This window comes from Streptomyces sp. GQ60, from assembly GCF_059758875.1.
In genome coordinates this window covers 56,768-108,929 of sequence record NZ_JCAXEG010000019.1, presented here as the reverse complement: position 1 = coordinate 108,929, position 52,162 = coordinate 56,768, and the positions used below count along the sequence as shown (strand labels likewise).

At 72.9% G+C, this 52,162-nt stretch carries 45 protein-coding genes; 34 read left to right on the top strand and 11 right to left on the bottom strand.

Annotated features, from left to right (window positions below; genetic code table 11):
- Nucleotides 1–358: 358 nt before the first annotated feature.
- Nucleotides 359–1,246 (top strand): tetratricopeptide repeat protein, encoded by an 888-nt coding sequence (locus AC6CKD_RS32415; protein ID WP_498332389.1) that lies wholly within the window; start codon nt 359–361, stop codon nt 1,244–1,246.
- A gap of 65 nt (nt 1,247–1,311) precedes the next feature.
- On the opposite strand, the gene AC6CKD_RS32410 is transcribed toward AC6CKD_RS32415, so the two are convergent.
- A complete protein-coding gene (locus tag AC6CKD_RS32410) occupies nt 1,312–2,583 on the bottom strand; it encodes a DUF1015 family protein (protein WP_498332379.1) in 1,272 nt (423 codons plus the stop codon).
- Between the two features lie 113 nt (nt 2,584–2,696).
- Here AC6CKD_RS32410 and AC6CKD_RS32405 point away from each other — a divergent pair, with 113 nt between their 5' ends.
- The 4 genes from AC6CKD_RS32405 (at nt 2,697) to AC6CKD_RS32390 (ending at nt 6,891) form a co-directional block, all read left to right on the top strand.
- On the top strand, nt 2,697–3,752 hold the full coding sequence (locus AC6CKD_RS32405) for an HAD-IIA family hydrolase (RefSeq protein WP_498332378.1): 1,056 nt from the start codon (nt 2,697–2,699) through the stop codon (nt 3,750–3,752).
- A 183-nt stretch (nt 3,753–3,935) separates the two neighbouring features.
- Nucleotides 3,936–4,982, top strand: coding sequence for a FecCD family ABC transporter permease (locus AC6CKD_RS32400; protein ID WP_498332377.1), 1,047 nt, complete (start codon nt 3,936–3,938; stop codon nt 4,980–4,982).
- Complete coding sequence (locus tag AC6CKD_RS32395; RefSeq protein ID WP_498332376.1) at nt 4,979–6,055, top strand: FecCD family ABC transporter permease; 1,077 nt, start codon at nt 4,979–4,981, stop codon at nt 6,053–6,055. The genes AC6CKD_RS32400 and AC6CKD_RS32395 overlap by 4 nt, the downstream gene beginning before the upstream one ends.
- A complete protein-coding gene (locus AC6CKD_RS32390; RefSeq protein ID WP_498332375.1) occupies nt 6,052–6,891 on the top strand; it encodes an ABC transporter ATP-binding protein in 840 nt (279 codons plus the stop codon). The genes AC6CKD_RS32395 and AC6CKD_RS32390 overlap by 4 nt, the downstream gene beginning before the upstream one ends.
- 118 nt (nt 6,892–7,009) lie before the next feature.
- On the opposite strand, the gene AC6CKD_RS32385 is transcribed toward AC6CKD_RS32390, so the two are convergent.
- Entirely contained in the window at nt 7,010–7,357 is a 348-nt protein-coding gene (locus AC6CKD_RS32385; RefSeq protein WP_498332374.1) for a sterol-binding protein, read from the bottom strand.
- A 66-nt stretch (nt 7,358–7,423) separates the two neighbouring features.
- Between AC6CKD_RS32385 and AC6CKD_RS32380 the strand changes: the two genes are divergently transcribed.
- The 5 genes from AC6CKD_RS32380 (at nt 7,424) to AC6CKD_RS32360 (ending at nt 12,661) form a co-directional block, all read left to right on the top strand.
- Entirely contained in the window at nt 7,424–7,684 is a 261-nt protein-coding gene (locus tag AC6CKD_RS32380; protein WP_498332373.1) for a hypothetical protein, read from the top strand.
- A gap of 7 nt (nt 7,685–7,691) precedes the next feature.
- Nucleotides 7,692–8,507: a TlyA family RNA methyltransferase gene (locus AC6CKD_RS32375; protein WP_498332372.1), complete on the top strand. Its 816-nt coding sequence runs from the start codon at nt 7,692–7,694 to the stop codon at nt 8,505–8,507.
- A complete protein-coding gene (locus tag AC6CKD_RS32370; protein WP_498332371.1) occupies nt 8,504–9,463 on the top strand; it encodes an NAD kinase in 960 nt (319 codons plus the stop codon). The genes AC6CKD_RS32375 and AC6CKD_RS32370 overlap by 4 nt, the downstream gene beginning before the upstream one ends.
- A gap of 165 nt (nt 9,464–9,628) precedes the next feature.
- Nucleotides 9,629–11,356 (top strand): DNA repair protein RecN, encoded by a 1,728-nt coding sequence (recN, locus tag AC6CKD_RS32365; RefSeq protein WP_498332388.1) that lies wholly within the window; start codon nt 9,629–9,631, stop codon nt 11,354–11,356.
- Between the two features lie 213 nt (nt 11,357–11,569).
- A complete protein-coding gene (locus AC6CKD_RS32360) occupies nt 11,570–12,661 on the top strand; it encodes a glycosyltransferase family 4 protein (protein ID WP_498332370.1) in 1,092 nt (363 codons plus the stop codon).
- Nucleotides 12,662–13,193: 532 nt separating this feature from the next.
- Here the strand turns inward: AC6CKD_RS32360 and AC6CKD_RS32355 are convergent.
- Nucleotides 13,194–14,816 carry a PucR family transcriptional regulator gene (locus AC6CKD_RS32355; protein WP_498332369.1) on the bottom strand — a complete coding sequence of 541 codons (1,623 nt, stop codon included), beginning with the start codon at nt 14,814–14,816 and terminating at the stop codon, nt 13,194–13,196.
- A 181-nt stretch (nt 14,817–14,997) separates the two neighbouring features.
- Between AC6CKD_RS32355 and AC6CKD_RS32350 the strand changes: the two genes are divergently transcribed.
- On the top strand, nt 14,998–16,530 hold the full coding sequence (locus AC6CKD_RS32350) for an APC family permease (protein WP_498332368.1): 1,533 nt from the start codon (nt 14,998–15,000) through the stop codon (nt 16,528–16,530).
- Between the two features lie 15 nt (nt 16,531–16,545).
- Nucleotides 16,546–18,183, top strand: a complete 1,638-nt coding sequence (locus AC6CKD_RS32345; protein WP_498332367.1) for a flavin monoamine oxidase family protein — start codon at nt 16,546–16,548, stop codon at nt 18,181–18,183.
- A gap of 3 nt (nt 18,184–18,186) precedes the next feature.
- Here AC6CKD_RS32345 and AC6CKD_RS32340 read toward each other — a convergent pair whose 3' ends face one another.
- Together AC6CKD_RS32340 and AC6CKD_RS32335 are read right to left on the bottom strand one after the other, a co-directional pair.
- Nucleotides 18,187–19,569, bottom strand: coding sequence for an FAD-binding protein (locus tag AC6CKD_RS32340; protein WP_498332366.1), 1,383 nt, complete (start codon nt 19,567–19,569; stop codon nt 18,187–18,189).
- A 50-nt stretch (nt 19,570–19,619) separates the two neighbouring features.
- Nucleotides 19,620–21,425, bottom strand: coding sequence for a glycoside hydrolase family 15 protein (locus AC6CKD_RS32335; RefSeq protein WP_498332365.1), 1,806 nt, complete (start codon nt 21,423–21,425; stop codon nt 19,620–19,622).
- 516 nt (nt 21,426–21,941) lie between these two features.
- Here AC6CKD_RS32335 and pyrG point away from each other — a divergent pair.
- The 14 genes from pyrG (at nt 21,942) to AC6CKD_RS32265 (ending at nt 38,038) form a co-directional block, all read left to right on the top strand.
- Entirely contained in the window at nt 21,942–23,579 is a 1,638-nt protein-coding gene (pyrG, locus tag AC6CKD_RS32330) for a CTP synthase (RefSeq protein ID WP_498332364.1), read from the top strand.
- A gap of 85 nt (nt 23,580–23,664) precedes the next feature.
- Nucleotides 23,665–24,297 (top strand): NUDIX domain-containing protein, encoded by a 633-nt coding sequence (locus tag AC6CKD_RS32325; protein WP_498332363.1) that lies wholly within the window; start codon nt 23,665–23,667, stop codon nt 24,295–24,297.
- Nucleotides 24,298–24,790: 493 nt separating this feature from the next.
- A complete protein-coding gene (locus AC6CKD_RS32320; protein WP_498332362.1) occupies nt 24,791–26,782 on the top strand; it encodes an AAA family ATPase in 1,992 nt (663 codons plus the stop codon).
- Nucleotides 26,783–26,934: 152 nt separating this feature from the next.
- Nucleotides 26,935–28,050, top strand: coding sequence for an alanine dehydrogenase (gene ald, locus AC6CKD_RS32315; RefSeq protein WP_498332361.1), 1,116 nt, complete (start codon nt 26,935–26,937; stop codon nt 28,048–28,050).
- A gap of 448 nt (nt 28,051–28,498) precedes the next feature.
- Nucleotides 28,499–29,536, top strand: coding sequence for a ParA family protein (locus tag AC6CKD_RS32310; protein WP_266958946.1), 1,038 nt, complete (start codon nt 28,499–28,501; stop codon nt 29,534–29,536).
- Nucleotides 29,521–30,012, top strand: coding sequence for a hypothetical protein (locus tag AC6CKD_RS32305; protein ID WP_478690125.1), 492 nt, complete (start codon nt 29,521–29,523; stop codon nt 30,010–30,012). The genes AC6CKD_RS32310 and AC6CKD_RS32305 overlap by 16 nt, the downstream gene beginning before the upstream one ends.
- A 234-nt stretch (nt 30,013–30,246) precedes the next feature.
- Entirely contained in the window at nt 30,247–31,353 is a 1,107-nt protein-coding gene (locus tag AC6CKD_RS32300) for a segregation and condensation protein A (protein ID WP_498332360.1), read from the top strand.
- Nucleotides 31,350–31,982, top strand: a complete 633-nt coding sequence (gene scpB / locus AC6CKD_RS32295; RefSeq protein ID WP_478690127.1) for an SMC-Scp complex subunit ScpB — start codon at nt 31,350–31,352, stop codon at nt 31,980–31,982. Before AC6CKD_RS32300 ends, scpB begins: the two co-directional genes overlap by 4 nt.
- The gene (locus AC6CKD_RS32290) at nt 31,982–33,604 is read left to right on the top strand and encodes a pseudouridine synthase (RefSeq protein ID WP_498332359.1); all 1,623 of its coding nucleotides are present in this window, start codon (nt 31,982–31,984) and stop codon (nt 33,602–33,604) included. The genes scpB and AC6CKD_RS32290 overlap by 1 nt, the downstream gene beginning before the upstream one ends.
- 126 nt (nt 33,605–33,730) lie before the next feature.
- Nucleotides 33,731–34,339 (top strand): nicotinamide riboside transporter PnuC, encoded by a 609-nt coding sequence (gene pnuC / locus AC6CKD_RS32285; RefSeq protein WP_498332358.1) that lies wholly within the window; start codon nt 33,731–33,733, stop codon nt 34,337–34,339.
- The gene (locus AC6CKD_RS32280; RefSeq protein WP_498332357.1) at nt 34,336–35,445 is read left to right on the top strand and encodes an AAA family ATPase; all 1,110 of its coding nucleotides are present in this window, start codon (nt 34,336–34,338) and stop codon (nt 35,443–35,445) included. Before pnuC ends, AC6CKD_RS32280 begins: the two co-directional genes overlap by 4 nt.
- Before the next feature lie 109 nt (nt 35,446–35,554).
- Nucleotides 35,555–36,256, top strand: coding sequence for an NUDIX hydrolase (locus AC6CKD_RS32275; RefSeq protein ID WP_498332356.1), 702 nt, complete (start codon nt 35,555–35,557; stop codon nt 36,254–36,256).
- Nucleotides 36,253–37,275: an ADP-ribosylglycohydrolase family protein gene (locus tag AC6CKD_RS32270; RefSeq protein WP_498332355.1), complete on the top strand. Its 1,023-nt coding sequence runs from the start codon at nt 36,253–36,255 to the stop codon at nt 37,273–37,275. Before AC6CKD_RS32275 ends, AC6CKD_RS32270 begins: the two co-directional genes overlap by 4 nt.
- A 13-nt stretch (nt 37,276–37,288) precedes the next feature.
- Complete coding sequence (locus AC6CKD_RS32265; protein ID WP_498332354.1) at nt 37,289–38,038, top strand: nucleotidyltransferase domain-containing protein; 750 nt, start codon at nt 37,289–37,291, stop codon at nt 38,036–38,038.
- Here the strand turns inward: AC6CKD_RS32265 and AC6CKD_RS32260 are convergent.
- From AC6CKD_RS32260 to AC6CKD_RS32250, 3 genes are all read right to left on the bottom strand, one after another.
- Nucleotides 38,035–38,745 carry a nucleotidyltransferase domain-containing protein gene (locus tag AC6CKD_RS32260; RefSeq protein ID WP_498332352.1) on the bottom strand — a complete coding sequence of 237 codons (711 nt, stop codon included), beginning with the start codon at nt 38,743–38,745 and terminating at the stop codon, nt 38,035–38,037. The two genes, AC6CKD_RS32265 and AC6CKD_RS32260, sit on opposite strands and share 4 nt — an antisense overlap.
- A gap of 28 nt (nt 38,746–38,773) precedes the next feature.
- Entirely contained in the window at nt 38,774–39,244 is a 471-nt protein-coding gene (locus AC6CKD_RS32255) for a Rieske (2Fe-2S) protein (RefSeq protein WP_498332350.1), read from the bottom strand.
- Between the two features lie 83 nt (nt 39,245–39,327).
- Complete coding sequence (locus AC6CKD_RS32250) at nt 39,328–39,669, bottom strand: DUF952 domain-containing protein (protein WP_498332348.1); 342 nt, start codon at nt 39,667–39,669, stop codon at nt 39,328–39,330.
- A 136-nt stretch (nt 39,670–39,805) separates the two neighbouring features.
- Between AC6CKD_RS32250 and AC6CKD_RS32245 the strand changes: the two genes are divergently transcribed.
- The 5 genes from AC6CKD_RS32245 to der all read left to right on the top strand — a co-directional run bounded on the left by AC6CKD_RS32245 (nt 39,806) and on the right by der (nt 44,642).
- Nucleotides 39,806–40,255, top strand: coding sequence for a YidB family protein (locus AC6CKD_RS32245; protein WP_498332347.1), 450 nt, complete (start codon nt 39,806–39,808; stop codon nt 40,253–40,255).
- 144 nt (nt 40,256–40,399) lie between these two features.
- Nucleotides 40,400–41,488, top strand: coding sequence for a prephenate dehydrogenase (locus AC6CKD_RS32240; RefSeq protein WP_498332345.1), 1,089 nt, complete (start codon nt 40,400–40,402; stop codon nt 41,486–41,488).
- Nucleotides 41,489–41,727: 239 nt separating this feature from the next.
- Nucleotides 41,728–42,462 carry a (d)CMP kinase gene (gene cmk, locus AC6CKD_RS32235; RefSeq protein ID WP_498332343.1) on the top strand — a complete coding sequence of 245 codons (735 nt, stop codon included), beginning with the start codon at nt 41,728–41,730 and terminating at the stop codon, nt 42,460–42,462.
- Nucleotides 42,459–43,106: a lysophospholipid acyltransferase family protein gene (locus AC6CKD_RS32230; protein ID WP_498332342.1), complete on the top strand. Its 648-nt coding sequence runs from the start codon at nt 42,459–42,461 to the stop codon at nt 43,104–43,106. Before cmk ends, AC6CKD_RS32230 begins: the two co-directional genes overlap by 4 nt.
- A 75-nt stretch (nt 43,107–43,181) precedes the next feature.
- Complete coding sequence (gene der / locus AC6CKD_RS32225) at nt 43,182–44,642, top strand: ribosome biogenesis GTPase Der (RefSeq protein ID WP_388504200.1); 1,461 nt, start codon at nt 43,182–43,184, stop codon at nt 44,640–44,642.
- A 25-nt stretch (nt 44,643–44,667) separates the two neighbouring features.
- On the opposite strand, the gene AC6CKD_RS32220 is transcribed toward der, so the two are convergent.
- Both AC6CKD_RS32220 and AC6CKD_RS32215 read right to left on the bottom strand, forming a co-directional pair.
- Nucleotides 44,668–45,150: a hypothetical protein gene (locus AC6CKD_RS32220; protein ID WP_498332341.1), complete on the bottom strand. Its 483-nt coding sequence runs from the start codon at nt 45,148–45,150 to the stop codon at nt 44,668–44,670.
- Nucleotides 45,151–45,328: 178 nt separating this feature from the next.
- Entirely contained in the window at nt 45,329–46,126 is a 798-nt protein-coding gene (locus tag AC6CKD_RS32215; protein WP_266909936.1) for a DUF8842 C-terminal domain-containing protein, read from the bottom strand.
- Between the two features lie 286 nt (nt 46,127–46,412).
- On the opposite strand from AC6CKD_RS32215, the gene AC6CKD_RS32210 reads away from it, so the two are divergent.
- On the top strand, nt 46,413–47,111 hold the full coding sequence (locus AC6CKD_RS32210; protein WP_498332338.1) for a transglycosylase family protein: 699 nt from the start codon (nt 46,413–46,415) through the stop codon (nt 47,109–47,111).
- Between the two features lie 316 nt (nt 47,112–47,427).
- Here the strand turns inward: AC6CKD_RS32210 and AC6CKD_RS32205 are convergent, their stop codons facing one another.
- Nucleotides 47,428–49,110 carry an MFS transporter gene (locus AC6CKD_RS32205; RefSeq protein ID WP_498332336.1) on the bottom strand — a complete coding sequence of 561 codons (1,683 nt, stop codon included), beginning with the start codon at nt 49,108–49,110 and terminating at the stop codon, nt 47,428–47,430.
- A gap of 243 nt (nt 49,111–49,353) precedes the next feature.
- Between AC6CKD_RS32205 and AC6CKD_RS32200 the strand changes: the two genes are divergently transcribed.
- Together AC6CKD_RS32200 and AC6CKD_RS32195 are read left to right on the top strand one after the other, a co-directional pair.
- Nucleotides 49,354–50,469, top strand: coding sequence for a glycosyltransferase family 39 protein (locus tag AC6CKD_RS32200; protein WP_498332334.1), 1,116 nt, complete (start codon nt 49,354–49,356; stop codon nt 50,467–50,469).
- 234 nt (nt 50,470–50,703) lie between these two features.
- Complete coding sequence (locus tag AC6CKD_RS32195; protein WP_498332332.1) at nt 50,704–51,858, top strand: phosphatase PAP2 family protein; 1,155 nt, start codon at nt 50,704–50,706, stop codon at nt 51,856–51,858.
- Nucleotides 51,859–52,162 lie beyond the last annotated feature (304 nt).

Sequence of the window (52,162 nt, the reverse complement as noted above, 5' to 3'; positions counted from 1 at the left end):
GTCGTACCCGCGCCGTGATGACGACCGTGGTGGGTTCCGCGGCGGTCGTGACGACCGTGGTGGCGACCGTCCGTCGTTCCCGCGTCGCGATGACCGTCCTTCCGGTGGCGACCGTCCGTCGTACCCGCGCCGTGATGACGACCGTGGTGGGTTCCGCGGCGGTCGTGACGACCGCGGTGGCGACCGTCCGTCCTACCCCCGCCGCGATGACCGGGGTGGCGACCGCGGTGGTTTCCGCGGGCGGGACGACCGGGGTGGCGACCGTGACTTCCGCGCGGACCGGGACCCGGTCAAGCGGCTTCCGATCGACGACGACGTCACCGGCTTCGAGATCGACTCCGACGTTCGCCAGGAGCTGCTGAGCCTGCCCAAGGGGCTGGCCGAGGAAGTCTCCAAGAACCTGGTCATGGTGGCCCGGCTGATCGACGAGGACCCGGAGCAGGCGTACGCGTACTCGCGCATCGCCCTGCGTCTGGCCTCCCGTGTCGCCGCGGTGCGCGAGGCCGCCGGCTTCGCCGCGTACGCCAACCAGAAGTACGCCGAGGCGATCGCGGAGTTCCGCGCCGCCAAGCGGATGACCGGTTCGGTCGAGCTGTGGCCCGTCATCGCCGACTGCGAGCGCGGCCTCGGCCGTCCGGAGCGGGCGCTGGCCATGGCCGGCGAGCCCGAGGTGCAGAAGCTGGACAAGGCCGGACAGGTCGAGATGCGTCTGGTCGCGGCCGGTGCGCGCCGGGACATGGACCAGCTCGACGCGGCCATCGTGACCCTGCAGAGCCCGGAGCTGGCCTCCAGCTCCGTGCAGCCGTGGACCGCGCGTCTGCGGTACGCCTACGCCGATGCCCTGCTGGCTGCCGGTCGTGAGGACGAGGCGCGCGAGTGGTTCGCCAAGACCCTCGAGGCGGACAAGGACGGGGCCACGGACGCGTCCGACCGTCTCGCCGAGCTGGACGGTGTCGAGTTCGTCGACGCCTCCGCGGACGAGGACGTCGAGGACGACGTCGAGGACGAGGACGCGTTCGAGGACGACGACGAGGACGAGGACGACCCGGAGGTCGTGGCCGCCGAGCGCGCCTCCGACCAGGCCGAGTACTACGACGAGGACGACGACGAGTACGAGGGCGGCGCCGACGCCGGCTCCGATGTCGACGTCGACGTCACCGACGAGATCGTCGTTCTCGACGAGGACGACGACGAGGACGACGAGGACGACGACCGTCGTGACGCCGGAGTCCGCGACGACGGCTGAGTGAGCTGAGAAGGGCGGTACCCCCGATGGGGGTACCGCCCTTTTTTGTTGCTCCGGGGAGTACGTCAGTCCACGCTGCGCAGGACCAGGCCGGTGGCCGGCTTCGGGCCGAAGGAGGTGGACTTGCGGGGCATGGTCACGCCCTGGCGGGCCAGTTCCCGTACGACCGACTCGCGCACGGGGTGCAGCAGGACGGCCGTGCCGCCGAGGCGCTCCGCCATCTCGACGGTGGCCTCCGTGTCGTGGATGTACGAGATCTGGTCGGGGGCGTCGGGAACGGCCCAGAGCGTGTCCAGGAGCGTCGCGTGGAGCACCGTGGCGTCCAGCCGGCGCCAGGCCTCGGGGCGGTCACCGCGGACGGTGCGCTCGATCAGCGCCGGCTCCGGGTCGGTGACCAGGTGGAAGGTGCCGTCGCCGGTGAGCAGGAAGGCGTTGCCGAGCTCCGCGGCCTCGGCGAGGGCCGCCATGGCCGAATCCAGCGGGCCGTCGATGCTGCGGACCCGGAAGCGGCCGTCGAGGGCGGCCAGGGCGTCGGCGGGGGCCAGGCACCGGAGCAGCCGGTGGATCGCGCGGACCTGGAGCGGGTAGCGGGCGGTGTCGACGAGGAGGACCAGGCCGAAGTCCCAGGGGGTGGGGGAGCCGTGCTCCTCCTGGAGGCGCAGGTACGTCGCCCAGCGGTGGTGGCCGTCGGCGATGAGGGCCTGGCGGTCGCCCAGGTCGGCGGTGATCGCGGCCAGGTCGGCGGCGTCCGTGACGGCCCACAGCCGGTGCTGGAAGCCGTCCTCCGTGGTGGTGGAGAACAGGGGGGTGGAGTGGGCGGTGCGTTCGACGACCGCTGCCGCACCCGCAGCCGGATCCTCGCCGAGGTAGGTGAGGAGGAGCGGTTCGAGATTGGCCGAGGTGGCGCGCATCAGGCCGGCGCGGTCGGTGACCACGTGGGGCATGACGTCCTCGTGGGGGAGGACGATTCCGGCGTCGGCCGCGGAGAGGGCGAGGGCCCCGATGACCCCGCGCTGGAGCAGGTCGCCCCTGCGCTGCTCGTAGACGTAGAGCGCGGGCACCGGGTCGGCGCTGAGGATGCCCTCCGCGAGCCAGTCGCGCAGGGTGTGCGCCGCCTGCTGGTTGCGGGCGGCGGGGGTGTCGGCCTGCGGGAGGATCAGGCGGACGATGTTGTGGGGGTCGGCGGACTCCAGGTGGTTGAGTCCGTCGGGGCGCACGACCACGTCGTACGGCGGCGAGGTCACGGCGGCCAGACTGCCGACGCGCTCGGGGACATAGCGCAGGCCGTGGAACGGGATCAGGCGCAGTCCGTGGTCCGCGGTGCCAGATGTGGTCATTGGAGAATCGTAAGACCCGTCTCGCCATGCGGGATGATCGGGGGAGTACGGAAACCGGACAAGATCGATCTCGCCCAGCTACCGCTGGGAGGAGCCCCAGGAGGAGCAGGCCCATGACGCGGCAGAGCAGGACCCTTCCCGCCGGCAGTGAGCGGAGTCTGCACCGGGCGTACGACACGGCTCTGCTGGACCTCGACGGCGTGGTGTACGCGGGCGGGGAGGCCATCGCGCACGCCGTGGACTCGCTCGCGGCGGCGCGGGCCGACGGGATGCACCTGGCGTACGTCACGAACAACGCGCTGCGCACCCCCGACGCGGTCGCCGGGCACCTGAGCGAGCTGGGGATCCCGACGGAGGCCGACGAGGTGATCACCTCCGCGCAGGCGGTGGCCCGGCTCATCGCCGAGCAGGTGGAGCCCGGGTCGAAGGTGCTGGTGATCGGCGGCGAGGGGCTGCGGGTCGCGCTGCGCGAACGCGGGCTGGTGCCGGTGGACTCGGCCGAGGAGGAGGGGCTCGCCGGGGTGGTCCAGGGGTACGGGGGGCCGGATCTGCCGTGGGGGCGGTTCGCGGAGGCCTCGTACGCGATCAACCGCGGGGTGCCGTGGTACGCCTCCAACACCGACCTGACGATTCCCGGGGCGCGGGGGATCGCGCCGGGCAACGGGGCCGCCGTGGAGGTCGTACGGATCGCCACGGGCGCCGAACCCCAGGTGGCGGGGAAGCCGCTGCCCCCGATGCACCGCGAGACCGTGCTGCGGACCGGCGCGAAGCGGCCGCTGGTGGTCGGAGACCGGCTGGACACCGACATCGAGGGCGCCTTCAACGGAGACGTGGACTCGCTGCTGGTGCTGACCGGGGTGACGGACGGGGCGCAACTGCTGCGGGCCGAGCCGAAGTACCGGCCGACGTACGTGGACCGGGACCTGCGCGGGCTGCTGACCGGGCAGCCGGAAGTGGTGGCGGCCGACGGGGGCGGCTTCCGCTGCGGGAGCTGGACCGCAGTGGCGCTGGACGGCGTACTGGAGCTGCGCGGCGCGGACGGCGGGCCGGTGGGTGCCGACGGTGCGATGGACGGGTTGCGGGCGCTGTGCGCGGCGGCCTGGACCCAGGCGGGGGACGGCTCGTGCGGGCTGGACGCGGGGAAGGCGCTGGCCAAGCTGGGGCTGTGAGGGTCTAAGGGGCTCTGAGGGGCTGTGATCCGTACGGCCCGCACGAGCCGGCGGGAGCCGGGCTGATGGTGGGCGCCGTCGGGTCCTGGCAGGTCAGAGCCGGTCGGGGCCGGGTCCGAGGGCCCGGCGGGAGGGCCGTTCGGGGGAGCCGAGCAGGGCGGAAGGTAGGTTAGCCTAACTTTCGTGTTGGTCGAGAGTCCCCCCGAACAGAGCGCGGCGCCGGCCGTCGCCCCCCGCTCGCGCCACGGCGCGCGAGCCGCCGGTCTGCTGGCCGCCTTCGGCGTGCTCGCGCTGATCGCGGTGGCGAGCATCGCCATCGGCGCCAAGCAGATGCCCCTCCACGAGGTCTGGCACGGCCTGTTCCACTACTCCGGGACGGCCTCCGACGTCGTCGTGCGGGACCTGCGGGTCCCGCGCACCCTCCTCGGCGTGCTCGTCGGCCTCGGCCTCGGGCTGTCCGGCGCCGTGATGCAGGCACTGACCCGCAACCCGCTGGCCGAGCCGGGCATCCTCGGCGTCAACGCGGGGGCCGCGGCCGCCGTCGTATCGGCCATCAGCTTCTTCGGGGCCTCGTCGCTGAGCGAGTTCGTGTGGTGGGCCTTCCTCGGCGCAGCCGTCGTCTCCGTGGTCGTGTACGTGCTCGGCGGCAGCCGCAGCGCGACGCCGGTGCGCCTGGCGCTCGCCGGTACGGCGGCCAGCGCGGCCCTCGTCGGGTACATCAACGCCGTGCAGCTGATGGACAGCAAGGCGCTGGACAAGCTCCGCTTCTGGACGGTGGGTTCGCTGGCCTCCGCCAACATGGACACCGTCCGGCAGGTGGCGCCCTTCCTGGTCGTCGGCGCCGTCCTCGCGCTCAGCCTGGGCCGGCCGCTCAACGCCATGGCCATGGGCGACGACACCGCGCGGGCGCTCGGCGCGCACCTGACGCGGACCCGGATCGGCGCGATGGCCGCCATCACCCTGCTGTGCGGGGCCGCGACCGCCGCCTGCGGGCCGATCGTCTTCGTCGGCCTGATGATTCCGCACCTCGTACGGTTCTTCACCGGCCCGGACGTGCGCTGGGTGCTGGCGTACTCCGCGGTGCTCTCGCCCGTCCTGCTGCTCGGCGCCGACGTCATCGGCCGGGTCGTCACCCGGCCCGCCGAACTCCAGGTCGGCATCGTCACCGCGCTCATCGGCGGACCGGTCTTCATCTACCTCGTCCGGCGCAAGAGGATGGCCAAGCTGTGACAGTGACCGACGCACCCGTCAAGGCGCGCCGCGGCCGGAGCGGGCCCCGCCCGCTGTACCTGCCCGGCGGGTTGTCGCTGCGGGTGGAGCGGCGCGCGCTGGGCGTGGGGGCGCTGCTCCTGGTGCTCACGCTGGCGATGGCCGTCCTGCTCATCGGCACCGGCGACTTCGACATCGCCCCGTGGGACGTCGTGCAGACCCTGCTGGGCAACGGCACGCCCGCGCACGAGTTCATCGTCAACGACCTGCGGCTGCCGCGGGTCCTGGTCGCCGTCCTGGTGGGCGCCGCCCTCGGGATGGCCGGGGCCGTCTTCCAGTCCGTCTCGCGCAATCCGCTCGGCTCGCCGGACGTGCTGGGCTTCGGCTACGGATCGGCGGTCGGCGCGCTGCTGGTCATCGTGCTGTTCCACGGGGGCGCCGGCGAGGTGGCCGTCGGGGCCCTGGTGGGCGGGCTCGTGGCCGGAATCGCCGTGTACCTGCTCGCGTACAAGCAGGGCATCCACGGCTACCGGCTGGTCCTCGTCGGCATCGGAGCCTCCGCGATGCTGATCGCCGTCATCCAGTACCTGCTGACGAAGGCGCAGCTCGTCGACGCCACCCGCGCCATGGTCTGGCTGACCGGCTCGCTGGCCGGCCGGGACTGGGCGCAGGTCTGGCCGCTGCTCGCGACGTGCGGGGTGCTGTTCCCGCTGGTCCTCGGCCGGAGCCGGGCGCTGCGGATGATCGAGATGGGCGACGACGCGGCGCACGCCGTCGGGGTGCGGGTGGAGCGGACCCGGCTGCTGCTGATGGTGGCGGCGATCCTGCTCACCACCGCGGCCAGCGCCGCGGCCGGGCCGATCAGCTTCGTCGCGCTGGCCGCGCCGCAGCTCGCGCGCCGGCTGACCCGCTCGCCCGGGGCGAGCCTGCTGACCGGCGCGCTGATGGGCGCGCTCCTGCTGCTGGTGTCCGACTGGGCCTCACAGCGGGCCTTCGGCGCCGACCAGTTGCCGGTGGGAGTGGTCACGGGGCTGGTCGGCGGCTGCTACCTGCTCTGGCTGCTCGTCACCGAGCGCAAGGCGGGCCGCATATGAGCAATCAAAGCGGTATGAGCAATCAGAGGAGCAGGCAAGTGCAGCGGCTGACCGCGGAGAACGTGACCCTGGGCTACGACCAGCGGGTCATCGCCGAGAACCTGTCGGTGGAGGTCCCGGACAACTCCTTCACCGTGATCGTCGGGCCGAACGCCTGCGGCAAGTCCACTCTGCTGCGGGCCCTTTCGCGGATGCTGAAGCCGACGGCGGGGCGGGTGCTGCTGGACGGGCAGGCCATCGGGTCGATGCCGGCGAAGAAGGTGGCCAAGGCGCTGGGCCTGCTGCCGCAGTCCTCGATCGCCCCGGACGGGATCACGGTGTCGGACCTGGTCTCGCGGGGCCGCTACCCGCATCAGGGTCTGCTGCGGCAGTGGTCGGGCGAGGACGAGCGGATCGTGAACGAGTCGATGGCCGCCACGGGGGTCGCGGAGCTCGCGGACCGGGCGGTGGACGAACTGTCAGGCGGGCAGCGCCAGCGGGTGTGGATCGCGATGGCGCTGGCGCAGCAGACGCCGCTGCTGTTGCTGGACGAGCCGACGACCTACCTGGACATCCAGCACCAGATAGAGGTGCTGAACCTCTGCGCGGAGCTCCACGAGGAGCAGGGGCGGACGCTGGTCGCCGTACTGCACGATCTGAACCACGCGGCGCGCTACGCCACCCACCTGATCGCGATGCGGGACGGGAAGGTCGTGGCGGAGGGGCCGCCGGCCGAGGTGGTCACCGCGGAGCTGGTGGAGCGGGTGTTCGGGCTGCGGTGCCAAGTCATTGCGGACCCGGAGACGGGGACGCCGCTGGTGGTCCCCGCGGCGCGGGTGGCTGCTCGCGCGAGGTAGGCGGGTGCGGCGCCGCTTCCCGGGGCTCCGCCCCGGACGCCGCGCCTCAAACGCCGGCGAGGCTGATTTTGGCTGAGGCTGGATTCGGCTGCACCGGATTCGGCTGGGCCGAATTTGGCTAGAGCAGGCTCTTGAGGCGGAGGAGGTCGCGGAAGCCTGCTTCCAGGCGGATGCGGCCCGAGGCCCAGGCCTTGGGGAACTTCAGGTCGCCGGCGACCAGGGAGACCAGGTCGTCGCCGGTCATCGCGAGCCGGATCTCGGCCTTGGCGGGCGGTGGGCCGGGGGCCACCGCGTCCACGCGGATCCGGCCTCCGTCGAGGCGGCCCGTGAACGTCCGGTCCAGGTCGGTGATGTGGCAGCTCAGCGAGCGGTCGAGCGCGGTCGCACCGCGCACGTCGCCTTCGGCCCGCGCCAGGTTGTCGGAGAGTTGGTCGAGTGCTGCTCGGCACTCCTCGATCGTAGCCATCGTGATCCCGACCGTACCGCAGAGCCGTGCGAGGTCGCGGGCGCCCTACGCGGTAGCGTCGGGGGCATGAGCGAAGAAGCGCCGGCCGCGGTCCAGAAACCGGACGAAGTCCCGGACGCGCCCGCCGGGCCGGTCGCGCTGGGCGTCGTACGCACCCCCACCGGGCACGCCGGGGCGGACGCCGCGCTGGAGCGGCTGGCGGACGTGGACCACCTACCGGCGGACGGACACGTAGAGGTGTACGAGGATGTGCACAGGGGGCTGCGCTCCGCGCTGACCGCGCTGGACGCGACCGAAGGCCCCCGTCCGCACGAAAACAGGAGCTGAACCGATCGTGGCAGGAGTGGCACGCCGCCGCCTGGACGCCGAACTGGTACGCCGCAGCATGGCCCGCTCGCGCGAGCACGCCGCGCAGCTGATCGCCGCCGGCCGGGTGACCGTGGGCGGCAACACGGCGACGAAGGCGGCCACCCAGGTCGAGACCAGCGCGGCCCTCGTCGTGCTCAAGGACGACAGCGATCCCGACTACGTCTCCCGGGGCGGCCACAAGCTGGCGGGGGCACTCGCGGCCTTCCAGCCCCAGGGGCTGCGCGTGGAGGGCCGCCGGGCGCTGGACGCGGGCGCCTCGACCGGTGGGTTCACCGACGTGCTGCTGCGCGCCGGGGTGGACCACGTGATGGCCGTCGACGTCGGCTACGGGCAGCTCGCCTGGTCCCTGCAGAGCGACGACCGGGTCACCGTGAAGGACCGCACCAACGTGCGCGAGCTGACGGTGGAGCTGATCGACGGGGTTCCCGTGGACCTGGTCGTCGGTGACCTTTCCTTCATCTCCATCGGGCTGGTGCTGCCCGCCCTCGTACGCTGCTGCGCGCCCGACGCGGATCTGGTGCTGATGGTCAAGCCGCAGTTCGAGGTCGGCAAGGACCGCCTCGGCAGCGGGGGCGTGGTGCGCAGTACGGAGCTGCGCGCCGAGGCCGTGCGGGACGTGGCGGCTCAGGCGTGGAAGCTGGGCCTGGGCGTGGTCGGGGTGACGGCGAGCCCGCTGCCGGGCCCCTCGGGCAATGTCGAGTACTTTTTGTGGCTGCGGGCGGGGGCTCCGGCACTCGACCCGGCGGATGTTGACCGTGCAGTGGCGGAGGGGCCGCAGTGAGTGATCTTTCGGGGGACCCGGCACAGTCGGGGGAGTCAGGGGAGTCCGGGGAGTCGGGGCAGCGGACCGTCTTCCTGCTCGCGCACACCGGGCGGCCGGCGGCCATCCGCAGCGCCGAGCTGGTGGTGCAGGGGCTCCTGCGCAGCGGGCTGGGCGTACGGGTGCTGCGGCACGAGGCGGTGGACCTGCCGCTGCCGCCCGAGGTCGAGCTGGTGGCCGAGTCGGAGTGCACCCCGGAGGTGCTCGACGGGTGCGAGCTGCTGATCGTGCTGGGCGGCGACGGGACGCTGCTGCGCGGGGCGGAGTTCGCGCGCGGCTCGGGGGTGCCGATGCTCGGCGTGAACCTGGGCCGGGTGGGCTTCCTCGCGGAGGCTGAGCGGGACGACCTGGACAAGGTCGTGGACCGGGTCGTGACGCGGGAGTACGAGGTCGAGGAGCGGATGACCCTCGACGTGATCGTGCGGACCAACGGGGACGTGGTGCACCGGGACTGGGCGCTGAACGAGGCGGCCGTCCAGAAGGTGTCCCCGGAGCGGATGCTGGAGGTGGTCCTGGAGATCGACGGGCGCCCGGTGTCCGGCTTCGGCTGTGACGGGATCGTCTGCGCGACGCCGACGGGCTCGACGGCGTACGCCTTCTCGGCGGGCGGGCCGGTGGTCTGGCCCGAGGTGGAGGCGCTGCTGATGGTCCCGATCAGCGCGCACGCGCTGTTCGCGAAGCCGCTGGTGACCTCGCCGGACTCGGTGCTGGCCGTGGAGGTGCAGACCGGGACCCCGCACGGCGTGCTGTGGTGCGACGGGCGGCGGATGCTGGAGCTGCCCGCCGGGGCCCGTGTGGAGGTCCGGCGGGGGGCGGTGCCGGTGCGGCTCGCCCGGCTGCACCACGCGTCGTTCACGGACCGGCTCGTCGCGAAGTTCGCGTTGCCGGTCTCGGGATGGCGCGGGGCCCCGCACTAGGCCCGCGTGGGTGCCGTCAGGCGGGCGGGGGCGGGCCCGCTGCCGATGCGTACGGGTTCTGTGCACCGCGCGTACGTAAATAGCATGATTGTTCGAGCCGGTTCGGGCGGGTGACGTCACATGGCACCCATGAAACCTCGGTATCGTCGTCCCGTGCTTGAGGAGATGCGGATACGGTCGCTCGGAGTCATCGACGACGCTGTGGTCGAGCTGTCACCCGGTTTCACCGCGGTGACGGGCGAGACCGGCGCGGGCAAGACCATGGTCGTCACCAGCCTCGGGCTGTTGCTCGGCGGGCGCGCCGACCCTGCCCTGGTGCGGGTCGGGGCGAAGGCGGCGGTTGTCGAAGGGCGCATCGTCCTGCGCCCGGACGCCCCCGCCGCCCTGCGCGCCGAAGAGGCCGGGGCCGAGCTCGACGACGGCGCCCTGCTCATCAGCCGGACCGTTTCCGCCGAGGGCCGCTCGCGCGCCCACGTCGGCGGCCGCTCCGTGCCCGTCGGGCTGCTCGCCGAACTCGCGGACGACCTCGTCGCCGTCCACGGCCAGACCGACCAGCAGGGCCTGCTCCGGCCCGCCCGGCAGCGCCAGGCCCTCGACCGGTACGCGGGCGACGCGGTCGCCGTCCCGCTGGAGAAGTACGCCGCCGCCCACCGCAGGCTGCGCGCCGTCGCCGGAGAGCTGGAGGAGATCACCACCCGGGCCCGGGAACGCGCCCAGGAGGCCGATCTGCTGCGCTTCGGGCTCGACGAGATCGCCGCCGTGGAGCCGATCCCGGGTGAGGACACCGAGCTGGCGGCGGAGGCGGAGCGCCTCGGGCACGCCGAATCCCTCTCCTCCGCCGCGCAGGTCGCGCACGCGGCCCTCGCCGGCAACGTCGAGGACCCGGAGGGCGTCGACGCGGGCGCCCTCGTCGCCGGGGCGCACCGCGCACTGGAATCCGTACGCTCCCACGACCCGGCGCTCGGCGCGCTCGCCGAGCGGATCGGGGAGCTGGGCATCCTGCTCGGGGACGTGGCCGGGGAACTCGCCGGGTACGCGGACGACTTGGACGCCGATCCGCTGCGGCTGGCGGCCGTGGAAGAGCGGCGGGCGGCGCTGACCCAGCTGATCCGGAAGTACGGATCCACCGAGAACGGCGTGGACTCCGTCCTGGAGTGGGCCGAACGGGGTTCCGTACGGCTGCTGGAGCTGGACGGCGACGACGAGCGGATCGGGGAGCTGACCGCCGAGCGCGACGGGCTGCGGCTGGAACTCTCCGCACTGGCCCAGGCGCTGACCGACGCACGGAACGAGGCGGCGACCCGCTTCGCGTCGGCGGTCACCGACGAACTGGCCTCCCTGGCGATGCCGCACGCGCGGGTCACCATCGACGTCCGGCAGACCGAGGACCCCGAAGGGGTCGAGGTCGGCGGCCGGCTCGTCGCGTACGGGCCCTCGGGCGTCGACGAGGTCGAACTGCTGCTGGCCCCGCACCCCGGCGCCCAGCCGCGGCCGATCGCCAAGGGCGCCTCGGGCGGCGAGCTGTCCCGGGTGATGCTGGCCGTCGAGGTCGTCTTCGCGGGCTCCGACCCGGTGCCGACGTACCTCTTCGACGAGGTCGACGCGGGCGTCGGCGGCAAGGCGGCCGTGGAGGTCGGGCGGCGGCTGGCGAAGCTGGCCAAGTCGGCGCAGGTGGTGGTCGTCACGCACCTGCCGCAAGTGGCGGCCTTCGCGGACCGGCAGCTGCTGGTCGAGAAGACCAGCGACGGGTCCGTGACCCGCAGCGGTGTCACCGTCCTGGAAGGCGAGGCCCGGATCCGCGAGCTGTCGCGGATGCTGGCCGGCCACGAGGACTCGGCGTCGGCGCGGGCGCACGCGGAGGAACTGCTCGAAGCGGCCCGGAGTTCGGCGTAGGCCCCCAGAGTTCGGCGTCGGGCCGGTGCCGAGCTCGGTTCGGGCACCGGGTAGTCACCAGGGTGACGCCCGGCTAGCCCGTGTGGGTGAGGATCGGGGGGTCGGGGCGGTATCTCACACGGGATCCGCACCCGTATGGTCCCGGAACGCGCGTGCGGACTGGCATTCTGAGCGACGTCCCTGCCCTCCTCCCTCCCCCTGGAGCTTCGGCCCGTGAGCAGCTCCCCGGTCCCCGTCCCCGTCCTTCGCACCGTGCAAGTGCTCGGTGGTGCGAGCGGTGGTGCGCACGTGCGGTCGCTGGCCACCGGGCTCGCCGCGCGCGGCGTACGGGTCACCGTGTGCGGGCCCGTCGAGACGGAGGGGGAGTACGACTTCACCGGCGCGGGCGCGCGGTTCACCCCCGACGCGGTGAGCGCGCTGCGGTCCGCCTGCGTCGAGGCCGACGTGGTGCACGCGCACGGCGTACGGGCGGGCATGCGCGCGGCGGTGGCCCTGCGCGGGCGGCGGGTCCCGCTGGTCGTGAGCTGGCACGGCGCCGGGCCGGGCGGCGGCCGCCTCAGCCTGCTGCTGGAACGGCACGTGGCCAGGGCGGCCGCGATCGTACTCGGCGCCTCCTCGGCACAGGTGGACCTGGCCCGGCTGCGGGGGGCGCGGGACGCGCGGCTGGCGGCGGTGGCGGTGCCGGCGGGGTCGTCAGGGTCGTCGCGGTCTTCCGGCGCTTCGGATGCCGTGGACCCGGGGAAGGTTCGGGCGGAACTCGGCGCGGTCGAAAGGCCGTTGCTGATCGCGGTCGGGAGCCTGGTGCCGCGGCGCGGGTACTCCGTACTGCTGGACGCGGCGCGGGAGTGGCGGACGCTGGATCCGGTGCCGCTGCTGGTGATCGCGGGAGAGGGCCCGATGCGGGCGGAGCTCGCGCGGCGCATCCAGACGGAACGGCTGTCGGTACGGCTGCTCGGGCGGCGGCGGGATGCCGCGCGGCTGCTGGCGGCGGCCGATGTCGCGGTGCTGCCCAGCCGGTGGGAGGCGCGGTCGCCGCTCGCGCAGGAGGCTCTGCGGTTGGGCGTGCCGCTGGTGGCGACGGCGGTGGGCGGGGTGCCGGAGCTGGTGGGGTCGGCGGGTGTGCTGGTGCCGTACGGGGACGCGGGGGCGCTGTCCGCCGCCGTGGCCGGGCTGCTGGCCGATCCCGCGCGGCGGGGGGCGCTGGCTCTGGCGGGGCGGGCCCAGGCTTTGACGTGGCCGTCGGAGGACGACACGGTGGCGCAGGTCCTGTCGGTGTACGACGAGCTGACCTCGCGCCGGCGGTAGCCCCTGGCCGGGGGGAGCCCGTGTCGCGGGGGTGGGCCGGTGCCGGGGGCGGGGTGGGGTGTCGGCCTGGACTGCATGATTTAGGCGCCCTCTGTTCCGCTTCGATACCTCGGGCTTCTTGTGCGCCACAAATCACGCTTTACGTCCCGGCCGACACCCCACCCCGCCCCCGTCCCCGTCCCGGGCCCTCCCGACCCCGGCCGGGGGTGTTCTTTTCAGCCGTCCGGCGTTTGAGGACCGGGGGCTGGGGCGGAGCCCCAGGGGGTCCGGGCGGAGCCCGGGGAACGGTGGAAGGGCGGGTAGGGGACTTCGCCCCGCAGGGCCGACCCACCCGTACCCGCCCACCGGGCCAAACGCCGGGACGGCGGTGGCAGCCCCGCCCGGGCACCGCCGGACGGAGTCCGGCGCAGCGGGCGCGAAGCCCGGGAAGCGCGCCAGCGCTGAGCGGCGCGAGCGGCGCGTCGAAAAGGAGTCCGGCGCCGCGGCGCGAAGCCGGGGAGGCCGGCCGGGGCCGCGCCGTGCGAGGGGTGCGTCAAGAAGGGATCGTGTGGCGGCGGGCGCGGAGGGCCAGGCTGAGGGAGAGGACCGTTTCGGGGTCGTCCAGGTCCGCGCCCAGCAGCTCCGAGATGCGGGCCAGGCGGTTGTACAGGGTCTGGCGGTTCAGGTGGAGTTCGCGCGCGGTCTCCGCCTTGCGGCCCGCGTGGGCCAGGTACGTCTCCAGGGTGGGCAGGAGCGGCGGGCGGGACTGGGTGTCGTGGATGCGCAGGGCGCCGATCGCCCGGTCCACGAAGGCCGCCAGGTCGGGGTGTTCGCGGAGGCGCCACAGGAGCAGGTCGATGTCGAGGCGGCGGGCGTCGTACCAGGGGCGGGCGGGGAGCCCGTGCGCCGCCGTGGCCGTTTCGGCCGCGTGGCGCAGGCCCGCCGAGGCCGCCGCCCAGCTTCCGCAGACGCCGACGACCACGGCGGGAGCGGACCCCGCACGGTCCAGGCCGGCCCGTTCCACGCCGGCCCGCAGTGCCGCCGCGACCCGGTCCGCCACCGTCGTGCGCTCGGCGTCGGTCCGCAGGGAGACGAGGAGGGGGACCCGGCCTTCGACCGGGCGGACCCCGAGGAGCACCGGGACGCCGACGGAGGCGAGTTCCTCCAGGACGGCCCGGGCCAGGACGGCCCAGTTCCCCGACGGGGCCAGGTCCGAGGACAGCCGCATCACGATGGGGAGGAGCGGGCCGGGGCCCGGCTTGAAGCCCAGGACGCGGGCCTGGGCGGGGGCGTCCTCCGCCGAGATCCGTCCCTCCGCCAGGTCCGTGAGGAAATCGCCGCGGCCGCGCGCCGCCAGCTCGTCCTCCTGCCGGGCCTGCATCAGCACGACGGCCAGTACGCCGGCCGTCCGTTCCGCCGCCATCCGGTGCACGGGGAGCAGCGGGGCGGACACGCCCAGCAGGACCAGCCGGGCGCGCACCGAGCCCGTGCCGCGGCCGCCGCCCGGGACGTCGACCACCACGGCGTTCGCGGAGGGCTCGGCCGGGCGCTGGCCCCGTAGGCCCTCCCAGACCTGGAGCGGGTCCGCGGCGGCCTCCCCGGCGACCGGGCCCGCCGCGTACAGCAACTGGCCGTCGGGGGTTTCCAGGAAGACCGGGTTCGCCGTGAAGTCCGCCAGGATGTGCAGCACTTGGGGGATCCCGCCGCCGTCGAGGAGGGCTTCGGTACAGCGCCGGTGGACTTCCTCCGCCCGCTGGAGCAGCGCGTAGTGCCCGTTGACGATCTCGGTGTGGACCTCCTCCGTGACGGTCACGAAGGGGACTTCCCGGTGGAGCTGGACGAGGGGGAGCCCGACCGCCCGCGCCGTGTCCACGAGGGTCGCCGGGAGCCGGGTGAAGCGGGGGCCCAGTTCGACGACGAGTGCGGCGATGCCCCGGTCCGCGAGGCGGCGTACGAAGGCGCGCTGCTCGGCCGGGCGGGTGCCGAGGCCGAGGCCGGTGGTCAGCAGCAGCTCGCCGCCCTTGAGCAGGGAGGCGATGTTGGGGACCTCGCCGGCGTGCACCCAGCGCACCGTCCGGCCGAGCCGGTCGGCGCAGGCCACCACCTCCGGGAGCCCGCCGCGCAGCCCCGGCAGCTCAAGTGCCCGCTGAACCGTGATCCCGCCCTGATTGTCCATATGGCGGACGCTACCGGGGCTCTTGTTCCGTGCACATCACCGAGCGGTTACGGGGTTCCGTCTACCCCCGTCCGGCCCGACAACTCGTCGCCCCGATAGGGCGATTATCGGACTGCATGCCGATTGTGGCGTACGTCACGCGGGGAGAGAGTGAGCGCCCTCACGACAGGAACGAGGAGCCATGAGCACGGATAGCAGCACCGGCGGCGGCGCACCCCAGGTCCAGAGGCTGAAAGCCAATTCGGTGGGCCTGGTCGGTGTCGTCTTCATGGCCGTCGCCACTGCCGCTCCGATCACCGCGATGACGGGCAACCTTCCCATTGCCGTCGGCTTCGGAAACGGCATCGGCGCCCCCGCCGGATACCTTTTCGCGACCGCCGTCCTGACCGTCTTCGCCGTCGGCTACGTCGCCATGGCCAAGCGGATCACCGCGGCCGGCGCCTTCTACGGGTACATCTCGCACGGCCTCGGCCGGATCGCCGGCATGGCCTCCGGCATGCTCGCGGTCCTCGCCTACATCGTCTTCGAGGCCTCGATCGTCGGTGTCTTCTCCTACTTCACCAAGACCACCGTCCACGACCAGCTCGGCATAGACCTGCCCTGGATCGTCTACGCGGTCGCCATGCTCGCGATCACCGCGGCCCTCGCGCACTTCGACATCAACCTCACGGCCAAGGCGCTGGGCGTGATGCTCATCGCCGAGATCGCCGTGCTCTTCGCCGTCGCCACCGCCGTACTGATCGCGGGCGGCGGCCCGGACGGGATCCCGGTCGAACCCCTCAACCCGAAGAACGCCTTCACCGGCCTCTCCGCCGGGCTCGGGCTCTTCTTCGCCTTCTGGTCCTGGGTCGGCTTCGAGTCCACGGCCATGTACGGGGAGGAGTCCAAGAACCCGAAGAAGGTCATCCCCAAGGCGACCCTGATCTCCGTCGTCGGCGTCGGCCTCTTCTACATCTACGTCTCCTGGATGACGATCGCCGGCAACGGCCTCGCCAAGTCGGTGGAGCTCTCCGCCTCCGCGAGCCCGCTCGACCTGTTCTTCGTCCCCACCCAGACCTTCATCGGCGCCTGGGCCGTAGACGCCTTCCAGTGGCTGCTGCTCACCGGCTCCTTCGCCTGCGGCATGGCCTTCCACCAGTGCGCCGCCCGCTACCTCTACGCCATCGGCCGCGAGGGATTCCTGCACCCGGGCCTGGGCCGCACGCACGCCAAGCACGGTTCCCCGTACGTCGCCTCCATGGTGCAGACGGCCATCGCCACCGGCCTGGTCGCGCTGTTCTGGCTGACCGGGCAGGACCCGTACATCCACCTGTACACGCTGCTCGCGATCCTCGGCACCATGGCGATCCTCATCGTCCAGACCCTGTGCTCCTTCGCGGTGATCGGCTACTTCCGCAAGAACCACCCCGAGGACCGGCACTGGTTCCGCACCTTCACGGCCCCGCTGATCGGCGGCATCGCCATGGCCGCCGTGGTCGTCCTGCTGCTGGTCAACATGAAGACGGCGGCCGGGCTGGCCGCCGACTCGTTCTTCTTCACGCTGATCCCGTGGATCGTCGGAGTCGTCTTCTTCGGCGGGCTGGGACTCGGCCTGTGGCTGAAGTACAAGGCCCCCGAGCGCTACGAGATCATCGGCCGCGTCGTCCTGGAGGACGCCGCCGAGCGCACCGACGAGCCCGCCGACCAGTCCGCCCCCTCCGCCGCGAACGTCTGAGAAGGAGCCACCGCCATGGCCCGTACGTCACTGATGCACGCACTCCGCCAGCTCGCCGCCGAACACGCCGCAGCCCGGCAGCTGGGGCTGCCCGTCGCCGAGGTCCGCGGCTCCACCCGCCGCCAGCTCCTGGGACGCGCCGCCGCGCTCGGCCTCGGCACCGCCGTCGCCTCGGCGGCGGCAGCCCCGGCGCTCGCCCGCGCCGCGGAATCCGCCCCCGACAAGCAGCCCGTCACCCCCGCCCGCGTCGCCGTCGTCGGCGCGGGCATAGCGGGACTGACCGCGGCCCTCACCCTCAAGGACGCGGGCGTCGCCTGCACCGTCTACGAGGCCAACCCGAGCCGCGTCGGCGGCCGGATGTGGACCCAGCGCTCCCTGTGGGCCTACGGGCAGACCTCCGAGATCGGCGGCGAGCTGATCGACACCAGCCACAAGAAGATCCTCGAACTGTGCCGCCGCTTCAACCTCCCCACCGAGGACTTCCTCGGCGGCGGTCCCAACGGGGCGGAGGAGATCCTCTGGTTCAACGGCACGTACTACCCGCGCGAACACGCCGACGAGGACTTCAACGCCGTCTACCAGGCACTGCGCCGCGACCTCCAGGAGGCCGGCGAGGTCTCCTGGAACTCCTCGACCCCCGCGGGCACCGCCCTCGACAACATGACGATCCACCAGTGGATCGAGACCCGGATCCCCGGCGGGCACGGCTCACAGCTCGGCCGCTTCATCGACGTGGCGTACAACGTCGAGTACGGGGCCGAGACCGACCAGCAGTCCGCCCTCGCGCTGGTCCTGCTGATGGGCTACCAGCCCAACCCGGGCAACTTCAACGTCTGGGGCCTGTCCAACGAGCGCTACCACATCACCGGCGGCAACGACCAGCTGCCGAACGCCATCGCCCAGGCCCTGCCCGCCGGCTCGATCGTCATGGGCCGCGAGCTGGTCGCCGTACGCGTCTCCGCCGACGGTACCCAGACGCTGACCTTCAACGACGCGGGCACCACCCGGACGGTCGTCGCCGACCACACCATCCTGTGCCTGCCGCTGCCGGTCCTCCAGCGGATCGACATCACCGGCGCCGGCTTCGACCCGCTGATGACGAACCTGCTGCGCGACGCCCGCATGGGCTACTGCACCAAGCTCAACATGCAGTTCACCAGCCGCCCCTGGCGCGGCACCGGCCCCTGGCCGGGGGTTTCCGCCGGGGACTGTTTCACCGACAGCGAGGTCCAGCAGACCTGGGACACCACCAAGGTCCAGCCGGGCAACGGCGGCATCCTGCTCCAGTACGGCGGCGGCAGCCTGGCCGGCGCGATCACCCCGGCGACCCCTTTCGCCACCGACTCGGACCCCTACGTGCGCGCCCTCGCGGGCCGGATGCTCACCGGGATCGACGCCTTCTTCCCCGGCACCAAGGCGGCCTGGAACGGGAAGGCGCAGGTGTCGGCCTGGCACCGCAATCCGTACGCGCTCGGGGCGTACTCGTACTGGCCGACCGGTTACCTGCACAGGTACGCCAAGTACGAGGGCACCGCGCAGGGCCGGATCCACATCGGCGGAGAGCACTGCAGCTACGACTTCCAGGGGTTCATGGAAGGCGGGGCGACCGAGGGGGAGCGGGCGGCGAAGGAGGTCGTCACCGCCCTCACGTAGGTCTCAGGCGGGCTTGATGTTGTGGTTGAAGCGGAAGACGTTGTCCGGGTCGTACTCCCGCTTCAACCGGCCCAGCCGCCGCATGTTCTCGGGTCCGAGGCCGGCCGCGACCCGGTCTCCGCCCTCGTCCCCGGTGAAGTTGAGGTAGACCGCGCCCGTGCTCCACGGCTGGACGTCGGCGCGGACGTCCCTGACCCACTGGCGGCCGCGTTCGTCGTCGGCCGGATCCTCCCAGGCACCGAACGGGTGGACCGCCCAGGGCGCGTCGCGGAACGACACCGGGTAGTCGGCCGGCCCCTCGGCGATCGCGCCGCCCTGGGGCCACACCACGTGCTGCGTGCCGCTCGGCACCGGCATGGAGTCGGCGCGGGCGCAGAACACGTCCACGAACGCGTCGGGCACCCCGGTCAGGTACTCCGCCGACCAGTAGTTCCGCATGCCCGGCGGATCGTCGAGCATGCACTGGAGGTCGGGGTAGGGCAGGACCGTCACCAGCTCCGCCTCGTGCGGGATCGCCAGCAGCGGCGCGGCCAGCCGGCGCAGCTCCTCCACGGGACCCGCGTACGTGATCAGCGCGCCCGCCAGCAGCCGGCCGACCAGGTGCGGCGGGACGAACTCCTCGGGCGGGCCCGTCATGTAGATGGCGCCGCCGCCGGCCTCGCGCGGCCCGCCCTCCATGACGTCCCGGTACGTACGGACCATCTCGGGCCCGTGCTCCGGCAGGTACAGCAGGAACGCGAGGGACATGACCGGCAGTTCGTGCAGCCGCAGGGTCAGCGAGGTCGCGATGCCGAAGTTCCCGCCGCCGCCGTGCAGCCCCCAGAACAGCTCCGGGTGGTCCTCCGCGGTCGCCGTCACCATCTCCCCGTCGGCCGTGACCAGGTCCACGGCGAGCAGGTTGTCCACCGCCAGGCCGAACACGCGGTCCAGCCACCCGGTGCCGCCGCCCAGGACGAAGCCGCCGACCCCGGTGGTGGAAACGCGGCCGCCGGTGGTCGCCAGCCCGTACCGCTCACAGGCCCGGTCCAGGTGGCTCATCGTGGCGCCGCCCTCGACGCGGACGGCCGAGGCCCCGGGATGGACCGTCACCGCCTGCATCCGGCGCAGGTCCACGACCACACCGCCGTCGTTGAGGGACATCCCGGCCACGCTGTGGCCGCCGCCGCGCACCGCTACCGGCAGGTCGAGCCGGCGTGCGAACCGCACGGCCGTGACCACGTCCACCGGGCTCTCGCACTGCGCGATGACGGCCGGCCGGCGGTCGATCATCCCGTTGTAGACGGTGCGGGCCCCGTCGTACCCCGGATCGTCCGGAACGAGGACGGCGCCGGACAGATCCTCGCGGAGCTCGGCAAGCGCCGTGCCCGCCTTCGAGAGGGGAGCCATGGCTACCCCCTTCCGGGAGAGGCGGAAGGCATGCGACCCCTCCAGGGTAGTCAGCCCCCGTACGCCCCGCTCGCGGTGAGCCGCAGCGCCGTGTCGATCAGGGGGACGTGGCTGAAGGCCTGGGGGAAGTTGCCCACCTGGCGCTGGAGCTTCGGGTCCCACTCCTCCGCCAGCAGCCCCAGGTCGTTGCGGAGCGACAGCAGCTTCTCGAAGAGGCGGCGGGCCTCGTCGACCCGGCCGATCATCGCCAGGTCGTCCGCCATCCAGAACGAGCAGGCCAGGAAGGCCCCCTCGTCGCCCTCCAGCCCGTCGACGCCCGCCTCCTCACCCGCCGTCGGGTAGCGCAGGATGAAACCGTCGGTGGTCGACAGCTCGCGCTGGATCGCCTCGATCGTGCCGATCACCCGCTTGTCGTCCGGCGGCAGGAAGCCCATCTGCGGGATCAGCAGGAGGGACGCGTCCAGCTCCTTGGACCCGTAGGACTGCGTGAAGGTGTTCCGTTCCTTGTCGTAGCCCTTCTCGCAGACGTCCTGGTGGATCTCGTCGCGCAGCTCCCGCCACCGGTCCAGCGGTCCGTCCGCGTCCCCGCTCTCGATCAGCTTGATCGTGCGGTCAACGGCCACCCACGCCATCACCTTCGAGTGCACGAAGTGCCGCCGCGGGCCGCGCACCTCCCAGATGCCCTCGTCGGGCTGGTCCCAGTGGGTCTCCAGGTAGCGGATCAGCTTGAGCTGGAGCAGCGAGGCGTAGTCGTTGCGCGCCAGGCCGGTCATGTGGCCCAGGTGCAGGGCCTCGGTGACCTCCCCGTACACGTCGAGCTGGAGCTGGCCGGCGGCGCCGTTGCCGACCCGGACCGGCCGGGAGTTCTCGTAACCCGGCAGCCAGTCCAGCTCGGTCTCGCCGAGCTCCCGCTCGCCCGCGATCCCGTACATGATCTGCAGGTTCTCCGGGTCGCCGGCCACCGCCCGCAGCAGCCACTCGCGCCAGGCGCGGGCCTCCTCGCGGTAGCCGGTGCGCAGCAGCGAGGACAGGGTGATGGCGGCGTCGCGCAGCCAGGTGTACCGGTAGTCCCAGTTGCGGACCCCGCCGATCTCCTCGGGCAGGGAGGTGGTGGGCGCGGCGACGATCCCGCCCGTGGGGGCGTACGTGAGCGCCTTGAGGGTGATCAGGGAGCGGACCACCGCTTCCCGGTAGGGGCCGTGGTACGTGCACTGCTCGACCCAGTCGCGCCAGAACTCGGTGGTCGCCGCGAGGGCCTCCTCGGCCTCGGGCGGCTGCGGCGGCTCCTTGTGCGAGGGCTGCCAGCTGATGCAGAAGGCCATCCGGTCGCCCGGCCCGACGGTGAAGTCGGAGTACGTGGTCAGGTCCTTGCCGTACGTCTGCGCCTCGGTGTCCAGCCAGACCGAGTCCGGGCCGGCGACGGCCACCGTGCGGTCGTCGACCCGGTGCACCCAGGGCACCACCCGGCCGTAGCTGAAGCGCATGCGCAGCGCGGAGCGCATCGGGACCCGCCCGCTGATGCCCTCCACGATGCGGATGAGCTGCGGTGCGTGGTCCTCGCGGGGCGGCATGAAGTCGATCACGCGGACCGTGCCGCGCGGGGTGTCCCACTCCGACTCCAGGACCAGCGAGTCACCGCGGTAGCGGCGCCGGGTGGCACGCGGGGCCTCGGTACCGGCCGGGAACGCCGGGCCGATCCGCCAGAACCCGTGTTCCTCGGTGCCGAGAATGCTCGCGAAGACGGCATGGGAATCGAAGCGTGGCAGGCACAGCCAGTCCACCGCCCCGTCCCGGCAGACCAATGCCGCTGTCTGCATGTCGCCGATCAGTGCGTAATCCTCGATGCGCCCGGGCACGTTGCATCTCCAGTCGAACAGCCACGTCCGCCCCGAAGGGCGCTTGCATTGCGCGATGCCGCGGATTCTCCGGTGATGTGGATGTCCGCGTCCAGCCCATGATTCCGGAACCGGACGGGTTACGCCGTTCGCGGGGCCGCTCGGCGGGGATGTGATCGAGATCCGAGCAGGACAAGACGGCACCCTAGTGATCCCCGTCAGCTTGGGGACAATGAGGTTCGGCCGAACGGGTGAGCGGCGGCGATACGGCCGCGACGGGCCCCGTGGACGCCCCGGCGGATGCCCGGCGGATGCCTCCGCCGCGTGGCCGGAGGCGGACCGGCCCGGGCGCTGATAGGCTGGTATCCCGTGGACCGGTGGTCTGCCTGTGCGAATCAGGAGCCCCGAAACCGCAGCTTCGGCGCCCCCTGAGACCCCTTCGGTTCGATGGTGGCCGGCGCCGGACGCACCTCACTTCGCGACCACGGGAGCCCCCTCTTGGCGACGCCGCCCGCTGCTTTTCGAAACAGCACAGCCATGACGACCAAGCACATCTTCGTCACCGGGGGTGTCGCGTCCTCCCTCGGCAAGGGCCTGACGGCCTCCAGCCTGGGTGCGCTGCTGAAGGCGCGCGGTCTTCGGGTCACGATGCAGAAGCTCGACCCGTACCTGAACGTCGACCCCGGCACGATGAACCCGTTCCAGCACGGCGAGGTGTTCGTCACCAACGACGGCGCCGAGACCGACCTGGACATCGGTCACTACGAGCGCTTCCTCGACGTCGACCTCGACGGCTCGGCCAACGTCACCACCGGCCAGGTCTACTCGCAGGTCATCGCCAAGGAGCGGCGCGGCGAGTACCTCGGTGACACCGTGCAGGTCATCCCGCACATCACCAACGAGATCAAGCACCGCATCCGGCGCATGGCGACCGACGACGTCGACGTCGTCATCACCGAGGTCGGCGGCACCGTCGGCGACATCGAGTCGCTGCCGTTCCTGGAGACCGTCCGCCAGGTCCGCCACGAGGTCGGCCGCGACAACGTCTTCGTCGTGCACATCTCGCTGCTGCCCTACATCGGCCCCTCCGGCGAGCTCAAGACCAAGCCGACCCAGCACTCGGTGGCGGCGCTGCGCAACATCGGCATCCAGCCCGACGCGATCGTGCTGCGCGCCGACCGTGAGGTCCCGACCTCCATCAAGCGCAAGATCTCGCTGATGTGCGACGTCGACGAGGAGGCCGTGGTCGCCGCGATCGACGCCAAGTCGATCTACGACATCCCCAAGGTGCTGCACACCGAGGGCCTGGACGCGTACGTCGTGCGCAAGCTCGACCTGCCGTTCCGCGACGTCAACTGGACCGTCTGGGAGGACCTGCTGGACCGGGTCCACAACCCCGACCACGAGGTCAAGGTCGCGCTCGTCGGCAAGTACATCGACCTGCCGGACGCCTACCTGTCGGTGACCGAGGCGCTGCGCGCCGGCGGCTTCGCCAACAAGGCCCGCGTCGAGATCAAGTGGGTCACCTCCGACGACTGCAAGACCCCGGCCGGTGCCGCGGCGGTGCTCGGCGACGTGGACGCGATCTGCGTGCCCGGCGGCTTCGGCGACCGCGGTGTCAACGGCAAGGTCGGCGCGATCACCTACGCCCGCGAGAACAAGGTCCCGCTGCTCGGCCTGTGCCTGGGCCTGCAGTGCGTGGTCATCGAGGCCGCGCGCAACCTGGCGGGCATCGAGGACGCGAACTCCACCGAGTTCGACGCCTCCACCCCGAACCCGGTGATCTCCACGATGGAGGAGCAGCTCGCCTTCGTCGAGGGCGCGGGCGACCTGGGCGGCACCATGCGCCTGGGCATGTACCCGGCGAAGCTCGCCGAGGGCTCCATCGTGCGCGAGGTCTACGGAGACCAGGCGTACGTGGACGAGCGCCACCGCCACCGCTACGAGGTCAACAACGCCTACCGCGGTGAGCTGGAGAAGAAGGCCGGTCTGGTCTTCTCCGGCACCTCCCCGGACAACAAGCTCGTCGAGTACGTCGAGTACCCGCGCGAGGTCCACCCCTACCTGGTGGCCACCCAGGCCCACCCGGAGCTGCGCTCGCGCCCGACGCGCCCGCACCCGCTGTTCGCGGGTCTGGTCAAGGCGGCCGTGGAGCGGCAGCAGGCCGCGAAGTAGTCGACGGGGCACGACCGCATAACGTAGGCAGCCGGGGTACGGAGATCCGTACCCCGGCTGTCGCGCGTTGTGGAGGGCTTCGGGCATGGAGATCAAGGACACGTCGGAATCCTGGGAGACGCTGTCGACCCAGCGGCCGTTCCAGGGCGCGAAGACGGCGGTGGCCTCCGACGAGGTGCGGATGCCGGACGGGTCCCTGGCCCGCCGCGACTACCAGGTGCACCCCGGGTCGGTGTGCGTGCTCGCCCTGGACGACGCGGGGCGGGTGCTGGTGCTGAGCCAGTACCGCCACCCGGTGCGGCGGCGGCTGTGGGAGCTCCCGGCCGGCCTGCTCGACGTCGTGGGGGAGAACCCGCTGCACGGGGCGCAGCGCGAGCTGCAGGAGGAGGCGCACGTCAAGGCCGAGGACTGGCGGGTGCTGGCCGACTTCTACGCGTCCCCCGGCGGCTCGGACGAGGCCACCCGGATCTTCCTCGCGCGGGGCGTCCGCGAGGCGGACGGCGAACGCTACGCGGAGTCCGGCTCGGAGGAGGCGGACATGGAGCTGGCCTGGGTGGCGCTGCCCGAGCTGGTACGGGGCGTCCTGGCGGGCGAGCTGGGCAACCCGGGGCTCGTGACGGGAGCCCTGGCCCTGGCGGCGGCCCTCGCCACCGACCCGTCTCTGGCTTCCCTTCGGCCGGCGGACGCGCCCTGGCCGGCTCGGCCGTACGAGGCGTAGCCCTGCGGGGAACGGTCCTCGGGGCCCTGCGCCTCAAACGCCGGCGGGGCTGGGGTTGGCCTGGTGGGGGCTTGGCTGCGGGTGGGGCCGGTGCCGGGGGCGGGGTGTCGGCCTGGACTGCATGATTTAGGCGCCCTGTGCCTTGCGTTCGACAGGGCGCGGGCTTCTTCTGCGCCACAAATCACGCTTTACGTCCCGGCCGACACCCCACCCCGCCCCCGTCCCCGGCCCGCCGCCTCCAGCCCCGCCGGCGCTTTTCCAGCAGTCCGGCGTCTGAGGGCCGGGTCAGGGCTGGCCCTGGGAACGGTGGAAGGGCGGGTAGGGGACTTCGCCCCGCAGGGCAGCCCGGCCGCCGACGGGCGGAGTCCGTCCAGAAGGAGAAAATGTGCCCATCCGCTGATCCGATCGGGCGATTTGTCCGCCGCGCTCCACCCTGTCCGTCGCTCTGCGTGAACTACGCTCGCAATCCGAAGGCAGCGAGAGGAGCGGATCCGTGACGGATTTCGTCGGGCGGCGGCGTGAGCTCAAGGAGCTCCGCGAGGACATCGCGCGAACCGGGCTCGACACCCTCTCCGGCCGCAAGGCCAAGTCACCACGGGCGCGGGTGCTCCTCGTCGCCGGACGCCCGGGCTCCGGCCGGACCGCTCTCGCCGAAGCGCTGGTGCGCGAGATCGCCGACGACTATCCCGACGGGGTGCTGAAGGTCCGCCTCACGGCCCCCACCGGCGAGAGCGTGGCCACCGAGCGTGCCGTCCGCACCCTCCTGGAGGGGCTCGGGCAGCCCACCCCGCCCGGCGCCGCCGAGGACGATCTGAGTTCCGCCCTGCGCACGGCCCTGGTCGGCCGCCGCATGGTCCTCCTCGTCGACGACGCCTCCGATCCGCACCAGGTCGACGCCCTGCTGCCGGACACCCCCGAGTGCCTGGTCGTCGTCACCGCGGAGGGCCCCCTGACCGGGATTCCGGATGTCCGCCCCTGCACCCTCGGCGGCCTAGACACCCCCTCGGCCGTCCGCATGCTCGTCCAGCGCATCGGCGACATCCGCGTCGCCAACGACCCGCGCGCGGCCGAAGCCCTGGCAGAGGAGTGCGGCGGCCAGCCCGCCGCGCTCGCCCTGGCGGGCGGCTGGCTCGCGGCGCGCCCCAAGGCTTCCGTGGCGGACGTGGGCAAGCAGCTGCACGACATGCCCGCCGGTGTCGGCGGTCCGCTCGCCAAGGCCTTCAGGCTCGTCTACGAATCCCTCCCGCAGCCCGCCCAGCGGACCCTGCGGCTGCTTCCGCTTGCCCCTGCGGGCCTCGTCGACTCGCACGTCGCCTCCGCCCTGGCCGGCTGCTCGGTGGCCGCCGCGCAGTCGACCCTGGAGGACTTCACCGCGCTGGGCCTGCTGAGGCCGGCCCACGACGGGCTGTACGTGCTGCCCGGTTGCCTCGCGCCGCTGCTCCAGGCCCTGCTGGAAGCCAAGGAGCGGCCCGCCGAGGTCCAGCTCGCGCGGGCCCGGATGCTGGAGCGCACCGTACGGCTGTTGCTCTCGTGCCGGGCCATGGCGGAGCCGGATGCGGACGGGCACGACGGACTCGGCGGCGCCGTCGGCTTGCCGGAGAAGCTCGACGGGGTGCCGCGCGCGCTGCGCTTCGCCGACCGGCGGGCGGCGAAGACCTGGCTGGACAGCCGGCTGCCCGCGCTGCTGGCCGCCGCCTCGCTGGCCGTGGCCGACGGGGAGCTGGACACCCTGGCGCGCAGGTTCGTGGCGGCCCTCGCGCGGGCCCTGACCGAGCACCGGGGCACCGCCGGGGCCGCGCCCGAGCTGTACGGGCTGCACCGGCTGGTGCTGGACGTGGCCGAGCGGCGCGATCTGCACCGGGAACAGGCCGCCGCGCTGCTGAACCTGGCCGATCTGGACGCCGAGACCGGCCGTACCCGGGAGGCGCTGGACCGGTACCGGGCCGCGCTGGACGCGGGAAAGGCGGCGAAGGACCCGTACGCGTCGGGCCGCGCGATGGAATCCGTAGGCGGTGCGCACCAGGAGCTGGGCGACTGGCACCGGGCCTCCGACTGGTTCGGCCGGGCCCTGTCCCACGCCCTCGCGCGGGGGGAGCGCGCGGACGAGGCGCGGCTGTACGGGCGGCTGGGGAACGTGCACACGTACGCGGGCCGGTACGGGGACGCGCTGCGGAGCTGGCGGGCGGCCTCGGCCGGCTACCGGAAGCTGGCCGATGTCCCGGGCCAGGCAAAGGCGTTGAGCGAGATGGCGCGGATCCAGGAGTACGCGGGGCGGCCCGAGGAGTCGCTGCACACCTGCCGGGAGGCGGTGGAGCTCGCGCGGAAGGCGGGGGACCTGCGGCTTCAGGCCGCGCTGCAGGTGCGGCTGGCCGACACGCTCGACCGGCTCGGGGATCCCGCTGCCGCCAGGCTGCACAGGTCCGCGGCCGACAGATTGCTGGGGGACGACCCGGCGGCCTGCGAAATCCGTAGTGGTTCCGACTGAGATTATTACTTTGCAAGGCTAGACAGCGGCTCGTCCTTCATTAGACTGGGTTCACCAGGCCATCCCCTGGGGCATCCCGTTGCGTGTTCTTGTAAACGGGTTTGTATGGAAGTACCCCGAAACATCCCCTGAGCCAAGGACCGTGAGCCACGATGAAGGTCGGCATCCCCCGCGAGGTCAAGAACAACGAGTTCCGGGTCGCCATCACGCCCGCCGGCGTGCATGAGCTGGTCCGTAACGGCCACCAGGTCTTCATCGAGCAGAACGCCGGTGTGGGCTCCTCGATCACGGACGCGGAGTACGTGTCCGCCGGTGCCGAGATCCTGGGCACCGCCGACGAGGTCTGGGCGACCGCGGACCTGCTGCTGAAGGTCAAGGAGCCCATCGCGGAGGAGTACCACCGCCTCCGCAAGGACCAGACCCTCTTCACCTACCTGCACCTCGCGGCCTCCCGCGAGTGCACGGACGCCCTGCTGGAGTCCGGCACCACCGCCATCGCCTACGAGACGGTCGAGCAGGCCAACCGCGCCCTGCCGCTGCTCGCCCCGATGTCCGAGGTCGCGGGCCGTCTGGCCCCGCAGGTCGGCGCCTACCACCTGATGCGCTCGGTCGGCGGCCGCGGCGTGCTCCCCGGCGGCGTCCCCGGCACCCACGCCGGCGAGTGCGTGGTCATCGGCGGCGGCGTCTCCGGCTGGAACGCCGTGCAGATCGCCGTCGGCATGGGCTTCCACGTGACCCTGCTGGACCGCGACATCAACAAGCTCCGCGAGGCCGACAAGATCTTCGGCACGAAGATCAAGACGATCGTCTCCAACGCCTACGAGCTGGAGAAGGCCGTCATCGAGGCCGACCTCGTCATCGGCGCGGTGCTGATCCCGGGTGCGAAGGCCCCGAAGCTGGTCACCAACGAGCTCGTCGCCAAGATGAAGCCCGGAAGTGTCCTTGTCGACATTGCGATCGACCAGGGCGGCTGCTTCGAGGACTCCCGTCCGACCACCCACGCCGAGCCGACCTTCCAGGTCCACAACTCGGTCTTCTACTGCGTCGCCAACATGCCGGGCGCGGTGCCGAACACCTCCACGTACGCGCTGACCAACGCCACGCTGCCCTACATCGTGCAGCTCGCGAACCTCGGCTGGGTCGAGGCGCTGCGTCGTGACCCGGCGCTCGCGCTGGGCCTCAACACCCATGACGGCCAGGTCGTTTACGGTCCGGTCGCCGACGCGCACGGCCTCGAGACCCTCGAGCTGAGCACGCTGCTCGGCTGAGTCGTCAACGACTGACGTCAATCTCACGTATCCGGCCGGACCTTGCTCGCGAGGTCCGGCCGGAGGCGTTCCCAGGGCCGTCCGCGGGGCCGCTCAACTCGCCTCGAACGTAACCCTTTAACCCTTTCGCACACCCGCGAAACTTCCCGGCGACAGCTCGTACGCCCTTGACAGAGTGGTGTTCGGTTGCCGACACATCGCGGTGGGTCCGGCGGATTGTGTTGCCGCTGAGTGGTGACACGCCATAGAGTCGCCAACCGTCGGCATGGTCCACGCTGACCTATCGATAAGTGTCCTGGTCACGTCCGAGGAGGTAAGACGACTTGTGAATGAGTCGACATTTGCTCCTGGAGGTGGTCGAGCAGGAGGGCCTGCGCGGGGCCAGGGTCCTGCCGGAATCGAAGCCGTGGGATCCGTAGCGGTCCGCACCTTCGCAAACCACCAGCACATGACGACGCCCCAAAAGAGCATGGACGGCCTAGACGTGAACTCCAGGGCCGGCGACCTGAGCGGCGACAAGCCCGTGGGTTTCGCCGACTACGAACAGGTGCCCGAGGGGCATTTCTACGACCCCGACGCGGAGTACGAGCCCGACCCCGAGTACGCGGCCACTCTCGCTCCCGACGCTGCCCGCCAGCGCCGTGAGCGGATCGGCCCGACCGGACGACCGCTGCCGTACTTCCCGATCCCGGGTCCGCTGACCGACCACGGTCCGGCGACGATCATCGCGATGTGCAACCAGAAGGGCGGCGTGGGCAAGACCACGTCGACCATCAACCTGGGTGCGGCGCTCGCGGAGTACGGGCGCCGGGTGCTGCTCGTCGACTTCGACCCGCAGGGGGCGCTGTCGGTGGGCCTCGGGGTCAACCCGATGGAACTCGACCTGACGGTCTACAACCTGCTCATGGAGCGGGGCATGTCGGCCGACGAGGTGCTGCTCAAGACGGCGGTCCCCAACATGGACCTGCTGCCGAGCAACATCGACCTGTCCGCCGCCGAAGTGCAGTTGGTCAGCGAGGTCGCCCGCGAGTCGACGCTGCAGCGGGCCCTGAAGCCCCTGCTGCCCGACTACGACTACATCGTGATCGACTGTCAGCCCTCGCTCGGTCTGCTGACCGTGAACGCCCTGACGGCGGCTCACAAGGTCATCGTGCCGCTGGAGTGCGAGTTCTTCGCGCTGCGCGGTGTGGCGCTGCTGACCGAGACCATCGAGAAGGTGCAGGAGCGGCTCAACCCGGAGCTGGAGCTCGACGGCATCCTCGCCACGATGTACGACTCCCGTACGGTGCACAGCCGCGAGGTGCTGGCGCGCGTCGTCGAGGCCTTCGACGACCACGTCTACCACACGGTCATCGGCCGGACGGTGCGGTTCCCGGAGACCACGGTCGCCGGCGAGCCGATCACCACGTACGCCTCCAACTCCGTCGGCGCCGCCGCCTATCGCCAGCTGGCCAGGGAGGTGCTCGCCCGGTGTCCCGCCGAGTGAGTCTGCCCGGAGCCGACGAACTGTTCCGTACGACCGGGGGGATGGCGCTGACCTCCTCCTCGCCGAACTCGGCGCGGGGCGTGGAGCACGCGGCTTCGGCCGCGGAGGGCACGGCGGGAGAGGGCCGCAGCCGGGAGGCTGAGGCCGGTACGGAGCCGGGCGTCGGCCAGCAGCGTCGGCCGCAGGAAGGTTCCGGTAACGCCGTCCCCGCCCCCACCCCCGGTCGGGGCAAGGGGCAGGGCCGGGGCGCGAACCGGCGGCCCAGCGGGCGCGAGCGGCACGACGAGAAGATCACGGTCTACGTCTCCGCGGAGGAGCTCATGGACCTGGAGCACGCGCGGCTGGTGCTGCGCGGGGAGCACGGCCTCGCCGTCGACCGCGGCCGGATCGTCCGCGAGGCCGTCGCGGTGGTCCTGGCGGACCTGGAGTCCCGCGGCGACGCGAGCATCCTGGTCCGCCGCCTCAGGGGTCGCTGACCCCTCCGGGGCGGTTCCGCCGGCGCCTGTCGTCCGGCCGGTTCCGCCGGCGTCCGGGAGCTGTCCGGAGGGTTCCGCCGGCCGCGGGCCACCGTCCCGGTTCCGCCGGTGTCCGGTTCCGGGCCCCGGCGCGCGGGTCCCCGATCCTCTGGGGCGGCGGCGCATGGGAGTCTTGGGCCTGGCCCCCGGGCCCCGGCCCGACCGGCCGCTCCCTCCGTACCACCCTGGATCGCGATGCCCCCACCCGCCGAACCCGGCCTCCCGCCCCGCCGCTCGCTGGGCCGCGGCACGGGTGCCTCCGTGCCGGCGGAGGAGGAGGAGTTCCCCGATCCCGCCCCTTCTCGAAGCCGGGGGGAGACCCCCGGACCCCCTGCCGCGCCCGTACCGGCCCCAGAGGCCCCTGGCGGGGCCGAGGGGCCCGTAGCGGCCCGGCAGGGGCCCGGCGGCGTCCAGGAGGCGGTAGCGGCTCAGCCGGCGCCTCAGGGCCCCGGTGGGGCGCAGGGGGCCGCTACCCCGGAAAGCCCCGGCAGTGCCGAGGGCGCGGGCGACGGGCGGTTCACCGTGCGGCTCGTGAACTTCGAAGGGCCCTTCGACCTCCTGCTGCAGTTGATCTCCCGGCACAAGCTCGACGTCACCGAGGTCGCGCTGTCGGAGGTCACCAACGAGTTCATGGCGCACATCCGTGCGATGGGCCCCGACTGGGACCTCGACCAGACGACCGAGTTCCTCGTCGTCGCCGCCACCCTGCTCGACCTGAAGGCGGCCCGGCTGCTGCCCGTCGCCGAGGTCGAGGACGAGGCGGACCTCGCCCTGCTGGAGGCGCGGGACCTGCTGTTCGCGCGGCTGCTGCAGTACCGGGCGTACAAACGGATCGCCGAGATCTTCCAGGAGCGGGCCGACACCGAGGCCAGGCGCTACCCGCGCACCGTCGGGCTGGAGCCGCACCTCGCGGAACTGCTCCCCGAGGTGGTCATCGGCATCGGCGGCGAAGGGCTGGCGCGGCTCGCGGTCAAGGCGATGCAGCCCCGGGCGAAGCCCCAGGTGTACGTGGACCACATCCACGCACCGCTCGTGAGCGTCCGGGAGCAGGCCGGCCTGGTCGTGGCGCTGCTCAAGGCGCGCGGCGAGGCCACCTTCCAGGAGCTCACGGAGGACGCCGCCGACACCCTGACCGTCGTGGCGCGCTTCCTGGCCCTCCTGGAGCTCTACCGGGAGAAGGCGGTGGTCCTGGACCAAGAGGAGGCCCTGAAGACGCTCACGGTGCGCTGGAGCGGCGGGGACGGGGACGGCATGCCGACGGTGACGGACGAGTTCGATCGGATCGTGGAGGTCAAGGAATGAGCGCGGAGCCGACGACGGTCGCCGGGCTGGCGCTGAAGCCGGCCCTGGAGGCCGTCCTCATGGTCGTGGACGAGCCGGCGACCGAGGCGCACCTGGCCAAGGTGCTGGAGCGGAGCCCCCGCGAGGTCGCGGAGGCGCTGCGCGAGCTGGTGGACGAGTACGAGGTCCAGGGCCGCGGATTCGAATTGCGGCTCGTCGCCGGGGGCTGGAGGTTCTACAGCCGGGCGGACTACGCCCCGGCGGTGGAGGCCTTCGTCCTGGACGGCCAGCAGGCCCGTCTCACCCAGGCGGCGCTGGAGACGATGGCCGTCGTCGCGTACCGCCAGCCGGTCAGCCGGTCGCGGGTCTCGGCGGTGCGCGGAGTCAACTGCGACGGGGTCATGCGCACCCTCCTCCAGCGGGGTCTGGTGGAGGAGGCGGGGACGGAACCCGAAACAGGTGCGATCCTGTACAGGACGACGAACTACTTTCTGGAGCGGATGGGCCTGCGCGGCCTGGACGAGCTCCCGGAGCTCGCGCCCTTCCTCCCCGAGGCGGACGCGATCGAAGCCGAGACGCAAGAGGGTGTTCCGTCGTTCGATCCGGACTCTCCGGATACCGATGAAGACGACAAGACGACGGAACTTTGATGCGAAGCAGCGGCAACGGCAACGGTGGCGGCAACAGGAACAGCGGCGGCGGTGGCGGCGGGCGTGGTAGCTCCCCCCGCGGCGGCTCCTCCAGCGGCGGCGGTGGTGGCTACCGCGGTGGCGGCTCCGGCGGCGGCAGCGGCTCGGGCGGTGGCTCCCGCGGCGGCAGCTCCTCCGGTGGCGGTTACCAGGGCGGCGGCTCCCGCGGCGGCTCCTCGGGCGGCGGCTACCAGGGTGGCGGCAGCTCGGGCGGCGGCTCCCGTGGTGGCTCCTCCGGCGGCGGCTACCAGGGTGGCGGCAGCTCGGGCGGTGGCTCCCGCGGCGGCAGCTCCTCCGGTGGTGGTTACCAGGGCGGCGGCTCCTCGGGTGGCGGCTACCAGGGTGGCGGTTCCCGTGGCGGCTCCTCCGGTGGCGGTTACCAGGGCGGTGGCTCCCGCGGCGGCTCCTCGGGCGGCGGCTACCAGGGTGGCGGCTCCTCGGGCGGTTACCAGGGTGGCGGCTCCTCCGGCGGCTACCAGGGCGGCGGCTCCGACCGCGACCGCGAGCAGGCCCCCCGCATCCGCAACCCCCGCCCCGAGGAGCGTCGCTACGACGTGGGCCCCGAGGGCGAGCGCAACGGCCGCGGCGGTGCCAAGGCCGGCGGCGGCGGTGCCCGCGGCGCGGCCGACGGAAACCGCGGTGGCGGTGCGCGCGGCGCAGCGGCCCGCGGTGGCGCCAAGGGCGGCCCGAAGGTCTCCCGCACCCCGGGCATCGGCGGCGCCGGCGGCCCGCGCATCGGCCCCGGCAGCCGCAGCGGCCAGTCCAAGCCGCGCGAGCTGGAGGCGCGGATCGAGGAGCGCGTGCGCGACCGGTACGCCGACAAGCCCGTGATCAAGACCCCGAAGACCTTCCCGGGTGCCGAGGAGGAGGGTGAGCGTCTGCAGAAGGTGCTCGCCCGGGCCGGCATGGGTTCGCGCCGTGCGTGCGAGGAGCTCATCGAGCAGGCGCGCGTCGAGGTCAACGGCGAGATCGTCCTGGAGCAGGGCAAGCGCGTGAAGCCCTCGGACGAGATCAAGGTGGACGGCCTGACCGTCGCCACCCAGTCGCACCTGTTCTTCGCGCTGAACAAGCCGGCCGGCGTCGTCTCCACCATGGAGGACCCGGACGGCCGCCAGTGCCTCGGCGACTACGTCACCAACCGTGAGACGCGTCTCTTCCACGTCGGCCGGCTCGACACCGAGACCGAGGGCATCATCCTGCTCACCAACCACGGTGAGCTGGCCCACCGCCTCACGCACCCGAAGTACGGCGTGAAGAAGACCTACGTCGCCGCCATCACCGGCCCGCTGCCGCGCGACATCGGCAAGCGCCTCAAGGACGGCATCGAGCTGGAGGACGGGTACGCCCGCGCCGACCACTTCCGCGTCGTCGACCAGCTCGGCAAGAACTACCTGGTCGAGGTGACCCTCCACGAGGGCCGCAAGCACATCGTCCGCCGCATGCTGGCGGAGGCCGGCTTCCCGGTCGAGAAGCTCGTGCGGACCTCCTTCGGCCCGATCGAGCTCGGCGACCAGAAGTCCGGCTGGCTGCGCCGCCTGACCAACACCGAGGTCGGCATGCTCATGCGCGAGGTCGGTCTGTAGGACCTCGGCCCCCTCGGGGCCTCCGGAACCCGCGGTGCCTTCGGGCGCCGCGGGTTTTTTGGTTGTGCCCACCCCCGGACCCTGTTTATAGTCAACCTGACTATAAAGAGAGAGAGGGGGGGCGTCATGGGATGGCAGACGAGCTGGACCGAGATCCTCGGGTTCGCGACGGGGGCCGTGTGCGTCTGGCTGGTCGCCCGGCAGCACATCGCCAACTGGCCGATCGGCATCGCCAACAACGTCTTCTTCATCGTGCTGTTCGCCCAGGCCGGCCTCTACGCCGACGCCGGCCTGCAGATCGTCTTCATCGCCCTCGCCGCGTACGGCTGGTGGTCCTGGACCCACGGGGGTGGACCTGGCACCACCACGGCCCTGCCGGTGCGCCGGACCAGGGCCGCCGAATGGGCCGTGCTGGCCGCGGCGGGGGCGGTGGGGGTGCTCGGCCTGACGCTCCTGCTGAGCCGGGCCACCGACTCCACCGTCCCGTTCTGGGACGCGCTGACGACGGGGCTCTCGCTCATGGCCACGTACGGCCAGTGCCGCAAGCTCGTCGAGTCCTGGTGGCTGTGGATCGCCGCCGACCTCGTGTACATCCCGCTGTACGCCCACAAGGGGCTGTACCTGACCGCCCTGCTCTACGTCGGCTTCCTCGCCCTGTGCGTGGTGGGACTGCTCGGCTGGCGCCGGGCGCTCCCGGTGGAAGGCGCCCGCGCGGTACGGCGGGTGACGGCATGAGGCGCTACGCCCACGGCCTCGTCCTCGGCAAGTTCTACCCGCCGCACGCCGGCCACCACCACCTGGTGCGCACCGCGCAGGACCAGTGCGAGCGGCTGACCGTTCTGGTCTGCGCGGCCTCGGTGGAGTCCGTACCGCTCGCCGACCGGGTCGCCTGGATGCGCGAGGCGCACCCGGGTGCCGAGGTGGTCGGCGCGGTCGACGACATCCCGGTCGACCTCCACGACCCGGCCGTCTGGGAGGCCCACATGGCGATCTTCCGGGCCGCGGTGGGCCGACCGGTCGACGCCGTCTTCACCTCGGAGGCCTACGGGACCGAACTCGCGCGGCGGTTCGGGGCCGAGGAGGTCTGCGTGGACCGGGACCGCACCCTGTTCCCGGTGTCCGGCACGGCCGTACGGGCCGACCCCGTCGGGAACTGGGAGTTCCTGGGACCCGCCGTACGGGCCGCCCTGACCCGGCGGATCGTCGTACTCGGCGCCGAGTCCACCGGAACCACCACGCTGTCGCGGGCCCTGGCCGAGCACTGGCGCGGGCGCGGCGGGGTGTGGGCGAAGACGGGCTGGGTCGCGGAGTACGGCCGGCGGTACAGCGAGGAGCGGCTGGCGGCGGCGCGCGCGGCGGACCCGGCGGCGACCTGGGCCGAGGTGGTCTTCACCTCGGCGGAGTTCCCGGTGATCGCGCGGCGCCAGGACGCGGAGGAGGAGCGGGCGGCCCGGCTGGGATCGCCGGTGCTCTTCTGCGATACGGACTCCTTCGCCACCGGGATCTGGCACGAGCGGTACACCGGCGCGCGCAGTGCGGAGGTCGAGCGGATCGCCGCCGGGACGCGGCGGGACCTGTACCTGCTCACCGACCACGCGGACGTGCCCTTCGAGGACGACGGGCTGCGCGACGGAGCGGAGCTCCGGCCGTGGATGACCGGGCGGTTCCTGGAGGAGCTGGAGCGGACCGGGAAGCGCTTCCTGGTGGTCCGCGGGGACCGCGAGGCACGGCTGGCCGCGGCGGTGGCGGCCGTCGACGGACTCCTGGCGGAGGCCTGGCAGTTCGCGGATCCGCTGCCGGAGCGGGTGGCTGAACGGACGGGGAGCGGAGCTGATGAGTGACATCGGACCTGGACCTGGACCCGGACCTGGACCCGGATCTGGACCTGATCCCGGACCTGGACCCCGAGCCGGGCACGGGTACGACCCGCAGGCCTTCGCACCCTTCGCGGTGACGGTCGACCTCGCCGTCTTCACCGTGCGCGGCGGCACCCTGCACGTGCTGCTGATCCGGCGCGGGCAGGAACCGTACGCGGGGGCCTGGGCGCTGCCCGGCGGCTTCCTGCTGCCCAGGGAGTCCGCGGAGACGGCGGCCCGGCGCGAACTGGCCGAGGAGACCGGGCTGTCGGCGGAAGTGATCGCGGCCCTCCACCTGGACCAGTTGCGCACCTACAGCGAACCGGACCGGGACCCCCGCATGCGGGTGGTCTCGGTGGCTTTCACCGCCCTCGTCCCCGATCTGCCGGAACCGGCGGCCGGCGGCGGCGGAGACGCGGACCGCGCCCGCTGGGTGCCGGTGGGGGAGGCCTGCGCGCCGGCCTTCGGACTGGCCTTCGACCACGCGGAGATCCTCGCGGACGCCCGTTCCCGCGTGGGCTCGAAGCTGGAGTACAGCTGCCTGGCCACCGCCTTCTGCCCGCCCGAGTTCACCCTCGGCGAGCTCCAGGCCGTCTACGAGACCGTCTGGGACACCGCCCTGGACCGCCCCAACTTCCGCCGCAAGGTCCTGGCCACCCCCGGCTTCGTCGAAGCCGTGCCGGGAGCCGCCCGGCTCACCGGCGGCCGCGGCAAACCGGCCGCGCTCTACCGTCCCGGCCCCGCCAACACCCTGCACCCGCCCCTGCTGCGCCCCTCGGAAGGACACACACGATGACGACGACGAAGACGAAGCGGGCCGCCACGGGCGCCCTGATCGGCCTGGCCCTGGGAGACGCCCTCGGCTTCCCGACGGAGTTCAACGACGTCCCCGGGATCCTGGCGAAGACCGGCCCGTGGCGGCAGATGGACCTGCCCCGGCCGGCGATCGTGACGGACGACACCCAGATGACGCTGGCCCTCGCCCGGGGCATGCGGACCGCCGGGGAACAGGGCCGGGTGGACCCGCCGCGGCTGGCGCGGCCGGTCCGGGAGGAGTTCGTCGACTGGTACCACTCCCCGGAGAACAACCGGGCCCCGGGCAACACCTGCCTGAAGGCCTGCAGCCTCCTGAACCTGCCCGAGCGGGACTGGCGCGACGCCAGCCAGCTCGGCTCCAAGGGCTGCGGAGCGAACATGCGGGTGGCTCCCGTAGGGCTGGTGCCGGGCTGGACGGAGGAGGAGCGGGCCGGCGCGGCCCAGCTCCAGTCGGCCCTCACCCACGGCCACCCGACGGCACTGGCCGCCTCCGACCTCACGGCGCGGGCGGTGTTCCTGCTGGCACAGGGCACGGAGGTGACCGGTCTGGTCGGGCAACTGCGCTCGTACGCCCTGGAGAACCGCACCCGCTACCACGAGCGCTGGCTCGGCGACCTCTGGACGCGGACGGCCAGCGACCCCTCGGCCGCATCCTTCATGGCGCGCGGCTGGGACGAGTGCCTGGCGGTCCTGGACCGCCTCACGGCCGCCCTGCGCACCCCGTCCCCGGAAACCGACCCCTGCCTCACGACGGGCGACGGCTGGATCGCCGAAGAGGCCCTGGCCACCGCCCTCCAGTGCTTCCTGCTCTTCCCGGAGGAACCCCTCCTGGCCCTGCGCCGCGCGGCCTGCACGCGGGGCGACTCCGACTCCATCGCCTGCCTGGCCGGCGCCTTCGCGGGCGCCCACCTCGGCGCCGACGCCTGGCCCCGCGAGTGGGAGGGCCGCATCGAGTACCGCGCCGAACTCCTCTCCTTCGGCGCCCTCTGGGACGCGTGAGGTGCTCGACGTGATGAACGCCATGGATACAGACCTGACCGCCGTCGTCGCGGAGCAGCCGCACCCACTGCTCTTCGCGACGGTCTCGGGCGCCCACCTGTACGGATTCCCCTCCAAGGACTCCGACGTCGACCTGCGCGGAGCGCACCTGCTTCCGGCGGCGGAGCTGCTCTCGCTCCGCGACCCCGAGGAGACGCGCAGCCGGATGTGGTTCCGGGACGGCACCGAGATGGACCTGGTCACCCACGACCTGCGCAAGTTCGTCCGGCTGATGCTGAACCGCAACGGCTACGTCCTGGAGCAGCTGCTGTCCCCGCTGGTGGTGCACACGACTGCGGCCCACGAGGAACTGGTGTCACTGGCCCCGGGGGTCCTGACCTCCCACCATGCGCACCACTACCGGGGCTTCGCGAACACGCAGTGGCGGCTCTTCGGGAAGTCGGCGGAACTGAAGCCGCTGCTCTACGCGTTCCGGGCGCTGCTCACCGGTATCCACCTCATGCGCTCGGCGCGGGTGCAGGCGCACCTGCCCACGCTGCTCGACGAGGTTCCCGAGGCGCCCGGCCATCTGGCCGGGCTGATCGAGGCCAAGGCCGAAGCGGAGCACGGGGCGGCAGTCGGGGTCGATGCGGCCCGGGTGGAAGCGGACTTCGAGGCGCTGCGGGGTGTGCTGGAGACGGCGCGGGGGGCCACGCGGCTGCCGGAGCGCGCGGACGCGTTCGACGCGCTCGACGAGTTCGTCGTACGGCGGCGGGTGCGCTAGGCCGTCGCCGACGCCCGGCGGGTGCGCAGGAGGAAGTCCTCTACTCGGAGGAGGTCCGGGTTCTCGGGGAGGGGGGTCTTCGCGAGGGCGGCTTCGGTCTCCTCCGTCAGGAGGGTCATCCAGGCGTCGACCTCCTCCCAGGTGAGCTCGCCGCGGCGGACCGCGAGGAGGCGGTCGCGGTAGGGGGTCGCGTCGATCACCAGGCGGCCCGTGCGCAGCAGGTCGCGGCAGGACAGGAGCAGGCGCAGCAGGTGCATGGCGTGCTTCCAGCGCGGGGAGCCGTGGTTGCGGAGGTCACCGAGGAGTTTGCCGCGCTGGGCGACGGCGTACCGGCTGAAGGTGGTGTGGGCCCGGCGGGAGAGGAACGCCTCGCGGAGCGAGAGCAGTTCGTCGCCGACCGGGGTGAGGTCCTCCACCAGGGGGGAGTGGAGGACCTCCAGGATGTTCGGGTTGGCGCGCAGCGCGAGTTCGCAGAAGCGCTCCAGCTCCCACGAGAACTCCTCGTCCCGCGGCCCGTCCACGTGTGTCGGCGGCTTCTCGAAGCGCCAGAACAGCGGCGTCGGGGCGAGGTAGACACCGCGCCGGTCGGTGTCGCTCGCCTCCGTCGCCAGGCCGAACGCCCTCGAACCGATCACGCACGAGTACACCGTGTGGTCCCTGACCAGGGTGAGTTCGATCGGCTCGGGGGCGGGCGTGTCCTCGTTCATCCCGCGAGGCTAGTGCGGCGGCGCCGGACTAGGCGAGCGAGATTTCGCCCGCCGGGGAGACGGTGATCTTCTTCTCCGCCAGCGGCTGGGTGGCCGGGCCCTTGGCCACGGCGCCGTCCGCGACCTTGAACTTGCTGCCGTGGCACGGGCAGTCGATGGTGCCGCCCTCCACCTTGTTCACGAGGCAGCCCTGGTGGGGGCAGACCGCCGTGAAGCAGCGGAAGGAGCCCGCCGTCGGCTGGGTGACGACCAGCTTCTCGTCCTTGAGGACCGTGCCGCCGCCGACCGGCACCTCCGAGGACTTGAGCAGGGCCTTGGTGTTGCCGGGCGGAGTGGAGGACGACGCGGACGCGGAGTCCGCCGCCGTGGGGGCGCTGCCGCCCTCGGACGCCGGCTTGGTCTCGTCGGCTCCGCCGCAGGCGGTCAGCACGCCGCCTGCCAGGACGCTCGCGCCGGCCGCGAGTACCGTGCGCCGGGCGGCGCGGGTGGGGTCGCTCATGACTTCTCCTCGGGTGATCGCCGGGATGACGAGAGGCATCCTGGCGTGTGACGGGCCACAGCAACACCCCGCCACGCCTTGGCTCAGCCCTCCGGCGGCCAGGGAACCAGGTGCCCCGCCCCGCCGGGGGCCCGTACGACCTCCCACACGCGCACCACGGCGTCCCGGTTCAGCGGTCCGTGGACGTGCGGGTAGCGGATGCCCGGTTCACCCTCCCGGCGGACCTCGGAGGTGAGGGCGCGCTCGTCGAGCTCCACGGCGAGCAGGGCCCCCGGTACGCCGCCGTAGTGCGAGGCGGCGATCGCCAGCGCCGTCTCCGCGTCCGCCGAACAGTGCACGAAACCCTCGGAGTCGAGGGAGGGCGGGCCGTACGGACGCGCGGGATCGGCGGTCCAGTCGGCGAGCGGTACGAGGTGGAAGATCATGCCGATCGTTCTACCGCAGTCGGGGCGCCGCTCTGCGCCAGGTGGCAGACGTGCCCGAGTTGGGTGACATTGTCGGTATCTCGAAGCCGGGTACGCCGATGTCCGCGTGCCCGGTCCCTCTTCGAAAGGCATCACCATGGCGGGCAACGACCTCGGCTCCCTTCTCGGCGGCCTTCTCGGCGGCGGCAGCGGCGGACAGGGCGGCGGCGGTGGCGGCGGCAACATCCTCGGCTCCCTCCTCGGCGCGCTCATGGGCGGCGCCGGCGGCGGCAGCGCCCAGGCGACCGGAGGCGCGGGGAGCAACCCGCTCGGTGGGCTGCTGGACATGCTGACCAAGTCGGGTCTGGTCGACCAGGCCCAGTCCTGGGTCGGCACCGGCGAGAACCAGCCGGTCAGCGGCCCGGAGATCGCCAAGGCCCTGCCGGACGAGACCCTGGCCAAGGTCGCCGAGCAGGCCGGCGTCACCCCGGAGGCCGCCGCCGACCAGATCGCGCAGGCGCTCCCGCAGGCCGTGGACAAGCTGACCCCCGACGGGTCGGTCCCGAGCGGCTCGCTGGAGGACATCATCAAGCAGCAGCGCCTCTGAGCGACCCCGGTCCTTCCGGGGACGGTCCCGAGGGCCCGGCGTCCCGTCCCAGCGGACGGGACGCCGGGCCCTCGCGCGGTTCCCGCTGGCTACCCTGAGGCAGGCACCGCCGTCACACCCCCCTGTACACCTGGAGAGCACCCCGTGAGAACCGCCGTCGTCATCGGAACCGGACTGATCGGCACCTCCGCGGCGCTCGCCCTGGCCGCCCGCGGCATCGCCGTCCACCTGTCCGACCGCGACCCGGGGCAGGCCCGTACGGCCGCCGCGCTGGGCGCCGGCACGGAGGAGCCCTACGAGGGCAAGGCCGACCTCGCGGTGATCGCCGTACCGCCCGCCCACGTGGCCGCCGCCCTCGCCGACGCCATAGGCCGGGACCTGGCCCGCGCCTACGTGGACGTGGCCAGCGTCAAGGGCGGACCGCGCCGGGAACTGGACGCGCTGGGCGTGGACACGAAGGCGTACATCGGAACCCACCCGATGGCGGGCAAGGAGCAGTCCGGACCCCTCGCCGCCTCCGCCGACCTCTTCGAGGGCCGGCCCTGGGTGCTCACGCCGACCCGGGAGACCGACCACGAGGTGCTGAACCTGGCGCTGGAGCTCGTGGCGCTGTGCCGGGCCGTCCCGGTGGTCATGGACGCCGACGCGCACGACCGGGCCGTCGCGCTCGTCTCCCACACCCCGCAGCTCGTCTCCAGCATGGTCGCGGCCCGGCTGGAGGAGGCCGACGAGACCGCGGTGCGGCTGTGCGGACAGGGCATCCGCGACGTGACCCGGATCGCCGCCTCCGACCCGCGGATGTGGGTGGACATCCTCTCGGCCAACCCGGGACCCGTGGCGGACGTGCTCTCCGGGATCGCCGCCGACCTGCAGGAGACCGTGGAAGCCCTGCGGGGCCTGCAATCGGCCGACGAGGACAAGCGCCGGGACGGGGCGGCCGGCATCGAGGACGTACTGCGCCGCGGCAACGCGGGGCGGGTCCGGGTCCCGGGCAAGCACGGTGCCGCGCCGACGGTCTACGAGACGGTGGCCGTCCTCATCTCCGACCAGCCGGGCGAGCTCGCCCGGATCTTCGTCGACGCCGGCCGGGCCGGGGTCAACATCGAGGACGTGCGGATCGAGCACGCGACGGGGCAGCAGGCGGGCCTGGTCCAGCTCATGGTCGAACCCCGGGCGGTGGCCGGCCTCCAGGCCGAGCTGCGCGAACGCGGCTGGGCGCTGCGCCAGCCGTAGGGCGTCCCTTCCGGATCAGGCCGGACCCCCGCGTCCCCGTGGGGTCCGGCCTGCGCCTTGCCCTTCCCCTTCCCTGCCCCCGTGCCCCGCCTCTCGCCTGCCTCCGGCCCGCCCCCGCACCCGCCTCGGGCCCGCCCGCCGACGCCCCGGCGGGCGGCGGTGAAAAGCCCGGTAACCTGGAGGAGGGGCGCTATTTGCGCGCCCGGACACGTACGAGCAACCAGGAAGGTGCCCGCACCGTGGAAACCGCAGCTCCGACCGCCGTGATCGTCGCCATCGACGGTCCCTCCGGCACGGGCAAGTCCAGCACTTCCAAGGCCGTGGCCGCCAAGCTCGGGCTGCGCTACCTGGACACCGGTGCCCAGTACCGGGCCATCACCTGGTGGATGATCACCAACGGCATCGACACCGACGACCCGCAGGCGATCGCCCTCGCGGCGGGCAAGCCCGTCATCGTGTCCGGCACCGACCCGTCCGCCCCCACCATCACCGTCGACGGCCAGGACGCCTCCGGCCCGATCCGGACCCAGGAGGTCACCTCCAAGGTCAGCGCCGTGAGCGCCGTCCCCGAGGTGCGCACCCTGATCACCGAGCTCCAGCGCTCCATCGCCGCCGAGGCGGCCGACGAGGCCGACGGCATCGTCGTCGAGGGCCGCGACATCGGCACCACCGTGCTGCCCGACGCCGACCTGAAGATCTTCCTCACCGCTTCCGCCGAGGCCCGCGCGGCCCGCCGCAGCGGCGAACTGCGGGGCAAGGAGGCCGCGAACCTCGCGGCCACCAAGGAGGCGCTGATCAAGCGCGACGCGGCCGACTCCGGCCGCAAGACCTCCCCGCTGGCCAAGGCCGACGACGCCGTCGAGGTGGACACCACCGAACTCACGCTCGACAGGGTGATCGAGTGCGTGGTCACCCTGGTGGAGTCGAGGCGGAGCGCGCCCGAGGGCACGGAGAAGCGGGCGGGCCGCTCGTGAGCGATGCGCCCTCCCTCAAGGGTGCGGCGGTCGGCCGGCGGATCGGCATCGGGCTCATGTACGGCCTCTGGAAGCCGCGCGTGCTGGGGGCCTGGAAGGTCCCCGCCACCGGCCCCGTCATCCTGGCCGTGAACCACTCGCACATCATCGACGGCCCCATGCTCATGGGCACCGCGCCCCGGCCGCTGCACTTCCTGATCAAGAAGGAGGCGTACGTCGGTCCGCTCGGCCCCTTCCTCGAAGGGATCGGGCAGGTCAAGGTGGACCGCTCCGGCACCGACCGGACCGCCGTCAGCCGTGCGCTGGGCGTACTGGAGAACGGCGGGGCCCTGGGGATCTTCCCCGAGGGCACCCGGGGCGAAGGTGACTTCGCCTCGCTGCGCGCGGGCCTCGCGTACTTCGCGGTCCGTGCCGGCGCGCCCATCGTGCCGGTCGCCGTCTTCGCGAGCACCGAGCGGCGCAGCAGGGTCGTCAAGGCGCTGCCGCCGCTGAAGAGCAGGGTAGACATCGTCTTCGGCGATGCCTTCGACGCCGGGGACGGCAGTGGCCGCCGCACCCGTACCGCGCTGGACCTGGCCACCGTACGCATCCAGGACCGGCTGACCGCCCACCTGGCCGACGCCAAGCGCCTCACCGGGCGCTGAGCGAGACTTGACCTAGTAGTGGAACCGCGCTGCGCGGGCCCCACCGATCACCACGAACGACGAGGAACGGACTTCATGAACGACCAGCAAGACCACGGAGCACTTGGCGATGCCGAGTACGCGGAGTTCATGGAGCTCGCCGCGGAAGAGGGCTTCGACATCGAGGACGTCGAGGGCGCGCTCCAGGAAGCCGGCCACGGCCCGCTTCCGGTCCTCGCCGTCGTCGGCCGCCCGAACGTCGGCAAGTCGACCCTGGTGAACCGGATCATCGGCCGCCGCGAGGCGGTCGTCGAGGACAAGCCCGGCGTCACCCGCGACCGCGTCACGTACGAGGCCGAGTGGGCCGGCCGCCGGTTCAAGGTCGTCGACACCGGCGGCTGGGAGCAGGACGTCCTCGGCATCGACGCCTCCGTCGCCGCCCAGGCCGAGTACGCCATCGAGGCCTGCGACGCGGTCGTCTTCGTCGTGGACGCCAAGGTCGGCGCCACCGACACCGACGAGGCCGTCGTCCGCCTGCTGCGCAAGGCCGGCAAGCCCGTCGTCCTGTGCGCCAACAAGGTCGACGGCCAGAGCGGCGAGTCCGACGCGGCCTCGCTGTGGTCGCTGGGCCTCGGCTACCCGCACCCGGTCTCCTCCCTGCACGGCCGCGGCACCGGCGACATGCTCGACGCCGTCCTGGAGGCCCTGCCCGAGGCGCCCGAGCAGACCTTCGGCACCGCCGTCGGCGGGCCGCGCCGGATCGCGCTCATCGGCCGCCCGAACGTCGGCAAGTCCTCCCTCCTGAACAAGGTCGCCAAGGAGGACCGCGTCGTCGTCAACGAGATGGCCGGCACCACCCGCGACCCGGTCGACGAGCTGATCCAGCTCGGCGGGGTCACCTGGAAGTTCATCGACACCGCGGGCATCCGCAAGAAGGTCCACCTCCAGCAGGGCGCGGACTACTACGCCTCGCTGCGCACGGCCGCGGCCGTGGAGAAGGCGGAGGTCGCGGTCATCCTGATCGACACGACCGAGCAGATCTCCGTCCAGGACCAGCGCATCATCACCATGGCCGTCGAGGCGGGCCGCGCGATCGTGATCGCGTACAACAAGTGGGACGACCTCGACGAGGAGCGCCGCTACTACCTCGAGCGCGAGATCGAGACCGAGATGCAGCAGGTCGCCTGGGCGCCCCGGGTGAACGTCTCGGCGCTCACCGGCCGCCACATGGAGAAGCTGGTCCCGGCCATCGAGACCGCGCTCGCCGGCTGGGAGACGCGCATCCCGACCGGCCGTCTGAACGCCTTCCTCGGCGAGGTCGTCGCCGCCCACCCGCACCCGATCCGTGGCGGCAAGCAGCCGCGCATCCTGTTCGGCACGCAGGCGGGCAGCAAGCCGCCGCGGTTCGTCCTCTTCGCCTCGGGCTTCCTGGAGCACGGCTACCGCCGCTTCATCGAGCGCCGCCTGCGCGAGGAGTTCGGCTTCGAGGGGACCCCGATCCACATCTCGGTCCGCGTCCGCGAGAAGCGCGGTGCGCAGCACAAGCGCAAGATGTAGTGAGCCGACAGCGGGGCCGCCGGGGCTAGTAGCCCCGGCGCGGAGCGGGCGGCAGGGCCGCCGGGATGTGCTGCATCCCGGTCTGGTGCTGCCGCCCGTTCGAGTATCCGGCGCCGGCGTACGAGTACTGCGGCTGCGGAGCGGGGGAGGGCTGCCAGGCGTCCGCGTGCTGCCCCGCGTGCTGTCCCGCCGACTGCCACGCGGAACCGTTCCAGCCGCTCCCGTAGGAGCTCGCGGAGCCCGAGCCGGACCCGCTGCCGTACGTGCCCGTGCCGCTGCCGTACGCGCCGCTGTACGGGCCCCCGTACGAGAACGCCGTGAAGCCGAGGTCCTCCTCGCCGGTGCGGTCGCCGGGAAGGGCCCGGAAGGCGCGCAGGTACTCCGAGTACAGCGTGTCGTAGATGGGGGTGTGCGAGGTGGCCGGAGAGCTCCCCAGCTCCCGTGCGGGGCGCATCGGGGGGACGCTGCTCGGATAGGACGGGGCGCGGGAGACATCGTAGGAATGCACGTATCAGCCAACGAAACCGGCGGCCCGCGGATGCGGGGTGGCGGGGCGGAAAACGCAGATCGCCGGGGGTGCGCGGGACGGACCGCGCACCCCCGGCGCACGCCGCCCGGCCCCCTCGGCGGGGGTCGGACGGACGCTTGGGGGAGGGAGGACAGAGCAGGGGGCGGGAGCCGGGGCCTCAGGCGCCCGGGGTGCCCGCCAGCGGCATCGAGGCGGCGACCAGCTTGCCGTTGCGGGCGGCCTTGTCCAGGGCGTCGCGGAGCAGGTCCTCGCGGGGCTGCTGGCCGATCGTGCCGACGGGGGCGGCGTACACCAGGACGCGCTGCGTCTTGTTGACGGCGGCCCGCCAGCCGTCGGTGACCGACAGCGGCCGGTGCGCCTGCCACCAGGCGATCTGACCGGGCTGGAGCACCGAGTGGAGCTGGCCCGCGGCGAGCAGGATCGACCAGCCGGTCAGGGCCTGGGGGACCTCCTCGGTGTCGGTCATCGGGATGAAGCCCTGCTCGATGAGGAGCGGGAGGAAGTCGTCGCCCGGACCGGTGGTGCCGGGGCGCGCGATGGGGGCGGTCGGCTCCACGACGAGGGCGGGGTGCAGCTCCCCGTTGATCAGGATCAGGCCGCTGGTGATCCCGAGGACGGCCTGGCCGCCGGGCACGGACTGCGGCACGTCGCCCGCGGGGGAGGCGGCCGGGGCGGGGCTGTCGCCGGTGATGGAGCGGACGGCGCCCTGGAGGTCCGCCTCGGGGACGGAGACGACCTGCGAGGGGATGCAGCCGGCGTGGGCGAAGGCCAGGACGGCCGTCTCGTCCCCGACGAACAGCACGGTGCTGGTCTGCTCGCGCTCGGAGTCGCCGGGGGTGCGGCAGGAAGTGCAGTCGTAACTGCCCGGGGATCCGTCACCCGCGAGCAGCCGCTCGGCCTCCTCGTCGCCGATCTCGGCACGTACCTCATCACTGACTTCGAGCATGCGCGGCACGGGGTGGCTCCTCGGACTAGGCGTGCGGGGCCGGGGGGTTCCGGCTCGCCGGGCTCAACGGGGGAGTGGCGGCCGGGGTCACGCCGTTTGAGGGAACGGAATCGAACCGGACCCCCGAAGGAGTGAACGGTCCGACCGGGCCGTTGTTTTCGTGCCAACTCTTTTTTGGTTGTGCGCAGTTGCTGGTCGGTGCTGGCCGTTTGGGCCGTGGGCCGAGCGGGTGCGGGCGCGCGGGGCGCGGTGTGGCGAGCGCGGGGGGCGGTGCGGGGCTGCGTAGCGTGACGCGATGCGCAACTTCGGGGTTCCGGGTGGGGTGGGCGCGGCGGCGCTGCTGCTCCTCGTACTCGCGTCGGCTTCGCCGCCGGCGGTCGCGGCGCCGCCCCCGCCCCGGCCGGGGGCGCCCGGCCGGTCGGTGGACTGCGGGCCCGGCGGGCAGTGGCCCTGGGACTGCGTGGCGGACTGCGAGAGCGGGGGCCGCTGGGCGGTGAACACGGGGAACGGCTTCTACGGCGGACTGCAGTTCTGGCAGCCGACCTGGGAGGAGCACGGGGGGCTGGCCTTCGCGCCGAGGGCGGACCTGGCCACGCGGGAGCAGCAGATCCGGGTGGGCGAGGAACTGCTGGGGAGCCAGGGCTGGGAGGCGTGGCCCGTGTGCGCGAAGCGGTACGGGCTGGCGGGGCGGATGCACGTGGTGCGGGGCGGGGACACGCTGGTGGCGATCGCCCGGAGGCACCGGGTGCGGGGTGGCTGGCAGGAGCTCTACGCGGCGAACCGGGTGGTGATCGGCCCGCGGCCGGGGGTGCTGCGCGTCGGCACGCTCCTGACGCTGCCGCCGGCGCGGCAGGAGGCACCCGGACCCGCGACACCCTCGGCCGTGCCGTCTCCGGTCTCCCCGGCCTCGGGTGCGTCGGCCCCGGGTGCGTCGGCTGCGCCGCTTCGGCCGGAGCCGTCCGTGAGTCCTGGCGCGGTGGGAGCGCGGGTGTAGCGGGCCGGTGCCGGTGCGCGGGCCTTCGGGGTGGAAGTCCCCTACCCGCCCTTCCACCGTTCCCCGGGCGCTGCCCGGACCCCGGTCCTCAAACGCCGGACGGGCTGGAGGGTGCCGGGCTGCGCCCGGGCCCCCTGGGGCTGCGCCCCGGACCGGGCTGAGGGGGGTGCGTGCCGGGCTGCGCCCGGGCCCCCTGGGGCTCCGCCCCGGACCGGGCTGAGGGGGGTGCGTGCCGGGCTGCGCCCGGGCCCCCTGGGGCTCCGCCCCGGACCCCGGTGCTCAAACGCCGGACGGGTGAATGGCCCGGGGGCGGGGGTCAGGCCGGGTGGTGGAGGGCTGGGTCGTGGTCGGGGGCGGGTTGGGTCGGGACGCGTGGCCGGCCGGCCGGGGCCTCGGGGCCCTGCTGGGCGGGTAGACGTACCGGCTCGGCGTCCGCGCACTCCATCGCGCGCGGGAGCTTCAGCGCCATCACGGCGCCCGCCAGGAGCAGCGCCGCACTGACCAGCAGCGTGACGTGCAGACCGTGGACGAAGGAGTGCCGGGCGGCCGAGAACAGGGACTCGCCCGCCGGTCCGCCGAGCCGCGCGGCGATCTGGTAGGCCTCGCCCAGCGAGTGCGAGGCGCCGGCCGAGTCGGCCGCCGACACCCCCGGCACCGCCGCCAGGCCCGGCGCGTAGGCCGCGTTCATCACGCTGCCGAGGAGGGCGATGCCCATGCCCGCGCCGAGCTGGTAGGAGGTCTCGCCGATCGAGGCGGCGCCGCCGGCCGTCGCGGCCGGAGCCTCGCTCAGCATGGACTCGTAGGCCGCGAAGAGGGTGGTCTGGAGGCCGAAGCCGAGCAGGACGAAGCCGACCGTCAGCAGGACCGGCCGGTCGTGCTGACCCATGAACGTCAGCAGCAGCACCGCGCCGGCCGTCAGCACGAAGCCGAGCGAGACCATCCTGCGCGGCCCGGTCCTGGCCAGCGTGTAGGAGCCGGTCGCGCCCGCCGCCATCGCGGCGAAGGTGAGCGGCAGCAGGCGCAGACCGGTCTCCAGCGGGCTCAGCCGCAGCACGAGCTGGAGGTACTGGACGGCGATCAGTTCCAGCCCGACCAGCGCCAGCATGGCCAGCACGATGCAGCCCACGGAGGTGGTGAAGGCCGGCCGGGAGAACATCCGCATGTCGATCAGCGGGTGGGGGCGGCGCTTCTGGCGCCTTACGAACAACACCAGCAGCCCGGCCCCGACCAGCAGCGGGAGGAGTGCCTGGGGGTCGGTGAACTCGCGCTCCGCGCCGAGCCGCTTGACCCCGAGGACCGCGCCGAGCACACCGCCGGCGGCCATGAGCGCGCCGAGCACGTCCCAGGGCCCGTCGGAGGTCCCCTTGGACTCGGGCAGCAGCCACCGGCCCAGCGGCAGCAGCATGATCATGAGCGGGATGTTGATGAGGAAGACCGAGCCCCACCAGAAGTGCTGGACGAGGAAGCCGCCGAGGACCGGTCCGCCGGCCGCGCCGATGGCGGCGACCGCGGTCCAGATCCCGATGGCGAGGGCCCGCTCGCGCCGGTCGGGGAAGACCTGGCGCAGGATCGACAGGGTGGCCGGCATGATCATCGCGCCGCCGACGCCCAGCAGGGCGCGGGCCGCGATCAGGACCTGGGCGCTGTCGGCCACGGCGGCCAGGGCCGAGGCCGCGCCGAAGAGCCCGTAGCCGAGGAGCAGGACGCGGCGGCGGCCCACGCGGTCACCGAGGGTGCCGAAGAGGATGAGGAGGGCGGCGCACACCAGTGGGTAGGCGTCGACGATCCACAGCAGCTCCATCGGACCGGGCCGCAGGTCTTCGGTGACGGAGGGGACGGCGACGTGCAGGATCGTCGCGTCGAGCGCGACGAGCACCAGGCTCACGCAGAGGACCGCCAGGACGGCCCAGCGATTGGCCCCGCCGGAGGCCGCGCCGAGTCGCCGCAGTCGCTGCCAGGGGGAAGGGTTCCTGTCGCCGGTCACGTTCGTCCCCGACATGCATGTACCTCCCAGGTGATCCCTCGCACTCGGCGGACCAGCGTCTTTCGGGGCCACGGGTGGGGAGGGTGGCGTCCTACGGGGTCCGGCGTCGACACGCGAGTGAAGCGTCAGCGTACGCGAGTTCGGCTGTCAGACACGTGGTCAAGCTCTCATCGCCCCGCCCGCTGCACTGTGGTGTGCGCCACTCGTTCCGCCTCGGCCCCTCCTGCCCGGGCGCGAACGCCCCGGACCTCGATAATCATGCCCGTGAAGGATCTTGGATTTCGCCGGGCCGCGCCCGCTCTGGCCGTGTTCGTGGCGGTTCGGCTGCTGGGGCTGACCGTGCTCGCGGTGTGGGGGGCGGTGGCCGGCAGCAGTGCGCACACCCTGCTCTCGGCCCGCTGGGACTCCCTCTGGTACGCCCGGATCGCCGCCGAGGGGTACGGGTACGAGGTGGTGCTCCCGAACGGCGACGTCCACTCCAACCTGGCCTTCTTCCCGCTGCTGCCCTGGCTGGAGCGGCTGGTCTCGGCCGTCACCGGGCTCGGCTACGGATCCGCGGGCCTGGTGGTGTCGGCGCTCGCCGGGCTCGCCGCGGCCTGGGGGATCTTCGCGGTCGCGGAGTTCCTCCACGGCCGCCGGGCCGGGGTGTTCGCCGTCGCGGTCTGGGCCGCGCTGCCCGTCGGGATCGTCCAGTCGATGGCGTACAGCGAGTCCCTGTTCACCGCGCTGGCCGCCTGGAGCCTCTACGGGCTCCTGCGCGGGCACTGGCTCACCGCCGGCCTGCTCGCCGCAGGGGCGGGGCTGACCCGCCCGGTCGGGGCCGCCGTGGTCGCGGCGGTGTGGGTGGCCGCCGTCCTGGCCCTGCGCGGCGGGCCGCGCTCCTGGCGGCCGGTGGCGGGGGCGCTGCTGGCTCCCGTCGGGGCGGCGGCGTACGTGGTGTGGGTGGGCGCGCGCACCGGCGGCGGCCTGACCGGGTACCTCGACGTGCAGGGCGGCTGGGGCAACGGCTTCGACGGCGGCTGGGCGTTCGCCCGGTTCATCGGGGCGCGGCTGGCCTCGCCGGCCTTCCCCGCCGGGATCGGGCTGATCGCCGGGGTCGCGCTGGTGCTGTGGCTGTACGCGCTCTGCGTGCGGCGGCGCCAGCCGGTACCGCTGCTGGTGTATGCCGGGATCGTGGTGGCGCTGGCCCTGTGCGCCTCGGGGTACTTCGGCTCCAAGCCCCGGCTGCTGCTGCCGGCCTTCCCGCTGGTGTTCCCGCCGGCGGCGGCGCTCGCCCGGTGGCGGACGGGCCGGGCGGCCGCGCTGCTGGTCGCGGCGGCGGCCGCCTCGGCCGCGTACGGGGCCTTCTGGCTGAACGGTTCGGGGCCGCCGTAGGCCGAGATCACGGAATGGATCGTTCCGTTCCATCTTCGGGCAAAGCAATTGACCGGCAGTGATAAATGCGGCTTAAGTGTGCGAGGAAAAGACCGGGGAAGGACCTCCCCGGCTCCAACCAAAGGCTGAATACCGGGAATTAAGTCCCGCGTGAGACCAACTCCACATCACATGGTCATCACAAAGCCCGCGATTCGACCGGGCCGCCCATCGGCGCGCGGTAACGTCGATTGAGTGCGTACCGACCAAATCCTGCCCAGACTGGAGCGGGTGTTCGCCCGGCTGGACCGGGAACCAGAGCGACCGGCTCATCTGCAAACACCGCGGATGAGCCGGCACCGCGTCGTGCTCCTCGGAGCGAGCCTCGCCTTCTACCTCGCGATCGTCGTCGCGGTCCTGACCACCTCGTGGCTCGTCCGCCTCGACTGGCAGGTCATGTTCTTCCGGCCCTACGAGCAGTGGCCGCAGCTCCACGCCTTCCTCGACTACCTCGTCGTCCTGGGTCAGCGCGGCCCCACCGCGGTCATGGTCGCGGCGTGGCTCGGCTGGCGGTCCTGGCGGCAGCACACCCTCCGCCCGCTGATCACCCTCGGCGTGGCGCTGCTGCTGCTCAACGTCACCGTGGGCGCCGTCAAGCTCGGCCTGGGCCGGCTCGGTCCGCACTACGCCACCGAGATCGGCTCCGCCGAGCTCTTCGCGGGCGGCGATATATTTCCTTCCGGCCACACCGCCAACGCCGTGGTGACCTGGGGCATCCTGGCCTACCTGGCCTCCACGACGGTCACCCGCCGGGTGCTCTCCCTGGTCTCCGCCGTGGTCTCCCTGAGCGTCGGCGCCACCACGGTCTACCTCGGCACCCACTGGCTCAGCGACGTCCTGCTCGGCTGGCTCGCCGGCCTGCTCGTGCTGCTGGCACTGCCGTGGTTCGAGCCGCTCATCGCCCTGGTCGAGGCCTACGTCTTCGACCTGCGCGCGCGGCTGCGCAGCCTCGTGGAGGCCGGGCAGGTGCCCGAAGCCCTCACCGGACTGCTCGTCCCGCTGCTCTCGGCCGGCGGCAAGTGGCGCCTCCAGCGGCCCGCCCCCGAGCCGTCCGAGCAGCAGCCGGCGCAGCCCGTGCAGCCCATACAGCCCGCGCCGTCCGCGCAGCCGGTGGCGGTCCTGCGGCAGCCGGAGCCGGCCGGGCCCGCGCAGGTCCCGGCGCCGGCTTCCGCTTCCGCCCAGACGGCGGGGCACCAGCCGGCCGCCCGGCCCGCCGTCCACCTCGCCGGCCGTCCGCACCTGATCCGTTCCGAGCGCACCCCGCTCACCCCGGCCGGCAGCCGCCGCCCGGCCCACGCCGACCGCGCCCCGGCGCGCGGCGCGGCGCCCCGCCCGGCCTCCGGCGGCTGAGCCGGACGGTACGCACCCCCTCCGCTCGCACCTCCACGGCGGGCCCCGGTCGACGACCGGGGCCCGCCGTGGCGCGTTCGGGGCCCGCGGCGGGGCCTCCGGGGCCGGGCCGGACACGAAAGGCCCGGAACGTCAGCGGCGCGCCCGGACGTTCCTCCATACCGGGTCACGCTTGTGTCACGGATTGTCGACAGTCCCTCCCGGCGGAGTTCGTCTGGACCTTTTATTTCCCGTCCCGCGACACGCCCGGGGTGAATTCTGTTTCGAATTCCTCCGGAACTCCCCGGAATTGTGGCCGCAGTGC

What these genes read in the sequence shown, in the direction of transcription:
- AC6CKD_RS32270 (WP_498332355.1), top strand. Translation starts at nt 36,253, where the DNA reads ATGACGACGACGAAGACGAAGCGGGCCGCCACGGGCGCCCTGATCGGC.
- AC6CKD_RS32405 (WP_498332378.1), top strand. Translation starts at nt 2,697, where the DNA reads ATGACGCGGCAGAGCAGGACCCTTCCCGCCGGCAGTGAGCGGAGTCTG.
- AC6CKD_RS32205 (WP_498332336.1), bottom strand. Translation starts at nt 49,110, where the DNA reads ATGTCGGGGACGAACGTGACCGGCGACAGGAACCCTTCCCCCTGGCAG.
- pnuC (WP_498332358.1), top strand. Translation starts at nt 33,731, where the DNA reads ATGGGATGGCAGACGAGCTGGACCGAGATCCTCGGGTTCGCGACGGGG.
- AC6CKD_RS32290 (WP_498332359.1), top strand. Translation starts at nt 31,982, where the DNA reads ATGCGAAGCAGCGGCAACGGCAACGGTGGCGGCAACAGGAACAGCGGC.
- AC6CKD_RS32210 (WP_498332338.1), top strand. Translation starts at nt 46,413, where the DNA reads ATGCGCAACTTCGGGGTTCCGGGTGGGGTGGGCGCGGCGGCGCTGCTG.
- AC6CKD_RS32410 (WP_498332379.1), bottom strand. Translation starts at nt 2,583, where the DNA reads ATGACCACATCTGGCACCGCGGACCACGGACTGCGCCTGATCCCGTTC.
- AC6CKD_RS32300 (WP_498332360.1), top strand. Translation starts at nt 30,247, where the DNA reads ATGCCCCCACCCGCCGAACCCGGCCTCCCGCCCCGCCGCTCGCTGGGC.
- AC6CKD_RS32255 (WP_498332350.1), bottom strand. Translation starts at nt 39,244, where the DNA reads ATGAGCGACCCCACCCGCGCCGCCCGGCGCACGGTACTCGCGGCCGGC.
- AC6CKD_RS32345 (WP_498332367.1), top strand. Translation starts at nt 16,546, where the DNA reads ATGGCCCGTACGTCACTGATGCACGCACTCCGCCAGCTCGCCGCCGAA.
- pyrG (WP_498332364.1), top strand. Translation starts at nt 21,942, where the DNA reads ATGACGACCAAGCACATCTTCGTCACCGGGGGTGTCGCGTCCTCCCTC.
- AC6CKD_RS32280 (WP_498332357.1), top strand. Translation starts at nt 34,336, where the DNA reads ATGAGGCGCTACGCCCACGGCCTCGTCCTCGGCAAGTTCTACCCGCCG.
- AC6CKD_RS32355 (WP_498332369.1), bottom strand. Translation starts at nt 14,816, where the DNA reads ATGGACAATCAGGGCGGGATCACGGTTCAGCGGGCACTTGAGCTGCCG.
- AC6CKD_RS32350 (WP_498332368.1), top strand. Translation starts at nt 14,998, where the DNA reads ATGAGCACGGATAGCAGCACCGGCGGCGGCGCACCCCAGGTCCAGAGG.
- recN (WP_498332388.1), top strand. Translation starts at nt 9,629, where the DNA reads ATGCGGATACGGTCGCTCGGAGTCATCGACGACGCTGTGGTCGAGCTG.
- AC6CKD_RS32325 (WP_498332363.1), top strand. Translation starts at nt 23,665, where the DNA reads ATGGAGATCAAGGACACGTCGGAATCCTGGGAGACGCTGTCGACCCAG.
- AC6CKD_RS32265 (WP_498332354.1), top strand. Translation starts at nt 37,289, where the DNA reads ATGAACGCCATGGATACAGACCTGACCGCCGTCGTCGCGGAGCAGCCG.
- AC6CKD_RS32385 (WP_498332374.1), bottom strand. Translation starts at nt 7,357, where the DNA reads ATGGCTACGATCGAGGAGTGCCGAGCAGCACTCGACCAACTCTCCGAC.
- AC6CKD_RS32380 (WP_498332373.1), top strand. Translation starts at nt 7,424, where the DNA reads ATGAGCGAAGAAGCGCCGGCCGCGGTCCAGAAACCGGACGAAGTCCCG.
- AC6CKD_RS32250 (WP_498332348.1), bottom strand. Translation starts at nt 39,669, where the DNA reads ATGATCTTCCACCTCGTACCGCTCGCCGACTGGACCGCCGATCCCGCG.
- ald (WP_498332361.1), top strand. Translation starts at nt 26,935, where the DNA reads ATGAAGGTCGGCATCCCCCGCGAGGTCAAGAACAACGAGTTCCGGGTC.
- scpB (WP_478690127.1), top strand. Translation starts at nt 31,350, where the DNA reads ATGAGCGCGGAGCCGACGACGGTCGCCGGGCTGGCGCTGAAGCCGGCC.
- AC6CKD_RS32390 (WP_498332375.1), top strand. Translation starts at nt 6,052, where the DNA reads ATGAGCAATCAAAGCGGTATGAGCAATCAGAGGAGCAGGCAAGTGCAG.
- AC6CKD_RS32260 (WP_498332352.1), bottom strand. Translation starts at nt 38,745, where the DNA reads ATGAACGAGGACACGCCCGCCCCCGAGCCGATCGAACTCACCCTGGTC.
- AC6CKD_RS32245 (WP_498332347.1), top strand. Translation starts at nt 39,806, where the DNA reads ATGGCGGGCAACGACCTCGGCTCCCTTCTCGGCGGCCTTCTCGGCGGC.
- AC6CKD_RS32310 (WP_266958946.1), top strand. Translation starts at nt 28,499, where the DNA reads ATGACGACGCCCCAAAAGAGCATGGACGGCCTAGACGTGAACTCCAGG.
- der (WP_388504200.1), top strand. Translation starts at nt 43,182, where the DNA reads ATGAACGACCAGCAAGACCACGGAGCACTTGGCGATGCCGAGTACGCG.
- AC6CKD_RS32340 (WP_498332366.1), bottom strand. Translation starts at nt 19,569, where the DNA reads ATGGCTCCCCTCTCGAAGGCGGGCACGGCGCTTGCCGAGCTCCGCGAG.
- AC6CKD_RS32200 (WP_498332334.1), top strand. Translation starts at nt 49,354, where the DNA reads ATGCCCGTGAAGGATCTTGGATTTCGCCGGGCCGCGCCCGCTCTGGCC.